This window comes from Vibrio sp. V09_P4A23P171 (assembly GCF_963875615.1).
Classification (GTDB): domain Bacteria; phylum Pseudomonadota; class Gammaproteobacteria; order Enterobacterales; family Vibrionaceae; genus Vibrio; species Vibrio anguillarum.
In genome coordinates this window covers 1-57,671 of sequence record NZ_CAWNMR010000004.1, presented here as the reverse complement: position 1 = coordinate 57,671, position 57,671 = coordinate 1, and the positions used below count along the sequence as shown (strand labels likewise).

57 protein-coding genes and 2 pseudogenes (1 of these 59 running past the window's edge) are annotated in these 57,671 nt (G+C 43.7%); 38 read left to right on the top strand and 21 right to left on the bottom strand.

Annotation, left to right across the window (positions count from 1 at the left end):
* Positions 1-362, bottom strand: the beginning of a protein-coding gene (locus AACT23_RS01990) for a S16 family serine protease (RefSeq protein ID WP_094127625.1). 1,282 nt of this gene lie to the left of the window's left edge; 362 of the gene's 1,644 nt are visible here — the first part of the coding sequence; it begins with the start codon at positions 360-362; its stop codon lies beyond the left edge, outside the window.
* Between the two features lie 164 nt (positions 363-526).
* On the opposite strand from AACT23_RS01990, the gene matP reads away from it, so the two are divergent.
* The 16 genes from matP to ttcA all read left to right on the top strand — a co-directional run bounded on the left by matP (position 527) and on the right by ttcA (position 14,419).
* Positions 527-976: a macrodomain Ter protein MatP gene (gene matP, locus AACT23_RS01985; protein ID WP_026027109.1), complete on the top strand. Its 450-nt coding sequence runs from the start codon at positions 527-529 to the stop codon at positions 974-976.
* A 14-nt stretch (positions 977-990) separates the two neighbouring features.
* Positions 991-1,308 carry a DUF3634 family protein gene (locus tag AACT23_RS01980; protein WP_013856901.1) on the top strand — a complete coding sequence of 106 codons (318 nt, stop codon included), beginning with the start codon at positions 991-993 and terminating at the stop codon, positions 1,306-1,308.
* Between the two features lie 128 nt (positions 1,309-1,436).
* The gene (locus AACT23_RS01975; RefSeq protein WP_013856900.1) at positions 1,437-1,772 is read left to right on the top strand and encodes a hypothetical protein; all 336 of its coding nucleotides are present in this window, start codon (positions 1,437-1,439) and stop codon (positions 1,770-1,772) included.
* Between the two features lie 954 nt (positions 1,773-2,726).
* Positions 2,727-3,008 (top strand): single-stranded DNA-binding protein, encoded by a 282-nt coding sequence (locus tag AACT23_RS01970; RefSeq protein WP_094124671.1) that lies wholly within the window; start codon positions 2,727-2,729, stop codon positions 3,006-3,008.
* Positions 3,009-3,370: 362 nt separating this feature from the next.
* On the top strand, positions 3,371-3,568 hold the full coding sequence (locus AACT23_RS01965) for a hypothetical protein (protein ID WP_094124672.1): 198 nt from the start codon (positions 3,371-3,373) through the stop codon (positions 3,566-3,568).
* Positions 3,569-4,423: 855 nt separating this feature from the next.
* A complete protein-coding gene (ccoN, locus tag AACT23_RS01955; RefSeq protein WP_026027333.1) occupies positions 4,424-5,851 on the top strand; it encodes a cytochrome-c oxidase, cbb3-type subunit I in 1,428 nt (475 codons plus the stop codon).
* A 12-nt stretch (positions 5,852-5,863) separates the two neighbouring features.
* The gene (gene ccoO / locus AACT23_RS01950) at positions 5,864-6,478 is read left to right on the top strand and encodes a cytochrome-c oxidase, cbb3-type subunit II (RefSeq protein WP_013856896.1); all 615 of its coding nucleotides are present in this window, start codon (positions 5,864-5,866) and stop codon (positions 6,476-6,478) included.
* Between the two features lie 9 nt (positions 6,479-6,487).
* Positions 6,488-6,664 (top strand): CcoQ/FixQ family Cbb3-type cytochrome c oxidase assembly chaperone, encoded by a 177-nt coding sequence (locus AACT23_RS01945; RefSeq protein WP_010320252.1) that lies wholly within the window; start codon positions 6,488-6,490, stop codon positions 6,662-6,664.
* Positions 6,661-7,638, top strand: a complete 978-nt coding sequence (ccoP, locus tag AACT23_RS01940) for a cytochrome-c oxidase, cbb3-type subunit III (RefSeq protein WP_094127620.1) — start codon at positions 6,661-6,663, stop codon at positions 7,636-7,638. Before AACT23_RS01945 ends, ccoP begins: the two co-directional genes overlap by 4 nt.
* Before the next feature lie 86 nt (positions 7,639-7,724).
* Positions 7,725-8,204, top strand: a complete 480-nt coding sequence (locus AACT23_RS01935; protein ID WP_017042885.1) for a FixH family protein — start codon at positions 7,725-7,727, stop codon at positions 8,202-8,204.
* Positions 8,205-8,207: 3 nt separating this feature from the next.
* The gene (locus AACT23_RS01930; protein WP_094127617.1) at positions 8,208-10,580 is read left to right on the top strand and encodes a heavy metal translocating P-type ATPase; all 2,373 of its coding nucleotides are present in this window, start codon (positions 8,208-8,210) and stop codon (positions 10,578-10,580) included.
* Positions 10,581-10,751: a cbb3-type cytochrome oxidase assembly protein CcoS gene (ccoS, locus tag AACT23_RS01925; RefSeq protein WP_013856892.1), complete on the top strand. Its 171-nt coding sequence runs from the start codon at positions 10,581-10,583 to the stop codon at positions 10,749-10,751. It abuts the gene before it with no gap.
* Entirely contained in the window at positions 10,748-11,428 is a 681-nt protein-coding gene (locus tag AACT23_RS01920; RefSeq protein WP_013856891.1) for a sulfite exporter TauE/SafE family protein, read from the top strand. The genes ccoS and AACT23_RS01920 overlap by 4 nt, the downstream gene beginning before the upstream one ends.
* An 88-nt stretch (positions 11,429-11,516) precedes the next feature.
* On the top strand, positions 11,517-12,269 hold the full coding sequence (locus AACT23_RS01915) for an FNR family transcription factor (protein WP_010320258.1): 753 nt from the start codon (positions 11,517-11,519) through the stop codon (positions 12,267-12,269).
* A 127-nt stretch (positions 12,270-12,396) separates the two neighbouring features.
* Positions 12,397-13,344, top strand: coding sequence for a universal stress protein UspE (gene uspE, locus AACT23_RS01910; protein ID WP_013856890.1), 948 nt, complete (start codon positions 12,397-12,399; stop codon positions 13,342-13,344).
* Positions 13,345-13,486: 142 nt separating this feature from the next.
* The gene (ttcA, locus tag AACT23_RS01905) at positions 13,487-14,419 is read left to right on the top strand and encodes a tRNA 2-thiocytidine(32) synthetase TtcA (protein WP_094127615.1); all 933 of its coding nucleotides are present in this window, start codon (positions 13,487-13,489) and stop codon (positions 14,417-14,419) included.
* 66 nt (positions 14,420-14,485) lie between these two features.
* Here ttcA and AACT23_RS01900 read toward each other — a convergent pair whose 3' ends face one another.
* Genes AACT23_RS01900 through AACT23_RS01890 form a run of 3 tightly spaced genes read right to left on the bottom strand, consistent with a single transcriptional unit; the run spans position 14,486 to position 16,741 of the window.
* The gene (locus tag AACT23_RS01900) at positions 14,486-15,148 is read right to left on the bottom strand and encodes a DUF2987 domain-containing protein (RefSeq protein WP_094127612.1); all 663 of its coding nucleotides are present in this window, start codon (positions 15,146-15,148) and stop codon (positions 14,486-14,488) included.
* A 2-nt stretch (positions 15,149-15,150) separates the two neighbouring features.
* Positions 15,151-15,957, bottom strand: coding sequence for a glucosaminidase domain-containing protein (locus AACT23_RS01895; protein WP_017044710.1), 807 nt, complete (start codon positions 15,955-15,957; stop codon positions 15,151-15,153).
* The gene (locus AACT23_RS01890; RefSeq protein ID WP_026028002.1) at positions 15,950-16,741 is read right to left on the bottom strand and encodes a membrane protein; all 792 of its coding nucleotides are present in this window, start codon (positions 16,739-16,741) and stop codon (positions 15,950-15,952) included. The genes AACT23_RS01895 and AACT23_RS01890 overlap by 8 nt, the downstream gene beginning before the upstream one ends.
* 319 nt (positions 16,742-17,060) lie before the next feature.
* Between AACT23_RS01890 and potA the strand changes: the two genes are divergently transcribed.
* The 5 genes from potA to AACT23_RS01865 all read left to right on the top strand — a co-directional run bounded on the left by potA (position 17,061) and on the right by AACT23_RS01865 (position 22,112).
* Positions 17,061-18,197 (top strand): spermidine/putrescine ABC transporter ATP-binding protein PotA, encoded by a 1,137-nt coding sequence (gene potA, locus AACT23_RS01885; RefSeq protein ID WP_017047640.1) that lies wholly within the window; start codon positions 17,061-17,063, stop codon positions 18,195-18,197.
* Complete coding sequence (gene potB, locus AACT23_RS01880; RefSeq protein WP_026027331.1) at positions 18,181-19,038, top strand: spermidine/putrescine ABC transporter permease PotB; 858 nt, start codon at positions 18,181-18,183, stop codon at positions 19,036-19,038. The genes potA and potB overlap by 17 nt, the downstream gene beginning before the upstream one ends.
* Positions 19,038-19,808 (top strand): spermidine/putrescine ABC transporter permease PotC, encoded by a 771-nt coding sequence (gene potC / locus AACT23_RS01875; protein WP_013856883.1) that lies wholly within the window; start codon positions 19,038-19,040, stop codon positions 19,806-19,808. Before potB ends, potC begins: the two co-directional genes overlap by 1 nt.
* A 106-nt stretch (positions 19,809-19,914) precedes the next feature.
* The gene (locus AACT23_RS01870) at positions 19,915-20,949 is read left to right on the top strand and encodes an extracellular solute-binding protein (protein ID WP_026027330.1); all 1,035 of its coding nucleotides are present in this window, start codon (positions 19,915-19,917) and stop codon (positions 20,947-20,949) included.
* A 125-nt stretch (positions 20,950-21,074) separates the two neighbouring features.
* Positions 21,075-22,112 carry an extracellular solute-binding protein gene (locus AACT23_RS01865; RefSeq protein WP_094127609.1) on the top strand — a complete coding sequence of 346 codons (1,038 nt, stop codon included), beginning with the start codon at positions 21,075-21,077 and terminating at the stop codon, positions 22,110-22,112.
* Between the two features lie 31 nt (positions 22,113-22,143).
* On the opposite strand, the gene cobB is transcribed toward AACT23_RS01865, so the two are convergent.
* The 3 genes from cobB to AACT23_RS01850 all read right to left on the bottom strand — a co-directional run bounded on the left by cobB (position 22,144) and on the right by AACT23_RS01850 (position 26,206).
* On the bottom strand, positions 22,144-22,881 hold the full coding sequence (cobB, locus tag AACT23_RS01860; protein WP_017050505.1) for a Sir2 family NAD+-dependent deacetylase: 738 nt from the start codon (positions 22,879-22,881) through the stop codon (positions 22,144-22,146).
* A 169-nt stretch (positions 22,882-23,050) separates the two neighbouring features.
* On the bottom strand, positions 23,051-24,271 hold the full coding sequence (locus AACT23_RS01855; protein ID WP_019281009.1) for an ammonium transporter: 1,221 nt from the start codon (positions 24,269-24,271) through the stop codon (positions 23,051-23,053).
* A gap of 345 nt (positions 24,272-24,616) precedes the next feature.
* Entirely contained in the window at positions 24,617-26,206 is a 1,590-nt protein-coding gene (locus AACT23_RS01850; RefSeq protein WP_017042874.1) for an ABC-F family ATPase, read from the bottom strand.
* A 236-nt stretch (positions 26,207-26,442) separates the two neighbouring features.
* On the opposite strand from AACT23_RS01850, the gene AACT23_RS01845 reads away from it, so the two are divergent.
* The 9 genes and pseudogenes from AACT23_RS01845 to AACT23_RS01805 all read left to right on the top strand — a co-directional run bounded on the left by AACT23_RS01845 (position 26,443) and on the right by AACT23_RS01805 (position 36,403).
* Positions 26,443-27,078, top strand: a complete 636-nt coding sequence (locus AACT23_RS01845) for a response regulator (protein WP_088732421.1) — start codon at positions 26,443-26,445, stop codon at positions 27,076-27,078.
* 8 nt (positions 27,079-27,086) lie between these two features.
* On the top strand, positions 27,087-28,706 hold the full coding sequence (locus AACT23_RS01840) for an MASE1 domain-containing sensor histidine kinase (RefSeq protein WP_094127606.1): 1,620 nt from the start codon (positions 27,087-27,089) through the stop codon (positions 28,704-28,706).
* An 87-nt stretch (positions 28,707-28,793) separates the two neighbouring features.
* A pseudogene (gene uhpC / locus AACT23_RS01835) lies at positions 28,794-30,124 on the top strand (MFS transporter family glucose-6-phosphate receptor UhpC).
* A gap of 126 nt (positions 30,125-30,250) precedes the next feature.
* Entirely contained in the window at positions 30,251-31,285 is a 1,035-nt protein-coding gene (locus AACT23_RS01830) for an ABC transporter substrate-binding protein (protein ID WP_013856874.1), read from the top strand.
* A gap of 109 nt (positions 31,286-31,394) precedes the next feature.
* Positions 31,395-33,491 (top strand): ABC transporter permease, encoded by a 2,097-nt coding sequence (locus AACT23_RS01825; protein ID WP_026027999.1) that lies wholly within the window; start codon positions 31,395-31,397, stop codon positions 33,489-33,491.
* A gap of 17 nt (positions 33,492-33,508) precedes the next feature.
* On the top strand, positions 33,509-34,564 hold the full coding sequence (fbpC, locus tag AACT23_RS01820; RefSeq protein WP_017044718.1) for a ferric ABC transporter ATP-binding protein: 1,056 nt from the start codon (positions 33,509-33,511) through the stop codon (positions 34,562-34,564).
* Between the two features lie 268 nt (positions 34,565-34,832).
* Positions 34,833-35,420 carry a molybdenum cofactor guanylyltransferase MobA gene (gene mobA / locus AACT23_RS01815; protein WP_026027998.1) on the top strand — a complete coding sequence of 196 codons (588 nt, stop codon included), beginning with the start codon at positions 34,833-34,835 and terminating at the stop codon, positions 35,418-35,420.
* Positions 35,417-35,929 (top strand): annotated as a pseudogene (mobB, locus tag AACT23_RS01810) (molybdopterin-guanine dinucleotide biosynthesis protein B); the annotation flags it as partial. The gene mobA and the pseudogene mobB, both read left to right, overlap by 4 nt.
* A 198-nt stretch (positions 35,930-36,127) precedes the next feature.
* Positions 36,128-36,403: a DUF2960 domain-containing protein gene (locus AACT23_RS01805; protein ID WP_026027239.1), complete on the top strand. Its 276-nt coding sequence runs from the start codon at positions 36,128-36,130 to the stop codon at positions 36,401-36,403.
* Positions 36,404-36,481: 78 nt separating this feature from the next.
* Here the strand turns inward: AACT23_RS01805 and nagK are convergent, their stop codons facing one another.
* Together nagK and AACT23_RS01795 are read right to left on the bottom strand one after the other, a co-directional pair.
* Complete coding sequence (gene nagK, locus AACT23_RS01800) at positions 36,482-37,393, bottom strand: N-acetylglucosamine kinase (RefSeq protein ID WP_017047631.1); 912 nt, start codon at positions 37,391-37,393, stop codon at positions 36,482-36,484.
* A 156-nt stretch (positions 37,394-37,549) separates the two neighbouring features.
* Positions 37,550-38,281: a tRNA-uridine aminocarboxypropyltransferase gene (locus tag AACT23_RS01795; protein WP_094127603.1), complete on the bottom strand. Its 732-nt coding sequence runs from the start codon at positions 38,279-38,281 to the stop codon at positions 37,550-37,552.
* A gap of 92 nt (positions 38,282-38,373) precedes the next feature.
* On the opposite strand from AACT23_RS01795, the gene AACT23_RS01790 reads away from it, so the two are divergent.
* A complete protein-coding gene (locus AACT23_RS01790) occupies positions 38,374-39,165 on the top strand; it encodes a sterol desaturase family protein (protein ID WP_094127600.1) in 792 nt (263 codons plus the stop codon).
* 37 nt (positions 39,166-39,202) lie between these two features.
* Here AACT23_RS01790 and AACT23_RS01785 read toward each other — a convergent pair whose 3' ends face one another.
* Positions 39,203-41,278, bottom strand: coding sequence for a methyl-accepting chemotaxis protein (locus tag AACT23_RS01785; protein ID WP_094127597.1), 2,076 nt, complete (start codon positions 41,276-41,278; stop codon positions 39,203-39,205).
* Positions 41,279-41,336: 58 nt separating this feature from the next.
* Here AACT23_RS01785 and AACT23_RS01780 point away from each other — a divergent pair, with 58 nt between their 5' ends.
* Positions 41,337-41,849, top strand: a complete 513-nt coding sequence (locus AACT23_RS01780) for a C40 family peptidase (protein ID WP_017042506.1) — start codon at positions 41,337-41,339, stop codon at positions 41,847-41,849.
* Between the two features lie 11 nt (positions 41,850-41,860).
* On the opposite strand, the gene AACT23_RS01775 is transcribed toward AACT23_RS01780, so the two are convergent.
* The gene (locus AACT23_RS01775; RefSeq protein ID WP_026027237.1) at positions 41,861-42,202 is read right to left on the bottom strand and encodes a DUF3802 family protein; all 342 of its coding nucleotides are present in this window, start codon (positions 42,200-42,202) and stop codon (positions 41,861-41,863) included.
* Between the two features lie 404 nt (positions 42,203-42,606).
* Here AACT23_RS01775 and AACT23_RS01770 point away from each other — a divergent pair, with 404 nt between their 5' ends.
* The 3 genes from AACT23_RS01770 (at position 42,607) to AACT23_RS01760 (ending at position 45,457) form a co-directional block, all read left to right on the top strand.
* A complete protein-coding gene (locus AACT23_RS01770) occupies positions 42,607-43,473 on the top strand; it encodes a fructosamine kinase family protein (protein WP_017042505.1) in 867 nt (288 codons plus the stop codon).
* Positions 43,474-43,630: 157 nt separating this feature from the next.
* Positions 43,631-43,834, top strand: a complete 204-nt coding sequence (locus tag AACT23_RS01765) for a CPXCG motif-containing cysteine-rich protein (protein ID WP_010320526.1) — start codon at positions 43,631-43,633, stop codon at positions 43,832-43,834.
* Between the two features lie 252 nt (positions 43,835-44,086).
* Positions 44,087-45,457, top strand: coding sequence for an MATE family efflux transporter (locus AACT23_RS01760; protein WP_026027236.1), 1,371 nt, complete (start codon positions 44,087-44,089; stop codon positions 45,455-45,457).
* A gap of 78 nt (positions 45,458-45,535) precedes the next feature.
* Here AACT23_RS01760 and AACT23_RS01755 read toward each other — a convergent pair whose 3' ends face one another.
* The 9 genes from AACT23_RS01755 to AACT23_RS01715 all read right to left on the bottom strand — a co-directional run bounded on the left by AACT23_RS01755 (position 45,536) and on the right by AACT23_RS01715 (position 53,378).
* Positions 45,536-46,384, bottom strand: coding sequence for a DNA ligase (locus tag AACT23_RS01755; protein WP_176428294.1), 849 nt, complete (start codon positions 46,382-46,384; stop codon positions 45,536-45,538).
* A gap of 180 nt (positions 46,385-46,564) precedes the next feature.
* Positions 46,565-47,428, bottom strand: coding sequence for a patatin-like phospholipase family protein (locus AACT23_RS01750; protein ID WP_094127594.1), 864 nt, complete (start codon positions 47,426-47,428; stop codon positions 46,565-46,567).
* Positions 47,429-47,585: 157 nt separating this feature from the next.
* Positions 47,586-48,770 carry a tetratricopeptide repeat protein gene (locus AACT23_RS01745; protein WP_094127591.1) on the bottom strand — a complete coding sequence of 395 codons (1,185 nt, stop codon included), beginning with the start codon at positions 48,768-48,770 and terminating at the stop codon, positions 47,586-47,588.
* Positions 48,767-49,387 carry an energy transducer TonB gene (locus tag AACT23_RS01740; RefSeq protein WP_094127588.1) on the bottom strand — a complete coding sequence of 207 codons (621 nt, stop codon included), beginning with the start codon at positions 49,385-49,387 and terminating at the stop codon, positions 48,767-48,769. The genes AACT23_RS01745 and AACT23_RS01740 overlap by 4 nt, the downstream gene beginning before the upstream one ends.
* Positions 49,387-49,791 carry an ExbD/TolR family protein gene (locus AACT23_RS01735; RefSeq protein ID WP_013856855.1) on the bottom strand — a complete coding sequence of 135 codons (405 nt, stop codon included), beginning with the start codon at positions 49,789-49,791 and terminating at the stop codon, positions 49,387-49,389. The genes AACT23_RS01740 and AACT23_RS01735 overlap by 1 nt, the downstream gene beginning before the upstream one ends.
* On the bottom strand, positions 49,788-50,336 hold the full coding sequence (locus AACT23_RS01730) for a MotA/TolQ/ExbB proton channel family protein (protein WP_094127585.1): 549 nt from the start codon (positions 50,334-50,336) through the stop codon (positions 49,788-49,790). The genes AACT23_RS01735 and AACT23_RS01730 overlap by 4 nt, the downstream gene beginning before the upstream one ends.
* The gene (locus AACT23_RS01725) at positions 50,336-51,676 is read right to left on the bottom strand and encodes a MotA/TolQ/ExbB proton channel family protein (protein WP_094127582.1); all 1,341 of its coding nucleotides are present in this window, start codon (positions 51,674-51,676) and stop codon (positions 50,336-50,338) included. Before AACT23_RS01725 ends, AACT23_RS01730 begins: the two co-directional genes overlap by 1 nt.
* Entirely contained in the window at positions 51,673-52,446 is a 774-nt protein-coding gene (locus AACT23_RS01720; RefSeq protein ID WP_094127579.1) for a DUF3450 domain-containing protein, read from the bottom strand. Before AACT23_RS01720 ends, AACT23_RS01725 begins: the two co-directional genes overlap by 4 nt.
* A gap of 155 nt (positions 52,447-52,601) precedes the next feature.
* Positions 52,602-53,378 carry an MBL fold metallo-hydrolase gene (locus AACT23_RS01715; protein ID WP_094127576.1) on the bottom strand — a complete coding sequence of 259 codons (777 nt, stop codon included), beginning with the start codon at positions 53,376-53,378 and terminating at the stop codon, positions 52,602-52,604.
* 165 nt (positions 53,379-53,543) lie between these two features.
* Here AACT23_RS01715 and AACT23_RS01710 point away from each other — a divergent pair, with 165 nt between their 5' ends.
* The 3 genes from AACT23_RS01710 (at position 53,544) to AACT23_RS01700 (ending at position 56,904) form a co-directional block, all read left to right on the top strand.
* On the top strand, positions 53,544-54,251 hold the full coding sequence (locus AACT23_RS01710) for a glycerophosphoryl diester phosphodiesterase (RefSeq protein WP_094127572.1): 708 nt from the start codon (positions 53,544-53,546) through the stop codon (positions 54,249-54,251).
* Positions 54,252-54,369: 118 nt separating this feature from the next.
* Positions 54,370-55,203 (top strand): CPBP family intramembrane glutamic endopeptidase, encoded by an 834-nt coding sequence (locus AACT23_RS01705; protein WP_094127569.1) that lies wholly within the window; start codon positions 54,370-54,372, stop codon positions 55,201-55,203.
* Positions 55,204-55,392: 189 nt separating this feature from the next.
* The gene (locus AACT23_RS01700) at positions 55,393-56,904 is read left to right on the top strand and encodes a M28 family metallopeptidase (protein WP_094127566.1); all 1,512 of its coding nucleotides are present in this window, start codon (positions 55,393-55,395) and stop codon (positions 56,902-56,904) included.
* A gap of 40 nt (positions 56,905-56,944) precedes the next feature.
* Here the strand turns inward: AACT23_RS01700 and maiA are convergent, their stop codons facing one another.
* A complete protein-coding gene (gene maiA, locus AACT23_RS01695) occupies positions 56,945-57,595 on the bottom strand; it encodes a maleylacetoacetate isomerase (RefSeq protein ID WP_094127563.1) in 651 nt (216 codons plus the stop codon).
* Positions 57,596-57,671: the final 76 nt, after the last annotated feature.

Sequence of the window (57,671 nt, the reverse complement as noted above, 5' to 3'; positions counted from 1 at the left end):
AGAAGATAACCACCATTGGCTTTATCCAATAAGCCAGGAATTTCGCTGGTGATAAGCCCATTTTCAGCGCGGTATTGGCCAAAGATAGTCCCCATATCGAGGGACTCCGTACAAATAACGTGCGAGTTTGGCTTTATTACTTGAAGTTTTTGACTGACTAATTGACGATAGATTGAGTTATCTGGCGCGTTGATCAACATCACTCGTGTAAAACCTTTCAATTGAACAAACTGCTGAATAGCGGTTGCTAGTCTGGGCTGTGTGTCGAGTAATGTTACCGGAGATAGACTAGGGTACTGAGCTAGTTGCGAGTGGAATTGATCATACTGAGGTGTGACTGAACGCCAAATATTTTGAGTCATTGAAATCTAGTGTTTATTAAAAGAAGCCAGATTATATAGAAAAATAGCAATGTCTAACAGCTCCATTATTATGCTTGATCTTGTTCGCTTTTTTGAATCCAAAAATTGAACTCTGAACGATGGTGGGTTACGCTGTCACCCTAACTTGGCATGGATTTTACGTTATGAAATATCAACAGCTTGAAAATTTGGAATCGGGTTGGAAGTGGCAATACTTAATTAATAAGTGGAAAGATGGCGAAACAATCACTCGTTATGTAGACAAAAGCGAAGCTCTAGCTGCAATTGAACAGTTAAAAAAAATAGAGCATGAACCCAATCTGGTTCTTGGGTGGATTGATCAGCACATGTCACTTGAACTGAGTAATAAACTCAAGCAAGCAATTAGAGCCAAACGCAAACGCCACTTTAATGCCGAGCAACTACACACCAGAAAGAAATCTATCGATCTCGATTATCGAGTGTGGGAAAAACTATCATATCGAGCCAATGAGCTTGGTTGCACTTTGTCTGACGCGATTGAATACCTGTTAAGTGAAGCATCTCGTAGCGAAAAAGCGAGTAGAACCGTCTCAAGTTTAAAAGAAGATTTAAGTAAATTACTGTCTGAATAAGAAAGGAGATAAAAATGTTGTATGTCATTCTGGCTGCTGCTGCAGTTATCTTTTGGTTAGTCGCTGTTGATCGGCCTATATTGAGAGTTAAATTCAAAGATGGTGTCGTAGCACAAGTTAAAGGTCATTTCCCTCCAAGTTTTAAACATAATGTGACTGAGATTGCTGAAAAGACAGACTTGAGCGGCGAACTAAAAGTTTACCAGCAGAGAACGGGTGTTAAGTTGGTTTTTTCTAAAGACGTACCTAAAAAAATTCAACAGCGTATTCGCAATGTTTTTCCTCATCAGGGATTTCATACAAAAGAGCAACGAACCAAGAAGTCACATTGAGTCTGCCATTCTTAAGTTACAGATTGTTTTCATTAAAAAACGAACATCGTCGAAACGATTAACTTTACACATCGTCCATTTATAACTCGCTGATATCATGATGGAAATCTCTGTAAAGGTTCTCGACGATGAAAAAAATCTGTGTAGTTATCATTTCGTTAGTGATAGTAGTTTTCTGTTCAAAGGGTTATGCCGACGATTCAGAAAGTAATCCTGTCGCGAAATCAATAAAACAGCAAACGCTTAAAGCTCTTAAAAAATATAGATCTAAGCTTGATGGATATTGTGACGTGATGATCGAAATGAAGCATGTTCAAAGTTATGCAGAAATTGTAGGCGTTGGGACAAACGGTGATTACCAAATCTGCGCGAAAGCAAAATCTAAAATCAAGATAGGCAAAAAATTTAAATATAAAGTTCCAGAGAAATACATACGGATACAAATCAATGCAGCAGAGTTATGAGTAAGGTGTGATTTCACTGTGAAATGGAAATTTGGATGTATGGTTTCAATTGCTATGATGGTTAATAAATCAGAGTGCGCATTATGTGGCGCGTCATTATGTTGAGGGGCAGTCGTCAGTACCATTGCGTCAGCACTGGCGACTTCATTTGCAGCAGAACGTGGGCAGCTTGCTGAGTCGTTCTGCAAAAATGAACCCGTAATATAATGTCGGATAATACGAATTCAGGTGTTTTCCCTACTGCTTAAAAATGCTTCGATGATGACTGTAAGCAATTTAACTATTGCTGTTAGCAACTTTAACATACCGTTCTCCTTTATCACGTTGACCACTAAGCCCTGAAACCTTTTCAGGGCTTAGTGGTGACTATATTGCTTTTCTTATCTCGACTAAAAATAACGCCAGTTGCTGTAATAAAAACAAGATGTTAGTGGATGTATGTCGAATGTCATCAACAAGACTTTGTTTTTAATAGGCTCGATTTTCTCTGCTATACGCTACGCTCGCGTGTAGAGAGAAAATGAGCAGCCAAGCGGAAAGAATGCTAAGCCGTTCTCATCATGCCGACACCGCGCGGCAGTTTCACTCAACGCATTTTGGGACTATCTCGCGCCTCAGTGTGCGACTTTCACGCCACTGCGTGACATTCCATGACGACCAAGCGACGGAATGACGACGACGAGAACTGTGAAGGAGAGCGTGGAGTGGCTTAGTGCGAATGGATGCGGATGCAGGCTTCATCCTGAAGACGGCGCCGCACCATCGCACAAGCAATCACGTAATCGGCCAAAATGGCCGCGAAGCGGTTCGGGTTCCTGTTACACCCGAACTAACTCCGGAATTCCGGAATTTTTCACGTGTTTTTTCAACACATCTCACTTTGATTTTTCCGCGATGATCTTTTTTTGTTGTTCAACAAATTTGACTATATATCTGATTGATAAGGATTCACCCATGCTTAAAATTGAAATATTCAAAGAGAACGAAAACCTCCATACTCGCACTATACCGGGCAAAGACGGCAAGCAGCCAAGAACGATTTACGAACAAACCGCTTATGCCTACTTAGGCGGTAAATTTCCCGTTGAGATGAAGCTCAATTTAGAAGAAGGCCAACCGCCTCATGTTGCAGGGTTTTATACAGTTCACAGCTCTAGCTTTGTTATTAATAACTTCGGTGGCCTTGAATTAAAACGCTTTGGCTTGTTGTTAACCTCACTCGAACCCGACTTATAAATAAAGGCTAGGGGGCTGTATGGAAAACGTCAGTTTAGGGCTATCTGAGCAAGTGAATTCTTGCTCTTTCGCAGACCTTCTCAAAGGAGCAAGGCTACGAATTTACCACCTCAAGAGCATTCGTTAAAACGTTGGGATGAGAATGAAATCGATGAATTAAAGCGTGTTTTTTATCGTGGTGACTCCATCGATAATATTTGTGAACATCTCGACAGGCCATTTATGCACCGAGTACATTATGGATAATCAGGTTTACATGTACGAGGAGCTGTGTCCTAGGTGTTATGACTTCTGGCAAATAGGCCTTGAAGACTCACTCAAGGATTACCGCAAATTCAACAACATCACCTCTGGAGTAAAGTGTGAAAAAGATCTTCTACAAGGGCGGCGTCAGCATGGTTAATCGCCAAGATGACCCAATGTATCAATGCTCATCTTGTTATAAACCGTGGTTCCAAGATGAAATCTTTACAGGGCTAGCGATTATGCAGCCGCAATGTCCATCCTGTGGGGCTGTCATTCGTAAGCTCACCAAAGACCAACCGTTAATCACGCGATAATCGTTCTCAACTGTTATAAATGCTTCTTTATGGCAGTTGAAATCTGTTACAAAAATCATCCGTAAAACCAAAACACCAAAGTGCGCATTATATATCTTATGTTAAATTGCAAGTGATTATATTTTAGTGTACGAATATTTCTTTCCTCTTTTCTATCTATCCTCATGACATTAAACATAATCAGTATTTACCATAAAATACCTAATAACTAGTCTGATAATCGAAGATTTCATTCTAGTTATTATTTAGTAAGAGTTTATATCGAGGATCTTTTTCCAATTATCTTGAAAGTTATAGGTTTATTGGGTGAATTTGGTTGGATTATCCAGTGGTCGGAATGTTGAATAAGTGTTCCATTTGTATGTATTTCTAGTTCAGGAATTCGTGGCCCAATTATGTATTGATTTGGGTTTTTATCATCTTTAATCACTATAATTTCCTGTTCATTTACAAATACAGAACAATTTGGCGTTGGAGTGCAGCTCGTCATGTCGACGTTTTGATAAGAAAAAGTCCTCCAGAAAAAAGCGACCAAAAGAATGAGTGATGTGATTAGTATTTGAGCAAACCTGTGTTTTGTAAGCTTTTCTGAAGCCATGATGCTTCCTTCCTCGTGTAACAAACTTCAAAGTTTTGAAATAAAAGGCCAAATCCTGAACAACTGTAAGGTTACTACTCTGTCATTGAATTGTTAATTGCAGTATAGTTGACGGTTGAAAATGCCACTTTTTTTAAAGTCAGCAATAGATAGTAACGTTCTGATAAAGCAGTATTTCTATTGTGGATTTGGGGGGCATTACGACATGTGTCGTGTTGGAAGTAAAGTGTAGTTAATTAGAAATTGGAAGCATGCAAATGAGCCAAGAAAAGCAGCTTGAACAAAACTACAACTATACAGTTGTTCGGCAATTTACCTTAGTGACTATTCTCTGGGGTATTGTTGGTATGGCTGTAGGTGTTTTGATTGCCGCTCAATTAGTTTGGCCACAGCTAAACTTTGATACGCCGTGGTTGACGTACAGTCGCTTACGTCCTCTGCATACTAATGCGGTTATTTTTGCGTTTGGTACAAGTGCCCTCTTTGCAACATCTTATTATGTTGTTCAGCGTACTTGTCAAACTCGTCTATTTGGTGGTCCTCTTGTGCCCTTCACCTTTTGGGGATGGCAAGCCATTATTTTATCTGCAGCAATAACTTTACCTTTGGGTTATACCTCCGGTAAAGAATACGCGGAATTAGAATGGCCAATTGATATCGCCATTGCTCTTGTATGGGTATCTTATGCGATAGTGTTTTTTGGAACACTCGTCAAACGTAAGACGGCACATATCTATGTGGCAAACTGGTTCTTTGGAGCTTTTATCCTTACTGTTGCTGTATTGCATATTGTAAATAGCATGGCAATCCCTGTTTCTATGGGTAAATCGTATTCAGTTTACGCTGGGGCGGTGGATGCTATGGTTCAGTGGTGGTACGGTCATAATGCGGTGGGTTTCCTGCTTACTGCCGGCTTCCTTGGTATGATGTATTACTTTGTACCAAAACAAGCTGAACGCCCTGTTTATTCATACCGTTTATCGATTGTTCACTTTTGGGCTTTGATCTCTCTTTACATTTGGGCTGGTCCGCACCATTTACACTACACTGCTCTGCCTGACTGGACTCAGTCACTTGGCATGGTGATGTCGTTGGTGTTGTTTGCTCCTTCATGGGGCGGGATGATTAACGGGATTATGACGTTATCTGGTGCTTGGCATAAACTGCGCTATGACCCAATCTTACGATTCCTCATCGTTTCATTGTCATTCTACGGAATGTCTACGTTTGAAGGACCAATGATGTCGATTAAGACAGTTAACGCACTGTCACACTACACCGACTGGACTATTGGTCACGTGCATTCTGGAGCTCTAGGTTGGGTGGCAATGGTGTCGATTGGTTCGGTATACCATTTAATCCCTCGCCTATTTAACCAAGAGCGTATGTACTCTGTTGGTCTAATCAATGCTCACTTCTGGTTAGCGACTATTGGTACGGTGCTCTACATCGTTGCGATGTGGATTTCAGGTGTTATGCAGGGCTTGATGTGGCGTGCTGTTAACTCTGACGGTACGTTAACGTACAGTTTTGTTGAGTCTGTCCAAGCCTCTTACCCATTCTATACCGTTCGATTCATTGGTGGATTTATCTTCTTAGCAGGTATGTTCCTGATGGCTTACAACACGTATAAAACGGTTTTTGCACCAGATAATAGCTTAAAAGCTATTCCTCAACCGGCATAAGGAGATGAAAGAATGAGTTCTAATAATCGCCATGAAATCATCGAACGTAATGTCGGTTTACTGGCTATTTTCATTATTTTTGCCATCAGTTGGGGAGCCTTGGTTGAAATCACGCCATTGATTTTCCAAAAGCAAACTACTGAGCCTGTTGAAAATCTTAAGCCCTACACTGCGCTGCAACTTGAAGGCCGTGATATCTATATTCGCGAAGGTTGTAACGTTTGCCATAGCCAAATGATTCGCCCATTCCGTTCCGAAACGGAGCGTTATGGTCATTATTCGGTGGCTGGTGAAAGTGTTTGGGAGCATCCATTTGTGTGGGGTTCGAAGCGGACTGGGCCTGATTTGGCTCGTGTTGGTGGTCGTTATTCTGATGAATGGCATCGAGTTCACTTGACTAATCCTCGCGAACTGGTTCCTGAATCAAACATGCCCGGTTTTCCTTGGCTAGCAAAAAATGTGTTGGACGGCAAGCTTACGCAAAGCAAACTTGAATTATTCCGTAATCAGTTTGGTGTGCCGTATACCGATGAACAAATCGCGAATGCAGCAAAAGATGTCGAAGGGAAATCAGAAATGGATGCAATCATTTCTTATCTTCAATCTCTTGGTCACGCAATGAAGTAAGGGGTAGTTATGGATATCGGTACTATTCACAGTATTTGGACCATAGTGCTGTTCGTCTGTTTTATAGGCGTAGTGTGGTGGGCCTATGGCAAAAACCGTAAAGCTCGTTTCGATGAAGCGGCTAACCTCATTTTTGCCGATGAACAGCCCAAATCCTCTAAGGAACAAGGAGTGACTAAACAATGACGACATTTTGGAGTCTATGGGTCATCATCATTACGGTGGGAACTTTGCTGGGCTGTGCGATTCTGCTCGTTTGGTGTTTAAAAGACAAAATGGGAGTGGAAGAAGGCTCGGATATGGGCCATGAATACGATGGTATTCGTGAGCTCAACAACCCTCTGCCTAAATGGTGGACCTATCTTTTTATTAGTACGTTTATTTTTGCCGCTATCTATCTGACCCTCTATCCTGGGTTAGGTAGTTTTAAAGGTGTACTTGGTTGGCAAAGTTCAGATCAAACCATTCGCTCTCTTGATGAGTCCAAAGCCTCGATTGCAAATGCGCAAAACAATAAAGTGTTAGTACAGTATGCAAAAGAGTTAGATGACGCAAACACCTACTTTGGTGAAGCATTTAAACGCTTAGCTTATACTGGCGGCGGTTCGGATTTACGCCCTATTCCTGAAATTGCAGCAGATTCTGATGCATTGAAGGTTGGTCAGCGTTTATTCTTACAAAACTGCTCTCAGTGTCATGGTTCTGACGCTCGTGGTCAAAAAGGCTTTCCGAATCTAACCGATAATGCTTGGTTATATGGTGGTGAACCAGAAGCGATTGTGACCACTATCCGACATGGTCGTATTGGACAAATGCCAGCTTGGAAAGATGTCCTCGGTGAGCAAGGTGTGAAGGAAGTGGTGAGTTATACCCTAAGCCTTTCTGGGCGTTCTGTGAACGTTCGAGAAGCGGAAGCAGGTAAAGCTCGCTTCGTCGTTTGCGCCGCTTGTCATGGTACGGATGGTAAAGGTAACCCTGCGTTTGGAGCACCTGATCTTACTGATAACGATTGGTTATTTGGTGACTCAAGAGCCGATGTTACTCAAACGGTGATGCATGGCCGATCAGGTGTTATGCCTGCTTGGAATGACATTCTCGGTGAAGATAAAGTTCAACTGGTTGCTGCTTACGTGTGGAGTTTAAGCAATTCAGAGAACTAATTGCACAACAAAGGCAGCTCTTTATTAGGGCTGTCTTTCTTCTCTTTTTAATAAGCCTTCTTTATTTTGTTGTTGAGAACTTTTTTATGGTAACTCCTTGGTATAAACAATTCTGGCCGTGGTTTCTGATCATCTTACCGTTAACTGTGGTGATATGGACGATTGCAACGGTTATCGTCTTTTCTCAGAATTCAGTGTCATTGGTGACAGAGGATTACTACAAAAAAGGCAAAGGCATTAATATTGATCTATCAAAAATTAACGAAGCGAAAGCATTAAAGCTCAGCTCTGAAGTCTACTCTGAGGGTAATGATATTATCTTCAAATTTAATAAAGGTGAGCTTGAACACTACCCCGCGATTAAAATGATGTTTGCTCATCGGACACTGCCAGACCGTGATTTCACACAACTTGTCGCATCGGATGCACAAGGTATATATCGCATTACCCTGCCTGCCCCGTTACAAGGCCCTTGGTTCATCGAACTCACTCCTCACAATGAGGAGTGGTTAATCCAAGGTCGAGTAACGTTTCCAATGCCAACTTCTACTCAATTAATGAATTAAACTATGTGCAAAGCGTGTTACCACTGTGGTGAAGATGTACCAGCCAACACGGATTATAAAGTTGATATTCTAGGTGAAAGCAGAGATATGTGTTGTCCCGGTTGTGAAACCGTGGCTAAAACCATTGTAGAGAGTGGCCTAGTATCTTATTACCAATACCGAACGACCACTGCAGATAAAGTGGAGCTTGTGCCAGAGCAGCTCAAAGCACTCATTCATTATGATAATGACGATGTACAAGCAGAGTTCGTTCGTAACGACAACGAAACGTCCGAAGTAACGTTATCGTTAGAAGGTGTTTCCTGTGCGGCTTGTGCTTGGTTAATTGAAAAACAACTCTCTCATAAAAATGGGGTAATTTCGATAAGGGTCAATACCACTACCAACCGTGCTTTACTCAGTTGGGATAAGACACAAACACGACTCAGTGAATTACTCTCCACTATTCATAAATTAGGTTATAAGGCTGCCCCTTTTGAAGCAGACGCACATGAGGCAGCCTACCATCAATCAATGAAGCAATATCTTTATCGTTTGGGTATTGCAGGCCTAGCCACCATGCAAGTGATGATGCTTGCTGTGGCGCTCTATCTTGAGGTCTTCGGTGATCTTGATTCTGAGTTTCGCAATTATTTTCGTTGGGTTAGCTTGATCTTTGCAACCCCCGTACTTTTATACTCTGCCCTTCCCTTTTACCTCAATGCTTGGCGAAGCATTAGAGGCAGAACATTAGGTATGGATGTTCCTGTTTCTATCGCTCTTATTTTTGCGTATGTTGCTAGTCTGATAGCGACAGTGACTGAACAAGGCGAAGTCTTTTTTGAATCCATTTCAATGTTTACCTTTTTCTTACTGGTTGGACGATTTTTAGAGATGCGGGCGCGTAGAAAAGCCGCGGCGGCTAGCGGCAATTTACTGAAATTGATCCCTGCGGTTGCAACTACGTTGGATGGCCGTCAAGTGCCTGTAAAAACTTTAGCTCTTGGTGATCGAATTCGCGTGTTGCCTGGAGAACACGTCCCTGCTGATGGTCGAGTGTTGAATGGGCGTATTCATATTAATGAATCAATGTTGACCGGTGAATCAGTACCAGTTGTCAAAACAGTCGGTGATGCTGTTTTTGCTGGTACATTAAATGGCGATGAATCTTTCGAGTTGGAAGTCACTGCATCTAAAGCGGATTCCGTTATTTCCAATATTGTTAGACTGCAAGATGAAGCTCAAATGTCTAAGCCTAAGATTGCAGAAATTGCTGATATTGTCGCGAGATATTTTGTGGCTGTAATTTTGATTATTGCAGCAGCCACTTGGTTTTATTGGCACCAGACAAAACCTGAAGATGCATTTTGGATCATGTTAGCGGTCTTAGTGGCAACCTGCCCGTGCGCGCTTTCTCTTGCCACCCCTACAGCCATCACTTGCGCTACATCACGAATGGGTGACTTTGGTATTTTATTGAGAAAAAACCATGTCTTTGAAACACTTTGCAAAGTTAACCATTTGATTATTGATAAAACGGGAACGTTGACCCGTGGTGATATCGAAATTAGTGACGTTGAGTTGCATGGTGGTATAGACGAAAACCATTGTTTGGCGCTAGCCGCTGCTTTGGAGCATCATGCCAATCACCCCATTGCCAGAGCGTTTGCGCAATATCGTAATGACGAGTTTCGTGTTGAGCATGTGCAGAATATGATTGGGTCTGGTATTCAAGGTAAATATTTAGGCGGCGATGTTCGTATCGGCAGCGCCGAATTTGTTTTGAACGACATCAGTGACGATCGAGCAAATCGTATTTATCTGTCGCTCAACGGGCAACACATTGCGACCTTCACGTACCGCGATCCTATCCGTAGTGAAGCGAAACAATTTATCGATCGTTTTCATCAGGAAGGAATTAAGATCACGCTATTAACGGGGGATTCTCAAGTTAATGCCCAAAGTGTGGCCGCTGAAATGGATATCGATATTGTCGTATCGAATGCCAAACCAGAAGATAAACTGAGTTACTTAAAGTCGTTACCAGATGATGATATCACCATGATGATTGGCGATGGCATTAATGATGCGCCAACGCTTGCTGGTGCGCACTTATCAGTCGCTATGGGTGGTGGAACCGATGTCGCAAAAGCATCCGCTGATATGGTTTTACTTGGTGATAAACTCGACAGATTATTGGAAGCCAGAAGCTTAGCGTTAAAAGCTCGCAAAATCATTCGGGAAAATTTAGCGTGGTCACTTGGATACAATATTATTGTTTTGCCACTCGCCGTTGCGGGGCTGGTTGCTCCTTACATTGCCGTTGTGGGCATGTCGGCGAGTTCGATTATTGTGGTATCTAATTCTCTTCGACTACTCAAAAAGAGGGATAAGTAGATGGAAAGTCTTTATATATTGATCCCCATAGCGATCGTTTTGGTTACGATCGCCGTCATCATCTTTTTATGGGCAGTAAAGAGCGAACAGTTTGAAGATTTAGAACGCCAAGGACACAATATTTTGTTTGATGAAGATGAACTTACCTCATCAAAAGAAGAGAAAAAATGACCGCAGATTGGATTGGTGCTTTCTTTATCGGTTTACTTGGAGCTGGCCACTGTATGGGAATGTGTGGCGGGATTGCTTCTCTTTTGACCTTAGGTGAAAAGCGCAGTGATCGACTCCCAATACTGCTTGTTTTTTACAACCTTGGGCGTATTGCCAGCTATATGCTGTTTGGCGGTTTATTAGGAGGCCTCGCCGCCTCGCTATCCGAATTCTCTACACTTAATCATGCGTTGATTTGGTTGCGGCTCATTGCGGCAGGCCTAATGATTGTACTTGGATTGTATGTTGGACGTTGGTGGTTTGGCCTGTTGAAGCTGGAGAAGGTTGGGCAAAAAATCTGGAGTTTTATTTCGCCTTTTGGGCAATCATTGCTCCCGCTTAGGAAAACGTGGTTCGCTCTCCCTTTTGGGTTTATCTGGGGGTGGTTACCTTGTGGGCTAGTTTACTCGGTACTGACTTGGTCTGTGGTGTCCGGTAGTGCGCTGTCAGGGGCATTGGTTATGGCCTCTTTTGGTTTGGGAACCTTACCTGCGATGCTTCTTGTTGGTTACGGAGCGACCCGTTTGAAGAACATTCAACAATCATTCATATTTCGTCATTTTGCTGCGATTTTTATCATACTCTATGGTCTATACACGGGTTATGGAGCAGTGAGTATTTTATCATCTACGTGGTAGCTGTCTGATTTATGGCATCTTTTTTCGCTATCCTTTAGGGGTAATGGGTGCTAAAATATTGATGTACATCAAAAAGTGAAAGGTTGTTATGATTTCTGATAAGCCAGCGGCAAAGCGCATTCAATCTGGTGGTTGTGCAATTCACTGTCAAGATTGCAGCATTAGCCAGCTTTGTATTCCTTTTACTCTCAATGAATCTGAACTTGATCAACTTGATCAAATTATTGAGCGTAAAAAACCTATCCAAAAGGGCCAAGAGCTATTTAAAGCTGGTGACGACCTTAAGTCTCTCTACGCTATTCGCTCAGGTACAATTAAAAGTTATACCATTACTGAGCAAGGTGATGAACAAATCACTGCGTTTCATTTAGCGGGTGATTTAGTTGGTTTTGACGCGATCACTGATGATTCTCATCCTAGCTTTGCTCAGGCTCTAGAAACATCAATGGTATGTGAAATACCCTACGAAATTCTTGATGATCTTTCGGGTAAAATGCCTAAGTTACGTCAGCAAATTATGCGCTTGATGAGTAATGAAATTAAGGGCGACCAAGAGATGATTCTTCTGCTATCTAAAAAGAATGCAGAAGAAAGATTAGCGGCTTTTCTTTATAACTTGTCGACTCGTTTCTCTCAGCGTGGCTTTAGCCCTAGAGAGTTTCGTCTGACAATGACTCGTGGTGATATCGGTAACTACCTTGGTCTCACTGTTGAAACGATCAGTCGTCTACTCGGCCGTTTTCAGAAGTCTGAAATCCTTAGCGTTAAAGGCAAATACATCACAATCCTTGACCATGACCAACTGATGGAACTGGCAGGCGTATCTAAAGAAACTAAGTAACTTCAATGAGGTAGCTCTTAAATGAGCTACGTCATACTTCTGTTAAAAACTCTCTTTTTTTCTAAAATTCTCGCTGGTTATGAGCTAAAGTAACTTTAACGCCCTCCTCCATAATTAAGGAGTCGATATGAGTATTTATAGCAAGATTCTGGTGGTTGCTGACATCAACCACGATGAACAACCCGCCCTTGCCAGAGCCATACAGTTAGCGCAGCAAAGCACGTCTTCTAGCCACATTACATTTTTTCTGTCTATTTATGATTTCTCTTATGACATGACGTCGATGCTCTCTGTTGATGAACGTGATGCTATGCGACGTGGTGTTATCCATCAACGCGAGCAATGGATGAGGAAAGTAGCTGAACCGTATATTGATAGTTCGATCCAATTTGAAGTAAAAGTGGTGTGGCATAACCGCCCTTATGAAGCGATTATTGCTGAGATATTTTACGGAGAACATGACATTCTGATCAAAGGGACGCGCAAGCATGATGTCCTGGAATCCGTTATTTTTACACCGACAGATTGGCACTTATTGCGTAAATGCCCAACTCCAGTGCTATTGGTTAAAAATTCAGATTGGCCACAGAATGCGAATATAATCGCTTCGGTACATGTGGGGTCAGAAAATCCGGCTCATATTGATTTAAATGATTGCATGGTTGAACAACTAAAAAGCCTCACCACTCGTTTAGGTGCGACACCTTATCTGGTGAATTCATACCCTATTACGCCAGCGAATATTACCATTGAGCTGCCCGAGTTTGATCCAATGACCTACACTGATGCTGTTCGTGGTCACCACTTGATGGCAATGAAGGCATTGCGACAAAAGCATGGTATAGATGAATCGCAAACACTTGTAGAACAAGGCTTGCCTGAAGACGTCATTCCTCAAGCTGCTGAAAAGCTCAATGCGGCGATGGTTATTCTTGGTACGACGGGGCGTACAGGGTTATCTGCGGTATTTATTGGCAACACGGCAGAACAAGTCATTGATAAAATTAACTGTGATGTTTTAGCATTAAAACCGCATGGCTACGTGAGCCCTTTAGATCCTAAAACCTCTATTTAAAATGGCCCGATCTATCATCGATCCCCCTTGTCATAGACGAGGGGGATTTTTTATCTTCCTTACTTGTTAGATCTGGCATCTGCGCTATTTATCCGTATCATACGCACTCTATTTTGTTTTAAAGATTAAAGACCAGACACTGATGACTGAGCAAATTCAAGAGCGCACCAAAGCTCAACAATATAATTTCAATAAACTTCAGAAGCGTATCCGTCGTAATACGGGTCAAGCCATTGCTGACTTTAATATGATTGAAGATGGCGACCGTATTATGGTATGTCTTTCTGGCGGTAAAGATAGCTTTACCATGCTGGATATTCTAATGAGCCTTCAGAAAAGTGCCCCTGTTAGCTTTGAGCTTATTGCCGTGAATCTTGATCAAAAACAGCCCGGATTCCCTGAACACATTCTGCCGCAGTACTTAGAGCAGCTAGGCGTTGAATATAAAATTGTCGAAGAAGACACGTATTCTATTGTTCAAGATAAGATCCCTGAAGGGAAAACCACCTGCTCACTTTGTTCACGCTTACGCCGCGGTATTTTGTACCGTACAGCCAAAGAACTCGGTGCGACGAAAATTGCGTTAGGCCATCACCGTGACGACATTCTAGAAACGCTATTTTTGAACATGTTTTATGGTGGAAAGATCAAAGGAATGCCACCTAAACTTGTGTCTGATAACGGTGAACATGTGGTAATTCGCCCTCTAGCCTACTGTCGTGAAAAAGACATTATCAAATATGCGAACATGCGAGAGTATCCGATTATTCCATGCAATCTATGTGGCTCTCAGCCAAACATGCAACGTCAAAACATTAAGCAAATGCTAAATGGCTGGGATAAACAGTTCCCTGGGCGCATCGAGACCATGTTTAGTGCAATGCAAAATGTAGTGCCTAGCCATTTGGCTGATTTCAAGTTGTTTGACTTTAAGTCGATTAACCGTGATTCAGGCGTTATTAATGGCGGCGACATTGGTTTTGATAAAGAAGAGATGCCAATCCTAGCGCTCGCAGATGAGGATAGCGTGATGGAGTTTGATCCTAGTTTGAAGTTGGATGTCACCAATCTTTGATGTTCCTACAAAGATAAAAAGAATAAGGGCTGCGAATGCAGCCCTATTGATATTAGCCCAACATGTCTAATGTTTCGCTTTGGGAAGATAAGGTAACACGCGAACCGTTTCTTGTGGTAACTGCATCGATCCACCTTCACCCAGTTGACTGAGATCCACTTGGGCTTTGCCATTTTCTATGTTAATGGTTTCGCCGTTACTCAACTGAATGACCGAATTCAAATTATTGGCAAATTCGAGTGTGACACCAGAAACATCGGGTGTGAACCAACTCGCAAACATCCCGCCGAGCTCTTCCAGTAATTTTTGCATCTGAGGTAATAAGATGGCGACCTGCTGGTAAGATATTTCTTCTTTGAACTGCTCTTTTGCCATAACAACAGTCGAAAAGTCACAACGCATATCTTGAGGAGTATCGACAAACACTAACGGATTCGCTTGCCGTAAATGATCGTCTAAAGGAAGTAGTAGTTCGTGGTTGCTACTGACTTTCAACGCTTCATAGTGCTTTTCTTTTTCCATCCAAGCCTTCTCTATTGGGCAGAGCTGCTTGGTATTGGCATTAAGGAAATAATAAGCGACTTTGACATTGGGGTACTCTTCTTTCACGTTATTTTTCATTGCTGAAAACAACTTGGAGTATGTAAACATATACTCTTGAGCGTTAACGGGAAATGCGTTAGCAAGGCATAACGTTGTCAGTAATAAGGTAAGCGTTCTTTTTTTCATTATTATTCTGTCCAGAAAGGCTGATTGTGACGCATCATAGATTGAAGATCTTGCACATAAGCTTCTCCGCGCTCTGAGTATTTCAGTAAGCCATTGGTCATCTCCATGGCACTGTCAGCACTCAATAAATCGGCATTATTTTTTCTTAATCGAAAACGAATCTCTCGTAAATCATGATAAGCGGAGTTGCGGTTAACATTCATGAAGTAACCGTGGATTGACTCTTGAACAGAACCAAAACTCGCCACTTCGTGAGTCATACCTTCCACTCGTTGCAAAGGTACCAACCCACACCCTACACTGTAACACCATTGACCGAAATAGTTGTTTCCTTCAGTTGCAAAGCGAGAGGTTCCCCAAGCTGATTCATTCGCTGCCTGGGTCAAGACTAACGCTTCGGGTAAAATGTCAACTCTATGCAGCATGTTTTCTAGCCATGCGCTAGTGATGCCTTCTGCAGGAATCGGTACTTCATATCGCTTAGAGAGTTTTTGCGCCTCACTATAGTCACTTTTGGCTATCTGATTGCTTAGATGATGTTGTGCAATCCTCTCTAATATTTCACGCTCTCGCAAAACACGTAAATTTTCCCAAGCTATCCCTGGTTTTAAGAAAGAAAAAAAAGCATGCTTTTTCTCATTCACATCATCGATGGCTGAGAAGTCAGGCGCTTTTCCAACAGCTCTAGCACCTTGCAAAGATGGAATGTCGCTTTTGTAAGTCGTCTCGGTTGAGGTTTGCTTGACGTAATAAACGCTGCAGCTCACAACCACGAGCGAGATGGCGGTAAGTAAGATTATTTTACGCATTGAACACCTGAGAATTTGGATTATTGTCGGATTGATTAGTCGCTATGATCTTTAGTTTGATGCCAAACATATTGCGATAAATAATCCCTTTAGCATGGAAGAAGAAAGGTAATACAAAAATGAAACCTATCCCATAAAAGAGCGCGGCGGCAACGAACATCAGCATGATCACGGAATAAATCACGGCAATAGGAACGATTTTTTTATTTACTGCGCGTAAGGATAATAGCAGTGATTGCATAGGTGGAACCCGTTTTTCGCAGATCAATAAGATGGATTGGCTAAACGCAATACTCAAATACATTGATAGCAATGGGAAAATCATTCCTGCTACACCTTGCAGTAATAAGCTGAATAGCGTTGCTAAAATCACTGGGATGGTGAACTGTAATCCCTTACCTATATGTCTTGGCTGTGTTCTTAACCCAGCGACATGACTCATCGCCATTAAGCTCACGCCAGCATAAATAGGTGCACTAACGACCTCATAGCTAAAATTAGCCACAAAAATAGCTTGTACAATATTGCCTGTGAAAGCTTCTGGTGTTTCTAACGCATCCAAGATTAGTGATGGATCACCCAGTTGCAATTTTAAAGCAATATAGAAGATCGCAAGCTGCACAAATAAAAGAATCACGATGGAAGGAGAAAAGGAGATAAATTGCTTGATCGTACAATCCCATGCCTCTTTGAGCACGGCGTTGACTTTTAGCTCGTAATCTCCCTTGAGCGCATGCTCTACACTACCGCCTAAATTGAAATCTTTTTCAATATCATTATTCATAAAATGTCCTAGGCAACGGAAAAGCAAGTTGCCTGTATTTGGGTCACAAAGTTATTGTCATTATACTGCAATACACTCTAGTCCAAAATCAGAAGCCTAAACTGATCTTGCATTATTATGTGTTTGGTTGATAATTAACCACTTGAAAGCATTGAACAGTTAGTTAGTTCTGTATGGTAATCAATCTTTACTGCTACCTACAAAACTTTTTCTGTATCAATATAAGAAAACGCTTTGAATTCACTCTTTTGGTGATTATGATGCGCGCCTCAATTGTGTATAGCGACAGGTCGTAAGATAGGCATCCCTATAGACCAAGGTGGGAGAAAAACAGACGTTGAACGTAAAAAAATCAGTAGGAAAACCAGTAGTTCGTCTTTCTGGTATCAGTAAAAGTTTCGATGGTAAGGAAATCATTGGCAACCTAAACCTTGATGTTAATCATGGCGAATTCTTAACGATACTTGGTCCTTCTGGCTGTGGTAAAACAACAGTACTAAGAATGATTGCAGGTTTTGAAACCGCAGATCAAGGTTCAATTACTCTTGATAATCAAGATGTTACAAAAGTTCCTGCTGAACAGAGACACGTTAACACCGTCTTTCAAAGCTATGCACTTTTCCCACATATGACAGTATTTGAAAATGTCGCGTTTGGTTTGCGTATGCAAAAAGTGCCAACGACGGACATTGAACCCCGTGTGATGGAAGCACTGCGGATGGTACGTCTCGACGCGATGGCCCAGCGTAAACCAAGTCAACTTTCTGGTGGTCAACAACAACGTATCGCGATCGCGCGTGCCGTTGTTAATAAACCTAAGGTTCTGTTACTAGACGAATCTTTATCCGCGCTTGACTATAAACTTCGTAAGCAGATGCAAATGGAGCTTAAGCAGCTTCAACGTCAGCTTGGGATCACCTTTATCTTCGTTACGCACGATCAAGAAGAAGCCTTATCAATGTCGGATCGCATTATTGTTATGCGTGAAGGGAAAATTGAGCAAGATGGCTCTCCACGTGAAATTTACGAAGACCCTAAAAACCTATTTGTTGCTCGCTTCATCGGTGAGATCAACGTATTTAATGCTGAAACGATTGAACGAATTGACGATAAGCGTATTCGTGCACATATCGAAGGTGTTGAAGCGGTGGTTTACCACGATCAAAATGTACAACCCGGACACAAACTACAAGTTTTGCTGCGTCCTGAAGATCTTCGCATCGAAGAGATTAAAGAGTCAGAAGAAAAAGGCATTGTTGGACACGTGACAGAACGTACCTACAAAGGCATGACTCTAGAATCTGTAGTCGAATTGGAAGAATCAGGCATGCGCGTGACGGTTAGCGAATTTTTTAACGAAGATGATCCTGATGTGGACCATTCTCTCGGCCAGAAAGTCGCTATCACTTGGGTTGAAAGCTGGGAGGTAGTACTCGATGATGAGCAAGAAGCTTAATCTTCAAAATGCTATTATCACATTGATTGTTGGGTGGTTAGTGCTGTTTGTGCTAATCCCTAACGTTATGATCATTGGTACTAGCTTTTTGACTCGCGATGAAGCCAACTTAATTGAAATGACCTTCACGCTTGATAACTATACACGCCTATTGGATCCACTTTACGCCAAAGTGCTCATGCACTCTTTCTATATGGCAATTGTGGCTACCCTTCTCTGCTTGGTTATTGGTTATCCATTTGCCTACATTGTCGCAAAAATGCCACAAAAATGGCGTCCAATTATGCTGTTTTTGGTGATTGTTCCTTTTTGGACGAACTCTCTTATTCGTACCTACGGATTAAAAATAGTTCTGGGCACGCAAGGCATCTTAAACCAAGCTTTAATGGCTTTAGACATCATAGACAAACCACTGCGTATTATGTACACCGAGACAGCGGTAATGATTGGCTTGGTTTACATCTTGCTGCCTTTTATGATTCTTCCGCTCTATTCTGCTATTGAAAAATTGGACGATACCTACATTGAAGCCGCGCGAGATCTAGGGGCAAATAAGCTTCAAACTTTGCTCAAGGTAGTATTGCCATTGACCATGCCGGGTATCATCGGGGGCTGCTTATTGGTGTTACTGCCAGCATTAGGTATGTTCTATATTGCTGACTTACTCGGTGGCGCGAAAAACCTACTGATTGGTAACGTGATTAAGAGCCAAGTATTGAATGCTCGTGATTGGCCATTTGGCGCCGCGACCAGCATTGCCTTGACTCTGGCGATGGCTGTAATGCTTTATGCATACTATCGTGCTGGTAAGTTATTGAATAAGAAAGTGGAGCTAGACTAATGGGCAAAACAGTTAGATTTAGCTTTATGAGTTTAGTGTATGTATTTCTATACCTACCGATCATAGTGCTGATTGTAAACTCATTTAATGACAACAAATTTGGTATTAAATGGGGCGGTTTCACTACCAAGTGGTACCACGCTTTAGTTGCAAACGACAGCTTAGTTCAGGCCGCATGGCACTCGCTGAATGTAGCGGTTTTTTCAGCCACAGCAGCGACGCTGATTGGCAGTTTAACTGCTGTAGCCCTTTTTCGTTATCAATTTAAAGGTAAACGTGCAGTTAATGGTATGTTGTTTGTTGTGATGATGTCCCCAGATATTGTCATGGCAATTTCGCTACTTGCGCTATTCTTAGTGTTAGGTGCTCAGCTAGGTTTTCTTACTTTGTTGATTGCACACATTACATTCTGCTTACCTTTCGTTGTTGTGACTGTTTACAGTCGCCTCAACGGATTTGATGTAAAGATGCTCGAAGCTGCCAAAGATCTCGGTGCTGGCGAATGGGTGATTTTGACCAAAATCATTTTGCCATTAGCGAAACCGGCAGTTGCGGCTGGTTGGTTGCTGAGTTTCACACTGTCATTAGATGATGTGATCATTAGCTCGTTTGTAACCGGCCCTACTTACGAAATTTTACCATTGAAGATTTATTCTATGGTTAAAGTTGGGATTTCCCCAGAAGTTAACGCTCTGGCGACCGTGATGTTAGTTGTCTCATTGGCTCTAGTAATCACATCACAGTTGTTAGCAAGGGAAAAAGTGAAGTAGAATCGACATCTTGTAATACATTACGCGAAACAGAATGACAAATCGTCATTCTGTTTTTCTATCTAACGCCTAAAAATAGGCAACGTTTGGTTTGGAGCTAACGTCAATGAAAAAATGGGCTACTCTATTAGCTGGTAGTGCATGTGCGCTTTCTTTGTTCTCTGGAGCAGTAACAGCGGATGAAAACAAGGAACTAGTATTCATGAACTGGGGGCCGTACATTAACAGTGGTCTTCTAGAGCAGTTTACGAAAGAGACCGGCATCAAGGTCATTTATTCAACTTATGAATCGAATGAAACCCTGTATGCAAAGCTAAAAACTCACAACCAAGGTTATGATCTTGTTGTTCCATCCACCTACTTCGTTTCTAAAATGCGCGATGAAGGTATGTTACAAAAGATTGATAAGTCTAAATTAAGCAACTTTAAAAACCTTGATAACAACTATTTGAATAAACCTTACGATCCAAATAATGATTATTCAATTCCACACGTGGTTGCTATCACTGGGCTTGCGGTTAATACCGATATGTATGATCCCAATGATTTCCAAAGCTGGGGTGACCTATGGAACCCAGAGTTGAAAGGCCAGCTAATGTTGATGGATGATACTCGTGAGGTATTCCACATTGCCCTTCGTAAGTTAGGTTACTCAGGTAACACTACGGATGAAAAGCAAATTGATGAGGCCTACGCTGAGCTGCAAAAACTAATGCCCAATGTATTGGTATTTAACTCAGATAACCCTGCCGCTCCTTACCTCTCTGGTGAAGTTGGCTTAGGTATGCTGTGGAATGGCTCTGCAGCAGCGGCGCAAAAAGAAGGCTTGCCAATTAAGCTTGTTTTCCCTAAAGAAGGCGGTATCGGTTGGGTTGACAACTTTGCTATCAGTTCTGGTGCCAAAAACGTAGAAGCCGCACATATGATGATCGACTTCTTGCTACGTCCAGAAATTGCAGAACAAATTTCTCGCGACACGGGTTATTTAACCGGCGTGAAAGCGTCTAATGAGAAATTTAAAGACAGCCCTGCTCTTTTCCCATCTCAAGATGATTTAGATCGTGTTGAATGGCAATCTGCCGTTGGTGAAAAAACTGTGCAGTATGAAGATTACTTTATGAAGTTAAAAGCGGGTCAATAATTCCGCAAAAAGTATGAAATAGGCAGCACTAGCTGCCTATTTTCGTTAAAACTGGTATACTTTGCACTTTCGTATCACGCACCCTTGCCTAGTTAAGCTTTGGCACCGACTAAAATGGAAACGTAATGAAAAGCACACTGTATGCTGGCGCTATTTGCGCAGCAACTCTATTCACTACGCCTGCAATGGCTGCAGATCAAGAGCTTTATTTTTACAACTGGTCTGAATATATCCCCCACGACGTTCTCGAAGATTTCACCAAAGAGACAGGAATTAAAGTCATTTACTCAACCTATGAGTCTAATGAAAGCATGTATGCCAAGTTAAAGACTCAAGGTTCCGGCTACGATCTTGTCGTGCCATCCACCTACTTTGTTTCTAAAATGCGTAAAGAAGGCATGTTGCAGGAGATTGACCACGCTAAGCTTTCTCATTTTGCTGATCTTGATTCTAACTATCTCAATAAATCGTTCGACCCAAACAACAAATTTTCTATCCCTTATATCTGGGGCGCAACGGGGATTGGTATTAATACCGATATGCTTGATAAATCACTGATCAAAAACTGGGGCGACTTATGGGATGCCAAGTGGGAAGGTCAGTTGATGATGATGGACGATGCTCGTGAGGTGTTCCATATTGCACTGAGTAAGCTTGGTTACTCACCTAATACGACGGATCCTGACGAAATTAAAGCGGCCTATGAAGAGCTTAAAAAACTGATTCCAAACGTGTTAGTGTTCAACTCCGACTTTCCCGCAAACCCTTTTTTAGCGGGTGAAGTTTCTTTAGGTATGTTATGGAATGGCTCGGCGTATATGGCCCGCCAAGAAGGCGCTTCAATTGACATTATTTGGCCAGAAAAAGGCGCGATTTTCTGGATGGATAGCATATCCATTCCGGCTGGGGCCAAAAACGTTGATGCGGCTCATAAGATGATTGATTTCTTATTGCGTCCTGAGAATGCAGCAAAAATCGCATTAGAAATTGGTTACCCAACTCCCGTTAAAACAGCCTATTCACTGTTACCCAAATCTTTCGCCAATGATCCTAATATCTTCCCTCCACAATCTGTGATGGACAGCGGGTTTTGGCAAGATGAGGTGGGAGACGCGAATGTATTGTACGACGAATACTTCCAGAAGCTCAAAGTAAATAATTGATCATATTCAATGTTTAGATAACACGCCTACTCTAGGCGTGTTTCTTTTTTGGCATTTCTAACCCTAATATCTCTTCCACTAACCGCGGAACTTCAATACTGGCTTTACCGTAGCGTTTTTCCTCAAACTCACTTTCAACCGCACTCGGTTCTAAGTTGATCTCAATGGTGTGCGCACCGTGCATTCTGGCATCATGAACAAAGCCTGCAGCAGGATAAACAACGCCCGATGTACCGATAGAGATAAAAAGATCAGCCGTCTCGAGTGCTGAATAAATATCGCCCATGCGCAGTGGCATTTCGCCAAACCAAACAATATGAGGTCGCATTTGAGCTGGAATTTGACAGCAATGACAAAGCTCTCCGCTCAGAATGTCGTCTTTATGCTCTATTACTTGGTTAGAAACGCTGCAGCGTGCTTTAAGCAGCTCACCGTGCATATGAATCACCTGTTTGCTACCACCCCGCTCATGAAGGTTATCAATATTCTGCGTAATAATCGTTACGTTTCCCTCTAGCTCTTGCTCTAATTTACCAAGCGCGATGTGGGCGGCATTAGGTTGTATTGGTTCAGATTGGAGTTTTCGACGACGCTGATTATAGAAATCCTGTACGAGATCGGGATCACGTGCGAAACCTTCAGGGGTCGCGACATCCTCTATTTTATGGTTTTCCCATAACCCATCTTGGGCACGAAATGTTTTAATGCCTGATTCCGCTGAAATGCCTGCCCCCGTGAGGATCACGATATTCTTGTAGGGGAAATTCATACTATGTCCTTATTGCACGCTTTTTTGCTAGCTTAGCACCGATGCAATAACAACAGTAGTTTTGAGGGTTAGACCATAGTATAAAATGGCCATTGATTGCTTATTTTCTGTGACATAAACCGAGCTATGAACTAGACCGAAGTACTCCGCGACTTCGGTCTATATGTAATCAATCTTCGTTAATGGCGGAGATTTTATGGATAGCCAAATCCGCGCCGTTAAATTCGTCTTCTTCAGATAAACGCAATCCAGTCAATACATTGAGAGAGCCATAAACGATTGCGGCACCTAATACTGCCACTGAAATACCCAATAAGGTTCCTAGTAGTTGAACGGCGAGGCTGACACCACCTAGGCCGCCGAGTGATGATTGGCCAAAAATACCAGCGGCAATCCCGCCCCATGCACCACAAACACCATGTAATGGCCATACACCTAATACATCGTCTATTCTCGTTCGGTTTTGTAGTTGAGTGAACAACCAAACAAATAAAGCACCCGCTACCACTCCCGTCACTAAGGCACCCAGTGGGTGCATCAAGTCCGATCCTGCACACACCGCGACTAATCCCGCTAGAGGACCATTGTGGATAAAGCCAGGGTCATTTTTTCCGACAATTAACGCTGCTAAAATACCACCAGTCATGGCCATTAAAGAGTTCATCGCGACTAATCCACTAATTCCATTTAATGTTTGCGCTGACATGACGTTAAAACCAAACCAGCCCACACAAAGAATCCACGCGCCCAATGCTAGGAACGGAATGTTGGATGGAGCAAAGTTGGTGTGCTTTCCTGCACGTACTCTTCCCTTACGCATTCCTAGAAACATGACGGCGATGAGTGCAATCCATCCGCCGACCGCATGCACGACCACAGAACCAGCGAAATCGTGAAAAGCAGCACCGAATTGAGCTTCAAACCAGCTTTGCACGCCATAATTGCCATTCCAAATCATTCCCTCAAACAGCGGATAAACAAACCCAACTGTGAAAAAAGTAGCAATGAGAATGGGGTAAAACCGAGCGCGCTCGGCAATGCCTCCAGAAACGATAGCAGGAATAGCGGCGGCAAACGTCAATAGAAAAAAGAACTTAACTAGATGATAGCCGTTCCCTTGGGCAAGGGTTTGTGCATCAGCAAAGAAATGAGCGCCGTAGGCTATCCAGTAACCGATAAAAAAATAGGCGATCGTAGAAATACCGAAATCGGCGAGAATTTTTACCAGCGCGTTCACTTGGTTCTTTTTACGCACAGTCCCCACCTCAAGAAAGGCAAATCCGGCGTGCATTAAAAACACCATGATTGCTCCGAGCAGCAAAAATAGCGTATCAGAACTTTGAGTCAGGGCTTGTACGGCACCTTGAACCTGACTTACGGTTTGAGTCATCTTAGTGATTCTCCATTGAAATGTTGTGCACCAATCCTGTGCTACTTGATTATTTTCTCACCAATATAGTGAGTTATTGGTATTGAACAGCCTTAAAGCAAAATACATTCCAAAATAAACAAATGAATCAATAACTTTTCAATATCAAATAACTTATTGAAATAGAGTGAATTATATAAATATCAAGGGAGTTGTTGCATGATGGAAGAATAAACGCATTCATAAGAAGCGCACCAAATTGGAACGTGTGCTCCATTTCAATGCACTCTATTTTTGGCTCGTTCCAGATTGCAGGCATTAAAAAGGCCTCCCGCAGGAAGCCTTTTCTTAAGAGTAAACCGTGGATCAGTTTACGCCACGAGATTTCAAGAATTCAGCATAAGTGCCTTTGAAATCGGTCAGTTTGTTATCACGAATTTCAATGATGCGCGTTGCCAGTGAGTCCACAAATACGCGGTCGTGAGATACGAAGAACAGAGTCCCTTTGTAGTTCTCCAACGCCGTGTTGAGCGATTCGATCGATTCCATGTCCATGTGGTTGGTTGGCTCATCCATCAACAGCATGTTTGGCTTATGCATCATTAGTTTACCAAGCAACATACGACCTTGTTCACCACCAGAGATGACCTTAACAGATTTCTTGATGTCATCTTGGCCAAACAACATGCGCCCTAAGAAGCTGCGGATCACTTGCTCGTCATCCCCTTCTTGACGCCATTGGCTCATCCAGTCAAACAGGTTCATATCTTCGGCAAAATCGTGCGCGTGATCTTGAGCGTAGTAACCAATGTTCGCGTTTTCAGACCATTTATAGCTGCCGCTACGAGGCTCAAGTACACCTGCTAAGGTGTTAAGCAGTGTTGTTTTACCGACGCCGTTTTCACCAATGATCGCTACGCGTTCGCCTACTTCAAAAATGGCATTGAAGTTACTGAACAGATCGTTTTCAAAACCTTGGCTAAGGTTTTCAACTTCTAACGCGTTGCGGAACAACTCTTTCGATTGTTCAAAACGAATGAAAGGGTTTTGGCGGCTAGACGCTTTAACTTCGTCCAATTGGATCTTGTCAATCTGCTTAGCTCGTGACGTCGCTTGCTTCGCTTTAGATGCGTTCGCAGAAAAGCGTGCAACGAAAGTTTGCAGTTCAGCAATCTGTGCTTTCTTCTTGGCATTATCAGAGAGCAGACGAGCACGCGCTTGCGATGCCGCTGTCATGTACTCGTCATAGTTACCCGCGTAAAGACGTAGTTCACCATAATCCAAGTCAGCCATATGTGTACATACGCTGTTTAAGAAGTGACGGTCGTGCGAGATGATGATCATGGTGCAGTTACGTTGGTTTAGCGTATCTTCTAGCCAGCGAATGGTATCCATATCCAAGTTGTTGGTTGGTTCGTCAAGCAGCATGATGTGTGGTTCAGCAAACAAAACTTGCGCCAATAGCACACGCAGTTTCCAACCTGGTGCCACTTCGCTCATCAAACCAAAGTGCTGTTCAAGAGGAATGCCCACTGCAAGCAACAATTCACCGGCTTTAGACTCGGCCATGTAGCCGTCCATTTCCGCGAATTCAGTTTCGAGATCCGCAACCTTCATGCCATCTTCTTCGGTCATTTCAGGCAGAGAATAGATACGGTCACGTTCTTGTTTAACTTTCCACAACTCTTTGTGGCCCATGATTACCGTGTCGATAACCGTGAACTCTTCGTAAGCGAATTGATCCTGATTCAGTTTCGCCACACGTTCGTTAGGATCATAGCTAACGTTACCACTCGAAGGTTCAAGCTCTCCGCTTAGAATCTTCATAAATGTTGACTTACCACAACCGTTAGCGCCAATCAGGCCATAGCGATTACCTTCGCCAAACTTAACGGAAATGTTTTCAAACAGAGGCTTTGCGCCAAATTGTTGAGTGATATTCGCGGTGGAGATCAAAACCAGTACCTTAATAAATGTGAATTGTATAAAAAACTGCGCAACGTTACTTGTTCAAGGCTCGAACTGCAAGCGATGTTTTTGTTTCACTGCCCTCGTAGTGCGAGTAACTCGCTCATTTAATGCCTACCTGCCACTGATCATAAGTTTCGAGAGAGCAATCACATCCCCTGCGCTGGTTTTTGATACTTATTGATACATCTGCGACTCTCACTGCAAACCTATAGGATACCCGTATGATTTCAGTTGCTTTGGTGGATGACCACCTCATGGTTCGCTCTGGTTTTGCACAACTGTTATCGGTTGAACCAGACATTCATGTCCACAGTGAGTATGGTAGCGCGCGCGAAGCATTTCGTGCGCTGGTGAACGCTTCTATCGATGTGGCAGTTATCGACATTTCAATGCCCGACGAAAGTGGGCTTGTGTTGTTAGAGAAACTGCGCCGCGCTCAGCCGGACTTTAAAGCCATCATTCTCTCTATTTATGATTCAGCGTCCTTTGTCAGTAAAGCGTTAGAAGCTGGCGCTTGTGGTTATTTATCAAAACGTTGTGGGCCTGGAGAGTTAGTGAGCGCCATTCGTACCGTGGCTAATGGTGATCGCTATTTGTGTGCCGATGCCTTAATTAACCTAAGCAATGCTTCAGGTACGCCATCTGTCCTTGAAGGGTTAACTAAACGCGAAAGAGAGGTGTTTAATCACCTGATTTTAGGCAAAGACGTCAAAGAGATTGGTTACGATTTATCAATTAGCCACAAAACGATTCACGTGCATCGGGCAAATATTTTAAGCAAACTGGGGCTTACCAACAATGTGGATCTCATCCGCTTTGCTATTACTCACCAACTGTTGGTTAACGAGACGTTATAGAAGCGACTATGCATTTTCATCACCGATTTTCTGAAGCTTTACCTCGGTTGTCTCTCTCCTCTGGCTTTGGCTATGCATTTGCATGCGTTTTGTATTCAATTGGTTGGTTTTGTTTATGGAACATCAGCCGCTACTTAACTCCTGATTTATTGCTGGCTGGTCTGTTTTTGCCCACAGGCTTAAAGCTGGCCACACTCGCTCTTGCACCACGTCGTTTTTGGCTTGGGATCACTTTATGCGAAATGGCTATAGTGGCGTTGCTCGGGCATGTGTTGGCTATCGCTGCTCATGAATATCTATTACTGCTGTTTGCATTGATCGCTTATTGGCTGGCGATTGCCTTTCAATCTCTCTGGACATCACTGCACGTTTATTGGAAAAAACTGTTGGCGCTTACCGGGTTGACGGTCGTTTACGGCATCTTATGTGGGAGCTCGGTTTTGCTGTTGGTCAAACCGCTCAACCTCGAACTGCATTACGTGGCACAAGCGACCGTTTCAGCTCTGACCGGCGGTATACTGCTCACTCCGTTCTTATTTCTCCTGTACGATTATCTACATCAGCAGATCTGGAGACCACTGTCACCCGATCTTATTCATCAGGACGTAACACTTCGCCCCTCTGCGTTGCTGTGGTGTTTGCTTTTTTTTAGTGGCGGATTGATCGCGGAGTTAACCTTGCTAGAGCAGCTCAAACCGATCGCCCTGCTCATTTTCCTGCTTCCCAATATTTTTATGGCTTATAAATACGGTTGGCAAGGCGGCGTATTGGCTAGCCTAATGAACAGTATTTTGCTTGCTACGGCACGGCAAATGACAGGTTCATTTGAATCCGATATTGAACTACAAAGTTTTATAGCGACGCAGGCTTTTGTTGGTTTAGGGCTTGGTATTGCGATTAGCCGTCAATATTTCTTGGCGCAACGCTTAGCTAAAATTAACCAAAAGCTGGCAATCGAACTCGCGAACAAACAGCAACTGGCTCGGCAATTAGTCAAGGTTGAAGAGCAAATCCGAAAATCAGTTGCACGCGAACTGCATGATGAAATTGGCCAAAATATCACCGCGATACAGATCCAATCCATGCTCGCTAGTCGCTTGGCACAAAATGAAAAACAAACCAACATCGCTGAGACGATCAACACGCTCGCGCTACGAATTCACTCATCGACACGTCAATTATTAACCGATCTTCGCCCTCATGCGCTTGATGAGTTGGGGCTTGAGAGCGCAATTCGGCAGCTTGCAAGTGAAATGAAATTTGCGGAACGACACGTCGATTTTCGTCTGAATTTCGGAATTTTTGCAGAGCGTTTAGATGACATTACGGCCGTTACACTGTATCGAATTATTCAAGAGCTGCTTAATAACGTGTGCAAACATGCACAAGCATCAGCCGTGCAATTAAGCCTTGTTCCCGGTGACATGTTCAGTGTCGAGCTGCGTGATAATGGCATTGGTTTAGCTTCCGATTGGCGCAGCAAAGGCCAAGGCTTACTCGGCATCGAAGAACGCGTCAGCGCACTGGGTGGCACATTTTTAATTGAATCGCAGCATAGCCAAATACCGCTTGGGACGCGCATAACTGTTAACTTGCCCACAAAACCGCTCACAATATCAACAAACTAGGAAAATTTCCTAGTCACTTATAACTTTGTCTCATTCATTTGGTGAATCACTCCGATACCATCTCTTAGCACTAGGGAGAAACAAAGCATGCTGGGTTTTCTGATTTCAAAACCGACATCAGCACCTATAGAACCACAGGACATTGATGCAACCTATCGTTACTGGCGCTTGCATTTAATGTTATCGATGTACGTCGGCTATGGGGTGTTTTATTTCACACGCAAAAGTCTCAATTTTGCCATGCCTGCGATGCTCACTGATCTCGGGCTTGAACATTCCGATGTTGGTCTGCTTGGTACGCTCTTTTACATGACCTACGGTTTGTCAAAGTTTGTTTCTGGCATGGTCAGCGACCAATCAAAACCGAGTTATTTCATGGGTTTGGGGCTGGTTGCAACGGGCGTGATCAATGTGCTGTTTGGTTTGAGCTCTTCCCTAGCCGCATTTACCGTGCTTTGGACATTGAACGCTTTTTCCAAGGTTGGGGATGGCCGCCGTGCGCTAAATTGCTCACCACTTGGTATTCCCGATCTGAACGTGGGTTTTGGTGGTCTATCTGGAACACTTGCCACAATTTAAGTGGCGCACTCATTCCGATCAGCATTGGTTTTATCGCTGTGACTTTTGGTTGGCGGTACGGATTTATTGCACCGGGTTGCTTGGCGATCATCGTTGGTTTAGTGCTCTGCTTTCGCATGCAAGATAAGCCCACAACGTTAGGGTTACCTCCAGTGGGTGAGTGGCGTAACGATGAATTAGAAAAGCGCCATGAATCTGAAGGTAAAGGGCTGCCATTTCGCCAAATTTTAAGTCGTTACGTGCTAGGGAATAAGTACATTTGGCTGTTATGTAGCTCTTATCTACTGGTGTATGTGGTGCGTATCGCGCTAAATGATTGGGGTAATTTATACCTCACTGAACGGCATGGTTATGAGCTTTTTTCGGCCAACGCTGCCGTATCGATGTTTGAAGTCGGAGGATTTTTAGGATCGCTATTTGGTGGTTGGGGCTCGGACAAATTTTTTAAAGGCAATCGAGCGCCGATGAACTTGATTTTTGCGCTAGGCATTTTCATTTCAGTGGCCGCGTTATGGCTAACACCGATTGACAACTTTGTGGTGTTGTCGGGCTGCTTCTTTTCCATCGGATTTTTTATTTTTGGTCCGCAAATGATGATAGGAATGGCCGCCGCTGAATGTTCGCACAAGGATGCGGCTGGAACCGCGACCGGTTTTGTCGGCTTATTTGGCTATCTTGGTGCAGCGTTAGCCAGTTACCCATTGGCTGTCATTATTGAACAATTTAGTTGGGAAGGATTTTTCAGTGTCATTACCCTCTCAGCCGCACTGATTGGATTACTGATTTTGCCCTTTTTAAAAGCGCAGCAGCGTGCAGGGAATGCCGTCACTATGTCATAACCTTTCCTCACGTTGTTTTCTGATTTCGCTGTGTCATGCAGCAAAAACGAAATCACAGGAATGTGATGAAACTTAACGCTGCCCTACGTCTACGTTAAGTAATGAAAATAACAAGAGGAAACAGACATGAAAGATAGATTACCTCGCAGTGTACTTGCTACCTGCATTCTCGGTGCTTCGCTTGCCGCGCCTCAAGCATTTGCTGAAGGCCGACTCGTGGTTTATTGCAGTGCCACTAACGCCATGTGCGAGACAGCGACTAAAGCCTTTTCTGATAAATATGACGTAAAAACCTCTTTTGTTCGCAATGGCTCTGGCAGCACGCTGGCCAAAATCGAAGCAGAGAAGAAGAACCCACGCGCGGATGTTTGGTATGGCGGCACGTTGGATCCTCAATCACAGGCGGGTGAAATGGATCTCTTACACGCTTACCAATCCCCGCAGCTTGAATTCATTATGGATGGATTTAAAGATCCAGCGAAACGCAAAGGGAACTACTCTTCGGCCGTTTATATGGGTATTTTAGGTTTTGGGGTGAACACTCAACGTTTGGCTGAAAAAGGATTACCGATCCCGCGCTGCTGGAATGATTTAACCAAACCTGAATACAAAGGAGAGATTCAAATCTCTGACCCACAAAGTTCGGGGACTGCCTATACCGCATTAGCCACCTTCATTCAACTTTGGGATGAAGATAAAGCCTTTGATTATTTCAAAGCACTCGACAAAAACGTCTCTCAATACACAAAATCAGGTGTTACCCCTTCACGTAACTCAGCGCGTGGTGAAATTGCGATTGGTATTGGTTTTTTGCATGACTACTCACTCGAACAATCGAAAGGAGCACCGCTGGAGCTGATTTCGCCTTGTGAAGGTACAGGTTATGAAATTGGTGGTGTGAGCATTATCAAAGGGTCGCGTAACCTTGATAACGCGAAACGGTTTGTTGACTGGGTCATGTCAAAAGAAGGACAAGAGCTGGCATGGAAAGAAGGTCAATCTTTCCAAATTTTAACTAACACTCAAGCGGAACAATCCCCCAACGCCCTCGACCCTAAAAAGTTAACCTTGATCGATTATGACATGGATACCTATGGGTCCTCTGATGAACGTAAACGATTGATTAATAAGTGGGTTAATGTTGTAAAAATGGGCGAATAGCCAACGCATTCCCTTGTCTTAGCCTCGATGGGCAGTGCCTACTGCCCTTTTTATAAAGCCAATACCAGGCTTATCACCGTGTGGCTACAAATAACTTTGGTACAGAAAAATGAATGAATTTACAGCAGGCACTGCACCACATCGGCCGCTAAAAACCTCGCATAGGGACCCGATTTTTTATTGGATCCTGACGTTATTGTGTGCGTTTGTGCTGTTGCCCTCTTTTGCACTTGATTACGGAGTGTTTGATTCAACATCGCAAGAGTTTTATGCCGCTATGGGTTGGAGCCGTGCCAATATTTCTTGGTTATGGTTTGCGCTTCCGGGTGTACTTCTCATTCGCCCTTGCTATGCAGGTAATAAGTACGCCAAACACCGTCACTATTTTGATATCGGTTATTCAGCGGCATGCATGTTTTTCGTGTTGGTCAGCTCTTGGTATACCCAGCAAGGTTTAGGTTATTCAACCATTGCACTATTTATTGCCTTAAGTGCTGTCATGACATTGGCATTGGCTCGTCTTGAGTTTTTGGGCGGTGACAGCTTCGTGATTGGTGCTCTGATCTCGATTATTCTCTTGATCACGATTTTTATTATCTTTCCGAGTATCGCCATCTTTGTACCGATGTTCCAAGATGAAATGGGGAACTTTGTTGCGTGGCAATTCATTGAAATTTTGAGCCGAGCGCAGATCATACAAATTGTTTGGAACTCCGTACTGCTTGGCGTATCTGTGGGTATAGGTGCCACTTTCTTTGGTTTGATCTTTGCTATCTATACCACACGCATTGCCACTCGCTCCGCTTTCATTGCGCGAATTTTTTCTATTCTTCCCATTGTGACTCCCCCTTTTGTCGTTGGGCTTGGGGTGACTTTAATGCTTGGGCGCTCCGGTTATATCACCGAACTCATGGTGGATTGGTTTGGGTTACAACAGACAAACTGGCTGTATGGTTTTACAGGCATTTGGATGGCACAAGTGCTCGCCTTTGCTCCTATGTCATTCATGATTTTAGATGGCGCGATGAAATCCCTACATCCATCACTGGAAGAGGCGTCCTACACACTTCGAGCCAATCGTTATCAAACTTTTTTTAAAATTGTCATGCCATTGCTCAAACCTGCTTTGGCCAACAGTTTCTTAATCATCTTTGTCCAATCACTGGCCGACTTCAGTAACCCGCTTGTACTTGGGGGCAGTTTCGATGTGTTAGCCACTCAGATTTACTTCTACATCGCAGGAGCTCAATTAGATTACGCTTCCGCCAGCACACTTGGGGCCGTCTTGCTGCTATTTTCATTGGCGATCTTTGTTGTCCAATATCTGTGGATAGGAAAGCGTTCATACGTCACCATTTCCGGCAAATCATATCGTGGCGATGTGCAAGCGCTGCCTACCTTACTTAAACATACGGTTTCGGCACTGCTCTATTTTTGGATGGCATTTAACATCTTGCTTTATGGTAGCATCATCTTCGGCAGCTTCACCGTGAACTGGGGTGTAGATTACAGTTTAACGCTTAAAAACTATATTCATCTGTTTGGCATGGGAATGAGTGAAGGTGCTTGGCCATCACTTATCACGACGATGATTTATGCCGGCGTTGCAGCGCCATTAACCGCCTTCTTTGGTCTGTTGATTGCGTATATCGTTGTCCGTCAGCAATTTTACGGTAAGAAAGTGATTGAGTTTGCAACCATGCTTTGCTTCGCCGTTCCGGGCACGGTTGCGGGGGTATCTTACATTCTTGCATTTAATGATGCGCCTATTTACCTCACCGGTACCGCGGCCATTGTTGTGATTTCCATGGTGATGCGTAACGTGCCAGTAGGCATTCGCGCAGGTATTGCAGGGCTAGGCCAGCTTGATAAATCGCTCGATGAAGCGTCACTCAGTTTGCGGGCTAACTCCTTTAAAACCATTACTCATATTCTGTTACCGTTATTACGACCAGCAATTCTCTCAACACTGATTTACAGCTTTGTTCGAGCAATGACGACCGTCAGCGCCATTATTTTCTTGGTGACACCAGAAACACGGGTGGCAACGTCTTACATCCTGAATCGTGTAGAAGATGGTGAGTATGGCGTTGCGATCGCATATGGCTCGATTTTGATTGTTGTGATGTTGGCTATTATTTTAATTTTTGATTTTATCGTTGGCGAGGCACGTGTTTCTCGTTCTAAAGCCAATAACCAAGAATAACCATTGGAGATATCACCATGGAAAATGAAAACTTTGTTGTTTTAAAGAATGTCTGTAAGCGTTTTGGCGATAAAACCGTCATTGGTAATTTGGATTTAGAAATCAAAAAAGGCAGCCTTGTAACACTGCTCGGCCCTTCAGGATGTGGAAAAACGACCGTGCTGCGTTTGGTCGCAGGGCTCGAAAAACCAACCAGCGGCCAAATTTTTATTGATGGTGAAGACGTCACGAGTACCTCCATCCAGCAACGTGACATCTGCATGGTGTTTCAATCTTACGCTCTGTTTCCTCACCTTTCCTTACATGACAACGTAGGTTACGGCCTAAGAATGATTGGCTTGAGTAAAGATGAAGTAAAACAGCGAGTGGATGAAGCCTTGAAATTAGTCGATTTAGAAGGCTTTGGAGAACGTTACGTTGACCAAATTTCAGGAGGTCAGCAACAGCGAGTAGCGCTCGCTCGCGCGTTGGTGCTTAAGCCTAAGGTATTGCTATTCGATGAGCCGCTCAGTAACTTGGACGCCAATTTAAGACGCAGCATGCGTGAAACTATTCGAGAGTTGCAACAGCGTTTTAATATCACCTCTTTGTATGTGACGCACGATCAGGCGGAGGCCTTTGCCGTTTCTGATACTGTGATTGTGATGAAAGATGGCGACATCATGCAGCAGGGCTCACCAACTCAACTGTATAAGCACCCAACCTCGATGTTTATGGCCAACTTCATGGGCGAAGCCAATATTTTTGAGGGTCAATATGATGGTGAATACCTGATCATCAATGGCTATAAGATCCCTGCTAATGATGACAGTGTCACGGCTTTGCCTGCGGGGAATTATCAAATTGGTGTTCGACCAGAAGCTATTTTGCTCTGCGCGGACGGTGATGCCTGCCAACAGTGTCAAATTACCAGTATTGCTTACATGGGGTCGATGTATGAAGTGTTGGTTAAATGGCACAACAAAGAGCTGTTACTGCAACTCAACTCGTCACAATTTGACCCCAGTTACGCTGATCACCCTTACCTGACGATCAACCCCGTGGGGTTATTCCTACTACCTGAAGATGCTTAATACTGCCTAGCTTGACCAAACGCCTCCAAACTAATGGAGGCGTTTGTGTCTTAGTGAGAGCAATGAACAACTTAACGAGAGCAATGAAAAAGATCCACCCGCGCAAGTGAGATTGGTTATAATCATCAGCCAGTTAGCACCAAGGCATGAGTTGGGTTATCATCCTTACCTTGGTTTGTCGCCACTAAAAATGGGCGAGTGATGCTCAATCAATGAGTTTAACTTGTCTGTACGGCGCTCTTCTCATCGCACAATTAAGAGACATTTCATGTTACTTCCCACACAAACAAGTTGGGTTATTTTAGCGGGTGGGCAAGCCAGCCGTATGGGTGGACAAGACAAAGGGCTGATTGAACTCAATGGCCAACCTTTGATTCAACATGTCATGAATAAGCTTAAGCCGCAATCTACTAACCTGACGATTAACGCTAATCGTAACCATGCACAGTATCGTCAGTTTGCGCCTGTCATTTCCGATACCATGGCTGATTATCCCGGTCCACTCGCTGGAATTCAGGCAGGGTTAACCCATGCACAAACCGATTGGGTCGGATTTGTCCCTTGCGATTGCCCGTTGATCAATGACGATCTTGTTGCGCGTTTTTGCCATGCAGCTCAAGACTCGCATGATATTTTAGTCGCCCATGATGGTCACTTCGCTCAACCCGTATTCACCCTTATTCACCAACGTGTGCTGCCAACACTGACTGCATTTTTAGAACGTGGCGAGAGAAAAATCACCCGTCTTTATCAAGAATGCCACACAGATTACGTTGACTTTAGCGACTCGCCAAACTGCTTTTTGAACCTCAACACGCCTCAAGATCTGGCACAATTTGGAACTTTGACATCATGAAATATCAAGCGCCTTCATGCCCTTTACTTGGTTTTGCGGCCTACTCTGGCACAGGAAAAACAACCCTGCTTGAAGCTTTGTTGCCCAAGTTAAGGGCAGCAGGCCTAACATTAGGCGTACTTAAGCACGCGCACCACGATTTTGATATTGATAAACCAGGTAAAGATAGCCATCGGCTGCGTAAAGCGGGGGCAAGCCAGATGTTAGTTGCATCGCGCTATCGTCATGCCATGATGACTGAAACGCCAGAAGCCGAACCCGATTTCGAATATCTTTTATCTCGCTTTGATTGCGATAAACTCGACGTAATTTTAGTTGAAGGGTGTAAAAACCTCACCTTTCCAAAAATTGAATTGCACCGTGCTGAAGTAGGTAAACCTTGGCTATATCCAAATGATGAAAATATCATCGCTATCGCCGCGGATGAAGTTGTGAAAAGTGCTTTACCACAGATGAACATCAATGATCTCGATGCAATAGCGGCGTTTGTGATTGAATATGTACAGCGTTGTAAATGAAATATCCTGCGCTATTTCGGTGGTGAAAGCGTGACAATTATCCCACTTAAAGGCAAAATCTAGCCCATTACATGTTGGTTAGTCATGTTTAAGCGCTACCAACGCCCCCATTTTCAATCGGTTGATAGTAAGCGATCAGCCTTTGTTTATTTTCCCGAAATTGGGAATGACGATTTTAGAGAGATGATCATGGCTCGCACCATTTTGTACACTTACAAAAATGAAGATAAAACGCTGACTTTTTCTTACGAAAAGCATCACAACATTCAAGAAGCAGTAGCCGAAGCAGAAGGTATTGATATTACTGATTTTTTAAAAATGGAACAGCAGCTGGAAATGATTTCTGACGCAAAAGCGGTACGCAATTACCGCGATAACCACTTTAAAAAGTTAGGTTTTAGCAAGCTAACACTGCAACAAAAAGAAAACGTAGGTGTGGGTAAAAAAGGCGCTAACACCAAATAAACAGAACTTAGGTTAAAGAGTTAACTTTTGACTGATATAAAAAGGGCCCGTTTGATTATAGGCCCTTTTTGTTTGATTTTATGATTTGATATTAAGGAAAGCCGCACCACGTACGCCGCCTGAATCACCATGTTTTGCTTTGATGATCTTCGGACATTTCGCGACAGAAAGCAGGTATTTCGGTACGCGTTTAGGCATCTCTTGGTAGATCAATTCAAAGTTTGATAAACCGCCACCGAGTGCAACAACGTGTGGGTCATTGGCTGTGAAAATGTTGGCAAAACAGATGGCAAGTAGTTCCATAAAGCGCTCAACATGCTCAACGGCTTTCGCTTCACCTGCTTCATTGGCATGAATGATATCAATCGCTTTTTTGTGCTCGCCATAATAGTGCTCGTACAATAGCTCAAAACCGCGGCCAGAGAGATAACTGTCTAAGCATCCTTTCTTGCCACAACCACAGCCGAGCATCGGCGCGTTATCGCCAAGATGTAACCATGCATCAAGAGGCAGACGCATATGACCAAACTCCCCCGCGACGTGGTTACGACCAGAGAACACTTTCCCTTCATAGATAAGGCCGCCACCAAAACCTGTGCCGAGAATTAGGCCCATAACCGAAGGCTCATTTTTCAGCTCATCGTCCCATGCTTCAGAAAGCGCAAAGCAGTTTGCATCGTTTTCAATCTTCACGCTGCGGCCAATTTTTGCTTCTAAATCAGCGCGTAACGGCTTGCCTTTTGCAGCAGGAACGTTGACGGTTAATACCGTAGCATCATCAGCATCTTCCATACCTGGTAGGCCAAGGCCTATTTTACCTTCCACACCCAATTGCGCGTCATATTTACTCACCAACTGCGCAATGGTTTCAACTAGCAGATTGTAGTCGTTTGTTGGGGTAGGAACGCGCTCCGTTGCTACGCGTTCTAACTTCTCATTAAACGCACCAAACTCAATTTTAGTGCCACCGACATCAAAGCCGTAGTACATGCAATCTCTCCTAAAATTTGCTCATCAATGAGCTAAAAATAAAACTTTGGGCATTATCCACAGAGCTCAGCCTACAATCCGTGACCGAGTACCAATTTATCTGGTCTATAGGTTCGATTGAACAATTACTCATCACCGAATCGATCAACTTTAGAGTCACGTCTCGCTTTGCTGCTGGTCGATGAAACGTTTCAAGACTGGCCTGCTCAAATCATGCTTTAGGCGGGTTTTGCTCAGCAAGTAACTTTCCCGAAACACTTCAAACCATTGGCTTAATAGCAGAGAGGCTTGATGCTCACCCACTTCAGCCAATACCAATGACGCCACTTCAGCCGTTGATAAATGCTGCTCATTATCAGATTTACGCATCATATATTGCGATACGCTTTTAGGTGCGATAGACATCACCGGAAGCGCATCCAAATAAGGTGATTTACGAAACATTCGTCTTGCCTCGCGCCAGCTTCCATCAAGTAATATCAACAGTGGTTTGCGTTTATCGTGCGCGCTGGGAGGGCTTTGTATTACTCGAGGCTTTTCATCCACATACTCTTCGGGAAAAATGACGACTGGTTGATAAGCGGGATTATTCAACAGTGCTAGCATTTCCGCGTGAGGTTCGGTGCGATTCCACTGATAAACGTAAGTTTCTTTAATCACATCGGCAATTAGTCGACCAGTATTACTGGGTTTAAACACTTCACTTTCAGAAACCAGCAGTAATACTGCGATATCCGTATCCATATCCGGTTGATGGCCGCATAAGCAGTATTGCGTGGCGACCTGACAATAGGCGCAACGTTCAACTTTCGCACCACGAGCTTGAAAAGGTTTGGTCGATAACGCTAAGCGATGTTGGAACAAATGGTTAAATGCGTGGATTCTCATAAATCAGGGCGGCAAGCTGGAAAGTGCTGCCGATTGTACTTACAGTACAAGCAGATTCCTAGCACAAGACCATTGAAGATGAGCCATTAAGCATGAACCTGAACCCTGAATTGATCCGTTTGAGCGTATTTTTCACTGTATTTATGCTTTGTGCGCTGTGGGAATGGTCTTGCCCACGTAAAACACTCACCCAAAGTAAAGCCACTCGCTGGCTGAATAATTTAGGTTTGGTTGGTTTAAATAGCGTGTGCTTATCGCTATTGATGCCAGTGTTAGCCATTGAAGCGGCTTATTGGGCGCAGCAAGACTCGATTGGTCTTTTTAATTGGGTGGATTTACCACAAGTGGCTGAAATTGCGCTGTCAGTGATTATTCTTGATGGCGTGATTTACGCCCAGCATGTGCTTTTTCACTTCTCTCCTTGGTTATGGCGTTTACATCGCATGCACCACGCTGATCAAGATATTGATGTGACCACTGGCTCGCGGTTTCACCCATTCGAAATGATTCTCTCTTTGTGGATCAAAATCACTTGCGTGATCATTTTGGGTGTCAGCCCATTCACGGTATTGATATTTGAGGTTGTGCTCAATGCGAGCGCGATGTTTAACCACAGTAACGCAAAATTACCGTTGAAAATGGACCGTTGGCTTCGCTGGTTGGTGGTGACACCTGACATGCATCGGGTGCATCATTCTGTCATTGTGCGAGAAACTCACTCCAATTTTGGTTTTTTCTTGTCATGTTGGGATCGGCTATTTCGTACTTATCGTGCGCAGCCAGAATTGGGCCATAAGCAGGTCATTATCGGCCTACCACTCTTTCGAGAGAAGCGTGAGCAGTGGTTGGATAAAATGCTTACCCAACCATTTAGAAAAAAGTGACAACGTCATGAAAATACAGAAATTCGCACTGGATAAGCTAGTTGAGCGTATATTTATGCAACATAGCCTGCTGTTCACCCGCAACTTCAGCTACCTGCTCTGAACTTTCGACCATGGCTTCAAGCTGTAATTTGGTTTGCTCACCTTGCGATGAAACATGGCTGATAGATTGGCTTACATCGGCCGTCGCTCGCTCTTGCTCTTCTGTTGCAACGCTTATCTGCTCAACTCGAGCACGAATCTGTTCCACTGCTTTTTCTATCTGCTCAAATGTTGTTTTGACTTCTTGACTCGATTGCAGCGCATTACTCATCTCTTGGCGCGAATCCGATACCGCTTGACGAGAGCGCTGCGTTGCATTGGTGAGTTCATTCATCATGTCTCGGATATTGGTGGTTTGCTGTGATGTATCGCTGGCCAATTTGCGTACTTCATCGGCTACAACCGCAAAACCGCGCCCTTGTTCGCCAGCTCTTGCCGCTTCAATCGCGGCGTTCAACGCCAGTAAGTTGGTACTGTCAGCAATACCGCTGATCATATCCACCATCTCGCGAATTTTCTTCACGCGCTGGTCAAGCTCGTGCATTGCTTCATCGTTTAAATGCAGTGTATTTTCAAGAGATTCCAAGCGAACACGGTTTTGTTCCACTACTTTCACCCCTTGCGTAGAAAACTGGCTGGCAGCCACTGATTCTTCATAAGATTCACTGGTCACAAGCGCGATACTCCGAATCGCCGATTCCAACTCACTCACGGTGGAAACCATGTTAACCAACGAATCATTTTGTGCGGCTAAACTGCGGTTGGATTTATCGGCTGCATCGTGACTGGTTTCGGCATTTTGGTAGAGCATTTCACAATTGCGCGTTACGGTAGAAATTGAATATTTTGTTGATTCAATAACTTGGTTTAGTTGTAGAGCAACTTCTTTAAATTCACTCGGGCCAATCAAGCGAGCGGGTTGAGAAAAATCGTGTTGAGTTAATAATGCAAGCTTGGCCAATAAGTTATTCAGCCCCAGCTTTAGCCAGTGGCGTAACCCTAGCCATGCAAGTAAAACCAAAGCGACCAGAATAATGCCGCCAGTATATTGTACTTGCTTAACCATTAGCATTGCGTCATGAACCACGTTCTCACTATGTTTGATCAACTCACTTGCGGTGGCAGAAATCGTATTTAGCAGTGCTACCGTGTCTTTGGCTAGCTGCGCAGCTTGTGCCATTTCTTGTCGCTGCTGCTGTGCTTGCTCAATTTTATTTAAGATCAGTGCTAAAATGCCATGCTCAACAAAACCCGCTTTAACCATTTCATAAGGTGCCGTCAGGCTCGCAAACTCCATAACATCAGGATGCCACTCTTTAAAATCATCAAAGGCTAGCTCAATTCCCGCCATGCGATTACGGATTTCCTTAAATTGCACTTTGGCCTGTTCAGGATCGTTTTGCATCATTAACAGTAAGAAGGTACTTTCCATCGAACTTGCACTGGCAATAAAGCGGTTAGCCGCATCCATCGATTCCGGGTTATCTAATGCGAGAAATGAACTGATCCGGTTCATCTCCGGTCCAATGGAGCTTAATCCGTAACGAAACGCGGTGGCGGCGTTATCGATAGCATTCTGCTGTTCAAGCAAAGAGGCCTGCGTTGATAAAATAGAATAGGTGAGCTGCTGAAATGCCGCACTTTTGCTGCGTAACGACACTTGATGATCTTGAGTAATCGCGTTACCGATACGAGTAGCGATGGAGAAAAGCTGGTCAGTAAGTTGGTCAGTCTGCTGGTTTAAGTGGCTTAATTGCTGGTTTACCGCTTCTAATTCTGCCGATTCCGTTGTGCGGATGCCATCTCCGAGAGATTGTACTTGTTCTAATATATTTTGCGTCAACCTTGCATTATTTAATGCCAAAGGTAGTGTTTGTTCAGACAATCCAGAAAACTGTAGCCCTACCTTATCGATGCTTTTTAAACTGGTGATGGATAAAAGGACCACCAGTAACGTCATCGTGATGAAAATGGCACTGATGGTTTGAATCAACGACAGTGAATGTCGATTATTTATTGAGGAATTCATGATAAATGCAACTAAGTGATTAGAGAATGTGTTAAGGCTCAACCATAGTAGGAATGCAATATTTCAAAAATGTTTCAGTTACATTTCATTGGGATGATAAATGATTAAAAGTCCAATACTCTTCGCATTATCAATAACTAGTGTGCTAACGGGTTGCGTAGGATCGCCTATTTCGTCCAATTCTGGCCCTACTTATGTTACTCAAGAAGAGATTCTGTCAATTGTCCAAGATAAAGACGATGGATTAGGCACGGTTTTTCAGCGCTGGCAAGGAGTGCCGTACCGATTAGGTGGTGAAACATTGAACGGAGTCGACTGCTCAGCATTTGTGCAAATAGCGTTTAAAGATGTATGGCAGATCCCTCTACCACGAACCACACGCTCACAGAGTCAAACGGGGTTTGAGGTAAATTATCAAAATGCGCAGCGCGGGGATTTGGTCTTTTTTAGAACATCAAGGACGAGCAATCATGTTGGAGTCTATCTAGGAGACAAAAAATTCATGCACGCCTCTACGTCTAAAGGTGTGATGATCTCAAGAATCGATAACCCCTATTGGGCTTCTAAATTCTGGCAATTTAGGCGGATTATAAGCCCGCCTAACTCTGATTAGTCATACTTCAATTAGTCGTACTTCGCAACGGCAGTATCGAACAGATTCTTCACTAAGGCGATGTATTCATCAAGAAAAAGGATCTGTTCATTGGTCGCAGGTTTACTCCAAACACCCGCCAATACTTCACCAAGATCTTCCACTACAGAATCGGCTTCTTTGAGCAACTGGAATCGAACACTGGAATGTAGCTCAGGGTTTTGTTCAAAAATAGCCATGATGTTGCTTGAAACCATGTCGGTCACAACATCTTCTACACTTTCAGCGCCAATATCTCCGCCTGATGTGAACACATCCATATTAAAAGAGAGATGCTCTATCAGAGCCAAATAACCATCGGTTTCTACAACCACTTTAATTCTCCGCTTTACCGCTAAATTGCTAGTAATCACTGTACCTTCAATAATACTAAGCCATGTCAGCCCATTTTCACAGATTTGATAGTTTAGACGTTCAAAATTCCCGCGATTTCTTGATAAGCATCTATTTCACGAGCATTTATTTTCCCCAAAGTAGGATACGCCATCCTATAAATTGGGTTACTAGCACCTAAGCAAGATCAACTTATGGAAAATATAGCGTTATTTTTAATACTATTTCTGTATTCGCATCTGCAAATTCTTGCACTTAATCACATTTATGAGCATTGGTGCTCCCTCAAAAGGAAAGTGGCTAAATTATGTGTCACGCACTTCTGAAATATTCGTAACCATGACCTAAACTACGAATTATTAAGTAAATCAAGGCAGAGGTCGTTATGTGGCAAACTCTCATTCAGCAGTTATCCGATACGCTCATGTTTGAATTTAACCCTGTTGAAAAAGAAAAAGTCAGCGGTGGTGACATTAGTGATTGCTACATGATCAGCGATGGCGAGCAACGCTATTTTGTTAAAGTAAACACACGAGACTTCTTAGCTAAGTTTGAGATTGAGGGTGAAAACCTACGTTCGCTTCGTGAAACGTCAACAGTACAGGTTCCCGAGCTAGTGATGATTGGAACCAGTAAAAATCATGCGTTCATTGTTTTAAACTATCTACCAACCAAACCCCTAGATAACGCGACGAACAGCTATGAGTTCGGTGTACAACTGGCCAAACTGCATCAATGGGGAGAACAAAAAGAGTATGGGTTTGATGCAGACAATTATATTGGTTCCACTTTGCAGCCAAATCCGTGGGACAAAAAATGGGGTCGCTTTTTTGCAGAACAACGTATCGGCTGGCAATTGCAATTGTTGCGTGAAAAAGGAATTGAGTTGTTCAATATCAGCGAGTTGGTCGATGTTGTCCAATCTCGCTTAGCTAACCATAGCCCTCGCCCATCTCTGCTGCATGGAGATTTGTGGCACGGGAATGTGGCAAACTCGGTATTTGGTCCAATTTGCTACGATCCTGCCTGTTATTGGGGTGATCGTGAATGCGATATCGCAATGACAGAGTTATTTGAAGGTTTTCAACCTGAGTTTTACCAAGGCTATGAGAGTATCTTACCTTTGAGTTTGGACTATGTGGAACGTAAGAATATTTATAACCTCTATCATGTCCTCAATCACTACAATCAATTTGGTGGCCACTATCTGGTCGAAGCGGAAAGTTTGATCAAGAAAATCCTCTCCTTTTAACGGTGTAGACAACCGAGCTGTATAGACAACAAATGAGCCTTAATAAATGGCTCTTTTGTTGTTTTATGGGCCAATTCAAAGTTTGAACTTAATTTGCCGCTTAAAGGAACTTAGCGACTTAGTATTAAGGTATCTCCAAGGATGTAAGGAAAGAGATATGAAAAATTATACGGAAAGAATGGTCAACTGCCCTCACTGCGGTCATTCCATTAGGATCACCCTAGATGCATCAAATGGTAGCCAAGAGTTTTATGACGATTGCCCCGCCTGTTGCCATGCGATTCATCTCAATATGATGGTCGATGAACGTTTAGACAAAATAGAGTTGTTTGTTGATGCCGATGATGAACAAATCTTTTAAAAAGTGAGCGCTTGGCAAGCGCTCTTCTTAATGGTTACGTGCAACACGCCAAGCCCCCCTATCTAGCCTAATCAAGCTTTGTCTGAAATAGATTTCACCACATACAGCGCGACGAGCAACCTTCCCAATAAACATTAGGTAATTTCATCAGTTTTTCATGGAGCTTAGTGTGACATTTCTTTATCATCCATGCCTACGCGATAAGTTGATTATTGGTCGCGATTTTTGCTTGTCCTTCCTCTGGAGATATTTGTGCATCGTTATAAACAAGAAGCTTCAAATTTAATCAAATTGGCAACACCTGTGTTGATTGCCTCTATTGCTCAAACTGGAATGGGCTTTGTAGATACCGTCATGGCAGGTGGTGTGAGTGCGATTGATATGGCTGCGGTATCGATCGCGGCAAGTATTTGGCTACCTTCGATTCTGTTTGGTGTTGGGTTGTTAATGGCGTTGGTTCCTGTGGTAGCGCAACTCAACGGATCAGGGCGGCAAAAGAAAATTCCTTTTGAAATACAGCAAGGCGCAGCGCTAGCGTTGTTTGTCTCTATTCCCATTATTGGTGTTCTTTTTCAAACTCAATGGATTTTGGGGTGGATGGATATTGAGCCGTTGATGGCTGAAAAAACTAACGGGTACATGTACGCCGTGATGTTTGCCGTACCTTCTTATTTACTATTTCAAGCATTGCGCAGTTTCACTGATGGTATCTCACTGACGAAACCCGCTATGGTGATTGGTTTCGCGGGCTTATTAGTTAACATTCCACTTAACTGGATTTTCGTATACGGAAAATTTGGCGCACCAGAGCTAGGCGGTGTAGGTTGTGGTGTGGCGACGGCAATTGTCTATTGGTTGATGTTTTTTATGCTGCTGTTTTATGTCGTCACTTCTAAACGCATGGCGCACATTAATATCTTTGGTGAATTCCATAAACCACAATTGAAAGCGCAAATTCGCTTATTCAAGCTTGGTTTTCCTGTGGCGGCAGCGATATTTTTTGAAGTTACTCTATTTGCTGTGGTCGCATTGTTGGTCGCTCCACTCGGTTCATTGGTGGTGGCGGCTCACCAAGTCGCTTTGAATTTCTCATCATTAATTTTTATGTTACCGATGAGTATCGGCGCGGCAGTGAGCATCCGTGTTGGCCATAAGCTGGGCGAGAAAAATATTGAAGGGGCAACCATCGCTTCGCAGGTTGGCTTGTTAGTCGGTTTATCTACTGCAATTATCACGGCGACGTTAACGGTTCTATTTCGTGAATATGTGGCTTTGCTTTATACGGAAAACCAAGCCGTTGTAGCCATGGCGATGCAGTTGCTTATTTTTGCGGCTATTTATCAATGTATGGATGCGATTCAAGTCGTTGCAGCAGGAGCGCTACGTGGTTATAAAGACATGACGGCTATTTTTAATCGTACCTTTATCGCTTATTGGATGATTGGCTTGCCAACCGGCTATGTATTAGCAATGACAGATTTCATTGTCGAACCTATGGGTGCCAGTGGGTTCTGGATAGGATTTATCGTTGGCTTATCTTCTGCTGCTTTAATGCTGGGTATCCGCTTACACTGGATGCATCAACAAGCCGATAGCGTGCAACTCGATTTTGCATCGAAATAACAGCTTGATTCTCTGAATTTCAACGTGGCGAAAAGGTGTTGCGATGAAATAATAAGGTCAGACATTGTCTGGCCTTATTTATATTGCTGGCCTTTCTCTCATAAAACGTGCAAATCTTGGTTTTCCTTCTGCAGTGAGATCATTAAAACGAAAAGTAATAATGGATCCGATCTTTGGCGGATTATTTCTGATCTCATCAGAAAAACCGCTGCCGATATAGAACTCAACACCGTTTTCTAAGCGCACTAGCACTGATCCCATCATACCTTGATACTTGCCAGAACCCAGTTTATAACCAATGACCGTAGCTTCAGCATCTTGGTGTTTTTTTAGCTTAAGTAAATCGTTACTGCGGCCGGCTTGGTAATGGGCATTAATTTTTCGCAGCATTACCCCTTCACCCTGCCCATCACTTACGTTGTCTAAATACCCAAGCAGCTCTTTTTCTGAGTGAATTGGTGAATGTTCAATATAGGTAATGTGCGGAGCATTCATGAGTGAGGATAAGTGGATAAGATTGCGGTATCGCTTTTGGTAGTCACCTATCGCTTCGGGCATATCAAACAGCATAAAGCGGATGCTTTGCCACGCTTCATCGGTTGGTATGGTATCCAATACCGTTTGTTGTACGTGATGAAACTGACCTCGTCCAGCCCAGAGCTCTCCTTCTAATGCTTTATTAGGTAATGGTGCAGTAAACCAAGCAGGCGCATTGATCTTATTACCATTACGCGTATGGAGATATTGTCCATTCCAGATGGCGCGAATTCCATCCAGTTTTTCACTTTTCCAGTACCCAGCAACATCAATGCCATGTTGGTAACTATTGGCCGCAGTGACCGGAATAAACATCTGAAAGTTTTCCGTTGCAGTGACAGGAATTGTGTTCAATAAAGCGATGGAGAGTAATGATAGTTTCAGTTGCATGCCATCAGGCTCGATCAATCAAAATGTGGTACATACTTAGCACGTACTACTCATATGAAAACCATAAACAAGATAAATTGCGATGAAATTCATACTCAATCATCTCTAAAAAACAGCTTATTACATACACAGTTACGACATGTAGATAGTGTTTTATCAACCTTTTGAACCTAAGCGTTTTTAGGCTGCATGTGTGTATTCAAGCCACTCCAAATGATTCTTCCCTGCTTTTAAGCCCATGTCATAGCCTATGTTGAGCAAAGGTAACTTCATCGTCAATCTCTTTACGGGAAACCCTTCAGGTGGCGCGATTACTCGAATGATGGCATCAGAAGGTGGGTTACGAATAAATTCAAGTGATTGGTTGTAATGTTTCGCACGAAATAGCATTGATTTAGCCATATTTGGATGGTGTGAAAAGAGTTTTTTCATCATCCACTTACTTTTAGGGGGCGACATGATATAGCTAAGTGGATGTGATAAAACAACCGTAATATCTCGTGCTCCACGGCGATACGCTTCTTTAACAGGGATCGAGTCAGCAACCCCTCCATCAGTGTAGCAACCACCATGGAAACAAGGCGTGTGCTTATAAACTATCGGTAGCGCGGATGTGGCCTCAATGGCCGTACTCAAGTTTTCTTGAGTCACTCGATAATAATCGGCTTTACCCGTTTCGATATTGGTTGCAACGGCAAAGAAAGGGACTGAGTTAAACAGTTTGTCTTCATCAATCGGATAACGTCGGTTGGACTCATCGATTAGCCAACGCACATCGACGAGATTTCCCCCCTTAATAAAGCGAATTGGGTTAAAAAAAAGACGGTTGGTGGCAAGCTGAGTTACAACGAGATAACTGCGTCTCGGTTGCTTCGCAAGGTAGCCGATTAAGTTTGAAGCTCCAGCTGAAACACCTAATACAAAATCAAATGGGTTATGCTGATGTTGTAAAAAACTATCCAAGACTCCACTGGCAAAAATGCCGCGCATCGCACCACCTTCAACCACTAACGCTTTCATCATGATTCTCTCTCTGTACTTCATCGTTAAACGTTATGGTACGGAAAAAATCAGAAAGACAATAATAGGTTCTCTTTATCACTAAGATAGGCAAAACCGAACCAATGTCAGTCTTGATAATGACGATTCAAAAATCGTAAAAGGTCAGACGCCTCATCATCGGGCAGATGAGGCGCTATGATCAGATATTAGCAGTTTGCGCTTGCTGAACTTTTTGTAAACGAGAAAGAAATTTGATCCATCCTTTGGCATGGCTTGATGGGTTTAGGTTTTCAGCTTGCTTGGCTTGGTATAGAGCATTATCGAGTTGATTGAGTTTGTACAGCGCATGAACTCGCGCTAACGCGACATCGGCTTTTTTCTCGCGCGTGGTGACTTTATCCAACGCCTGTAACGCTTCTTTAAATTGCCCTTGCTGGTTGTACAGCAGCGCCACTTGCCAATAATATTGCTCATCCTGTTCAGCTGCTTTTGTCCATGTTCTGATCGCTGATTGCCATTCTTTGGCTTGCTGCCAGTAAGTGGCTTGCTCTTTCAGTAAAGTTAAGTCTTGATCAGCATCAGATAATGTTTGCAGAACTTGCGCCGCACGTTCTGGAATGCCGTTTTGCGCATACAACTGCGCGAGCAAGTGTTTATCCTTATCGGTTAATTCCACACCTTGTAATTTGGCTAACGCTAAACTGTTTAATGCTTGACGACGCTGATCTAAACGCAGATGTAAACCGACCAACTGTCGCCACCAACTGGCTTGGTCAGGCTCCAGCATGATCAGTTTTTCTAAAGTTGGAATGGCCGCCTTCCATTGTTCTAGCTGAAGCTGCGCACCTAATTTAAGTGATAATGGATTTTTAGTATTAAGTGGTGTCACGGTTTGGTATTTATCCAACGCATGCAGCACTTTTTCCCATTGTGCAATTTGGTAGTGGGTCTGTGCGATACGCAACCACAGAACGTCTACTTTTTGTGAAGGTGGAACGGATTTCAATAATTGGTAGTAGTGCGGTAACGCCTTTTCAAATTGTTGTTCATTGACATACAGATCAGCCAACATACGTTCGGTGGTCCATGCCTGCTCATCTTGCAGCTCTCCACTCTCTACAGCGTACTTGATCTGTTTGATAGCCGCTTTGGGCTGACCACTTTGCCAATAAAACACACCAAGCATCCGGGCGACAAATGCTTTATCGTAAAGACGTGACGTTTCAACACTGCTCAGTACCTCAATGGCTTGAGTGAGGTTCTCTTCTAATGCAAATTGCTGTGCTTTTTGCACTTTCAGGACTGTTGTCGCACTTAATTCGCTCGCATTTAAAGAGAGCGAGCCGATAACAAGTGATAAGCCAATCAACATACGTTTCATCATTTGGCGATTTTAAACTCCACAGTCACGGTTTGTCCCGGCTGCTCAATGGCTTTACCGTCGACAATCTGAGGTTGATACTTCCATTTTTTCAGCGCTTGCATCGCTTCACGCTCAAACATACGTTTAGGATTGGCATCGACGACATTGATGTCGACGGCTTTTCCTGTTGTATCAATGGTAAAGCTTAATGTAACGAAACCTTCTACACCTCGCTTTAGGGCTCGGCTTGGATAAACCGGCTCGACACGATATAACGGCATTGCTTGCTGGTTTGAGCCAAAATCACCAAAGGTTGGTGCGCTAATCTCCACCCCATTAAGCGCTGTATCCAAACCCAAAGCTGGTAAACTAGTGAGTGATGTAGCGGCCGTAGCGGTAGTTTGTGACTGTGTCACTTGTGCTTGCGGTGGCGGCTCAGGCAACTTTAAAGGTTCCGGAACGCTACGTTGGCGACGCTGTAAATCGTGTTCTTGTTCCATCATCACCATGTTAAATCGCAGTGCTTGAGTTGGTTTTACAGCGCGTTGGTTACCGTTATCCACCATCCACGCCATAAAACTGAACAGCGCCAGCGAAATCGCTCCTGCAATTGGCAAAGCAAGCAGTAAACGTCCCATTAACGTTTCTCCGCCGCCAATGCGATATTTTTCACTCCGGCCCCTTTGGCCGCATCCATCACTTTAACAACCGTACCGTTATAAGCATGTTCATCCGCTTGAATCACTAACGCCGCATCTGGTTGTTCGAGCAGCAGATGTTCTAGGGTGGCCTCTACACGTTCAACATCAATCAAGCGTTTGTCGATGTAAATATCATTGGATGCATTGATAGCGACAAAAATACCCGCATCTTTCTGGCTCACCGCGTGAGAAGCTTGAGGACGGTTAACCTCAACACCTGATTCACGAACGAATGAACTGGTAACAATGAAAAAAATCAGCATGATAAAGACGATGTCGAGCATCGATGTTAAGTCTATCTGCGCTTCATCATTTCTTGGCTGGCGTCTGCCTAATCTCATCGCAAACTCCTTAACGATTTTTCTAATTTTAATTCAAGTAGATGACACTTTTTTGCAAGACGAGCATGCACAAACATGCCCGCAAGGGCCGCGACCATTCCGGCCATTGTCGGTAATGTGGCCAATGAAATGCCAGATGCCATCAATTTAGGATCGCTACTGCCTTGATTTGCCATCACATCAAACACAGAGATCATTCCGGTGACTGTGCCGAGCAACCCTAACATTGGGCAAAGTGTCACGAGCAGTTTGATCATGTTAAGGTTGTGGCGCAGCATCTGCTGCGCTTCACCCATCCAACCTTCACGAATCGCATGGGCATACCATGAATGATGTTCCGCGCGTTGATGCCATTGCTCTAACCACCCTTTTCGATATTTAGGAAAGCTCAATACCACAAACAGTACGCGTTCGATGATCAACAACCAATAAAGCGCCACCACCCCAGCTAGCCACCATAAGACGATACCCCCTTGCTGCATAAACTGCTGCAAGGTTGTTAGCCAGTCATTGCTGAGCAGTGCGCTTGGCAATACGCTGTTCATTACGCCGCATTCCTCATTGAAGCTTGGCATTCTTGTTCTGCTTGCGCAGCAACGAGGCCAATCCCCTGTTTTTCTAAAATAGAGCGAATATTTTCGGCTTGAGAGCTTAAGATATTATGAGCTAATAATAGTGGAATCGCAGAGACTAAACCCAGAACGGTAGTCACCAAGGCCATTGAAATACCGCCTGCCATTACTTTTGGATCACCGTTACCAAATTGTGTGATCACTTGGAAGGTTTCAATCATGCCGGTCACCGTACCCAATAGCCCAAGCATCGGCGCAATCGCGGCTAATAACTTCAGCATCGATAAGCCTTTTTCCAAATGCGCTTGTTCATCGACCACCGCTTCCAGCAAGCGCAGCTCCAACGCTTCAACGCTGCGATTTTGCTCTTTGCTATAGACGCTGAGTACTCGCCCCAATGGGTTATTACCAATTTGCTGTATATCTTTAAGCTGCGCTTTGATCTTGTGGTGAGTCATCACCAATGCGAAGCCGCGATAGAAAGCAATGATTAAACCAATACCAAGCAGTACCAAAATGATGTTACCGACCGCACCACCCATTTGTAGCCGTTCGGCTAACGTTGGCGTAAGGGCTAGCTGTTCAAGCATGATGCCACGCGAAGGATCGACCACTAAGCTTTCGATTTCTCCCGTATTTAGGCCAGAGAAAATCGGTCCATTGTCCGGTTGTTTCAAATAAGCGGTGGCGGCTTGTTTATCCCCGTTCCATTTGACATAACCTTGCTCTGTCACCAAACCAAAGGTTCCAATACGATAAGCGGCCACATTTTGCGTGACACCGTCACCATTGATAAATGCGATCTGAACGCGGCTTAGCTCACCACTGGCGATGATCTGTTCAATATGGCTGTGCCATAACCCCGTCAGCTGCGGCATCGAGGGTAAAGATTTTGCGGCAACAATTTCTTGTACCCGCGATGTATACTGATGGCGATCAACCGCAGTGATGGAAGATTCCAATTCACTGCTTAATGCTTTGGCATTTTGGCGTACCACACCAAACAGCTCTCCAAGGCTTCCTGTTTCTAAGCGAAGTTGCTCTTCTAAACGTGCTAGTCGGTTTTCATTATTACTGAATTGCGTGCTTAGCTTATCCGCTTGCGCTTGTAAATCTTGGCGCTGAGCTTCTAGCTCTGCTTTGGCGCGGCGTAGCTGCTGTTCGGTTTGTTTAAAACCCGCTTCGCGTTCGATATTGTGCTGCTGCTGCTGTTTGTTTTCCACTTTGGCGTTGCTGACTAATTCCGTAGAAGCAAAGCTGTTGAAAGCCAATAGTGTTAAACAGAGTGATGAGAGAGAGAAAACCATCTTCATTTGCTTTGCTCCTCTACTAACTCAAGTGAAACAGGTATCGTCATTAAGTTTGGTGTAATTAAATTGTTGGCCATTTTGAAAGCGGTATCTAAATCGGCATATAACCCACTATCGACATCGGTCCACTGGTGCGAGTTTTGGCTCCAGATCCAATACTGTTTGCCATTTAAGCTACGAGCCACCAGCGATAAACGGCCAACGTATAAAATGTCAGCTTCAATGGTTTTGTTTTCATTGAGCACCACTGCGCCTTGATAAACACCCAGTTTAGTCCCGTAATCAATTTCGATTTGGTACGCTTCAAGAATACGGCGGTATTTTTCAGCATCGCTGACATCCGATCGCACCATCATCGATTCCAGCTTTTCTAAACGCTCTAAACGCGTTTCGCGCTTTAATGGTTTGTCGTTTTCGATTAGGGTACGTAGCCCGTCGATCATCTGATACATCAAAGGAACGATGCCTTGGCGAGTCAGTTTTATCTCATCAATTTGTGACGATAGACTTTGCGCTTCCTGATTCTGGTTTTCCACCAGCGATGCCAAGTGATTACGATAAATAGTGAGATTTTTCACTTCTTCTTTTAACTGATCGATGTCAGCTTGCATCAGCAACGCTGATTGAGAACTGTTATTGATGTTCTGTTGGCTGGCGACTGAAGCCGAATTGGTTTTATTTTGGATGGCATTCGCGTCACTGAGTGTAGAAGCATTTACTGCGAACAAACTGGTAGTCGCCACCAAGGACAAGCTGATTTTTAAAAGATTCATAGACGTTATTCATTACCTTCAACGAAGTGTTATCACCTTGTTGATAAAAGCTCTCATTATCATCAAGGATCGCATTCTAACGATTTTTTCCGGTGCAAACAACCACAGTATGCGGCGAACACTCTTTGCTGATGAGTTTTAAAGCCACCTACCCTTTATTTACCTTTGCTGACCCCAAATTGCCAAACAGACTTCATTAAACTTTTGACTTTCATTTTGACCACTCGCCAATGTGTGATGGGCCGTATAGGTGCGGTATTTAGCAGGTGTTGGTAGGTTTTTTCGCTCAAACGCCCCTCTTTGCCGTGTGCAAGAAGCAGTGTTTCTGGGTTGAGCTTGAAGATCCGTTCAAGTGACTGGCGATATTGATTGGGATGGAAAATAGGAAAAGGGGCAATCAACTGCTTTTTCACTTCAACCATTAAATCGGCAACATACACAATGCCTTGTTGTGTATGGTAGACAGACAAATCTCTGTCGGTATGCCCTGGGGTTTCTAAGATTTGCCATTCGTTAAAATGAGGAATAGTGTCGCCATCGTTGAGCTTAATGTCAGGCTTTAAGACACGTGGATACCATAAATTCTGCCGCGGGCGGCCTAGGCGATTCGCCATCCAACGCGCAAGCGCAAGATCGGCTAGATGCATACAAAATCCGTCCAAACCACAATACCAATCATGATCTTTATTGGCAGAGATAATTTTACAACCCGTTAATGCACGCAATTGATGAGCCGCCCCAGCGTGATCTGGATGCATGTGAGTTACCACAACGGTATGAAGATGAGAAAAAGGACGGTTCAGTTCATTCTCAATGAAGTGCTGCAACGTAGGAATGTCTGCTCGACTTGCACCGTCTAGCAGTAATAATCGTTCTGGATATTCAGCCAGATACATATTCTGAATATAGCCTTTGATCGTATGTAGCTTCACCGTTATCCCTACTTGACAGATCAGACCTCCTGCCTGATGTTGGATAAGCATAGCATTAGCGAAAGTGATGTCCAAAGCGCGTCGTCTCTCATTTCCATCAATTTGAAGACAAAATAGAAGGCGCGCGCTATGCTGAGCCGGTTTTAATTGTGTGGAGATAACGCTATGAAGCCTATGATTATTGGCCACCGCGGGGTGGCCGGACATTACCCTGAAAATACCCAAGTGAGTGTGCAAGCCGCTATTGATTTAGGCCTAAAGTGGGTCGAAGTGGATGTGCAACCGACTAAAGATCATATATTGGTTGTTTGTCACGATCACACCATTGATCGTTGCAGTAATGGTAAAGGGCGCATTGATTCTTACACGCTTGAGCAATTACAACAGTTCGATTTTGGCGGTTGGTTTGATCCTCAATTTTCAGGCGAACCCATCATGACATTAGAGACGTTGCTTACACTCGCAAAGCAGCACAGCCTTGGTTTAAACATTGAAGTCAAAGTGGATAAACACGATGTTGCTCAAGTCGCTGCTCAGCTTAAAGCGCAACTGGATCAATGTGGATTACCGAATGAACAGATTGTTCTCTCCAGTTTTAGCCACGCTATCATGCGCGAGCTTTATCAGCATTGTCCGGGTTATAAATTAGCGGTGTTGAGCGAGCGATTAACGCGTAAAGATAAACAAGTGTTAGCCGAAATTGACGCCTTTGGCTGTAACCTTAACTATCAATGGATCAGTGCGAAACACATTGCCGAGTTACATCAAGCGGGTTACCAAATTTGGTGCTACACGGTGAATAATCCGAAAAAGTTCAAACATCTCAACTCGGTTGACGCCATTTTTAGTGACGATCCACAGTGCTTTTTGTAAGCCTGCAAGCGTTTAGCTGACTGGTAGAATCTCTTTATTGAGAATGATTCTTCATAATGCGCCACTCTTCCACTCTGTCATCACTCAATAATATGGATGATTTCCTAAGGTACTCTCTATGATACTTGACTCATCGTTATGGATTTGGATCCCGCTGCTTTTTGCCGTTATCTTCAGTTTTCAAAAGCAGTTACGTCCAGCATTCACCTTGCTAGCACTGTCGTTAGTGGGCGGATGGTTCACAGACCGATTATCGTTAATCGCCCTACTGTATGTCGCCATTGGATTATGTGGTGCTTATTACATCCCACAACTGAAAGGCCGCTGGAAATGGTTTGCTCATGGTGCGTTGCTATTATGGGCAATTGCACTGCTTCTGCATGCTATTCCTGGTTTTAATAACCCTAAAGTGCTGGATAATGTGGTTGCTGGTGCCAATAGTGCCCCCTTTCGTCTCTACTTGAACCTAGATAAACCTATGGTATTTTTTGCTTTGCTACTCGCTTGGCCGCCACTCCTTGGCAACCATCAAACCATTCGTTGGGCCGCGATCGGTAAAGTGTCGATTCCTCTTTTTGCTTTGCTTTTTGTCGCATGGGCGCTTGGCGCGATTAAGCCCGAGTTATCTTTACCGACTTGGTGGTGGCTCTTTGCTCTCAATAATTTGCTTTTAACCTGTGTGGTAGAAGAAGCATTTTTCCGGGGCTATTTACAAAAAGCCGTTAGTGAAAAATTGGGTCTATGGCTCGGTATTGCGCTCGCTAGTACCCTATTTGGTCTTGCGCATTTTTCTGGCGGCGTGACTTTGGTGCTATTTGCCACATTAGCCGGTATTGGCTACGGCGCGATCTATCATCTAAGCGGGCGTTTATGGACGGCTGTACTCTTCCACTTTCTCTTTAATTTTTCCCACCTTATTTTCTTCACTTATCCAGTATGGGTACAGCGTTAAAACCTTTAAGCCAGCTGAAGTTTTCGCTGGCTTTTTTCTTTTTTTCAGTCGATGAAATACCTTATTGATAGTTTAGTGACAACCGTTATGAACAACTGAGTATAAAACGAATTGTTCTCATTATTCCTATTTTTGGCCTAGGGTTTATGGTCAACGTCATGTTGATAATAATACTCCAGGGAGGAGAGAATGAATCACAAACAAACGTTATTAGCGATTGCGCTAGCAGGCTGTTTCAGTACCGCTTATGCAGAAGAAAAGGTGTGGATTTCCATTGGTAGTGACGCGACGCAAACGGCGCTTCGCTCTGGAGCCCAAAACCTATTACCTGAAAACATTGTTAATCAAACATCAGTATGGGTTGGGCAAGTGCCAGTCAGCGAGTTAGCGACGCTTTCACATGAAATGCACGAAAATCATCAGCGATGTGGTGGTTATATGGTACACCCTTCTGCACAAAGTGCGATGAGTGTCAGCGCAATGCCGCTGAATCTAAACGCTTTCAGTGCACCAGAAATAACTCAGCAAACCACCGTTAACGCTTGGTTGCCATCAGTATCAGCGCAACAAATCACCAGTACCATCACCACCTTAACCCAGTTTAAAAATCGCTTTTATACCACCTCGACTGGTGCTCAAGCATCGAATTGGATTGCTGATCATTGGCGCTCACTCTCTGCGTCACTACCAGCAAGCAAAGTGGAACAAATCACACATTCAGGCTACAACCAGAAATCGGTGATGCTTACGATTACAGGCTCAGAAAAACCTGACGAATGGGTGGTGATTGGCGGGCATTTAGACTCCACCCTTGGCTCTCGAACCAACGAAAGCAGCATTGCGCCGGGTGCGGACGACGATGCATCAGGTATCGCGGGCGTGACAGAAATCATCCGTTTGTTGTCTGAGCAAAATTTTCGTCCTAAACGCAGCATCGCTTTCATGGCTTACGCCGCCGAAGAAGTGGGCCTTCGAGGCTCACAAGACTTAGCCAATCGTTTTAAAGCCGAAGGTAAAAAAGTAATGTCTGTGATGCAGTTAGACATGACTAACTACCAAGGTTCACGCGAAGATATTGTCTTCATAACCGATTACACTGACAGTAGTTTTACCCAGTATTTGACACAGCTATTGGATGAATATTTACCGTCATTAACCTATGGATTTGATACGTGTGGCTATGCCTGCTCTGATCATGCCTCTTGGCATGCGGTTGGTTACCCAGCCGCGATGCCTTTTGAATCCAAATTTAATGATTACAACCCTAATATTCATAGCCCGCAAGACACTCTGCAAAATTCCGACCCCACAGGATTGCATGCGGTTAAATTTACTAAACTTGGATTGGCTTATGTGGTTGAAATGAGTAGCGCCTTAACACCGCCTACACCGAGTAATCAACTGAAAAATGGCGTACCTGTGAACGGTTTATCGGCCAGCAGAAATAGCAAAACCTGGTATCAATTCGAACTGCAGGAAGCGGGCAACTTGAGTATTGTATTGTCAGGGGGAAGCGGCGATGCCGATTTATACGTTAAGTATCAAACTGATGCCGATCTACAGCAATACGACTGCCGTCCTTATCGCAGTGGCAATAATGAAACGTGTCAGTTCTCCAATGCTCAACCGGGCCGCTATTCTATTTTGCTGCATGGATACAACAATTACAGTAATGCAAGTTTAGTGGCGAATGCTCAATAAACAGCGCAAATAAATGCCAGCCGCAAGGCTGGCTAATCGATTAACGCTCAGTATCGGGCTGGTTTTCAGGTGCAGCGGCAATAAACGCCGGATGAGCACGAAGCTCAGCAGTGATTCGTTTGATGATCGGAAACTGCGCCATATCAAGATTAAAGCGCTCCGCGTTATACACTTGTGGTACTAAACAAACATCCACTAAGCTCAGTTGATCACCAACACAGTATTCTCCTGATACTGTCGCCAATTTCTTTTCCAAGGCATGAAAACCGATAGCTATCCAATGCCGATACCAGTCTCCTTTTTGACTTTCATCCACGTCCAGTTCACGCGTTAAATATTGTAAAACTCGTAGATTGTTCAGTGGATGAATATCAATAGCAATGTCTTGCGCCAGTGCTTTAACCTGATATTTCTCTTTACCTGATAGCGGAACCAAACGTACTTGGGGATACTGGTCATCCAAATATTCGATGATGGTTAACGACTGAGTAATGCAATGCCCGTTATCTTCCAGTACCGGAATTAACTCACTCGGATTGAGAGCGCTAAACTCGGCTGAATGTTGCACTCCGCCCTCCTTAACTAAATGGATAGCAATCGACTGATAATCGAGCGCCTTGAGGTGAAGTGCGATGCGAACTCGATAAGCGGCTGAAGAGCGCCAATACCCATATAACTTGAGGCCACTCATGACCCTTTCACCACGCGTTGATCGATTAGACCAAACAGGCTGTTCCCTTTATCATCACGCATGTCTAACGTTATCC

What these genes read in the sequence shown, in the direction of transcription:
- AACT23_RS01840 (WP_094127606.1), top strand. Translation starts at nt 27,087, where the DNA reads ATGCATTTTCATCACCGATTTTCTGAAGCTTTACCTCGGTTGTCTCTC.
- AACT23_RS01845 (WP_088732421.1), top strand. Translation starts at nt 26,443, where the DNA reads ATGATTTCAGTTGCTTTGGTGGATGACCACCTCATGGTTCGCTCTGGT.
- AACT23_RS01730 (WP_094127585.1), bottom strand. Translation starts at nt 50,336, where the DNA reads ATGAACAGCGTATTGCCAAGCGCACTGCTCAGCAATGACTGGCTAACA.
- AACT23_RS01725 (WP_094127582.1), bottom strand. Translation starts at nt 51,676, where the DNA reads ATGAAGATGGTTTTCTCTCTCTCATCACTCTGTTTAACACTATTGGCT.
- AACT23_RS01915 (WP_010320258.1), top strand. Translation starts at nt 11,517, where the DNA reads ATGATTTCTGATAAGCCAGCGGCAAAGCGCATTCAATCTGGTGGTTGT.
- AACT23_RS01765 (WP_010320526.1), top strand. Translation starts at nt 43,631, where the DNA reads ATGAAAAATTATACGGAAAGAATGGTCAACTGCCCTCACTGCGGTCAT.
- AACT23_RS01830 (WP_013856874.1), top strand. Translation starts at nt 30,251, where the DNA reads ATGAAAGATAGATTACCTCGCAGTGTACTTGCTACCTGCATTCTCGGT.
- potC (WP_013856883.1), top strand. Translation starts at nt 19,038, where the DNA reads ATGGGCAAAACAGTTAGATTTAGCTTTATGAGTTTAGTGTATGTATTT.
- AACT23_RS01970 (WP_094124671.1), top strand. Translation starts at nt 2,727, where the DNA reads ATGCTTAAAATTGAAATATTCAAAGAGAACGAAAACCTCCATACTCGC.
- AACT23_RS01745 (WP_094127591.1), bottom strand. Translation starts at nt 48,770, where the DNA reads ATGATGAAACGTATGTTGATTGGCTTATCACTTGTTATCGGCTCGCTC.
- cobB (WP_017050505.1), bottom strand. Translation starts at nt 22,881, where the DNA reads ATGAATTTCCCCTACAAGAATATCGTGATCCTCACGGGGGCAGGCATT.
- potB (WP_026027331.1), top strand. Translation starts at nt 18,181, where the DNA reads ATGAGCAAGAAGCTTAATCTTCAAAATGCTATTATCACATTGATTGTT.
- uspE (WP_013856890.1), top strand. Translation starts at nt 12,397, where the DNA reads ATGAGTATTTATAGCAAGATTCTGGTGGTTGCTGACATCAACCACGAT.
- AACT23_RS01895 (WP_017044710.1), bottom strand. Translation starts at nt 15,957, where the DNA reads ATGCGTAAAATAATCTTACTTACCGCCATCTCGCTCGTGGTTGTGAGC.
- ccoO (WP_013856896.1), top strand. Translation starts at nt 5,864, where the DNA reads ATGAGTTCTAATAATCGCCATGAAATCATCGAACGTAATGTCGGTTTA.
- AACT23_RS01755 (WP_176428294.1), bottom strand. Translation starts at nt 46,384, where the DNA reads ATGCAACTGAAACTATCATTACTCTCCATCGCTTTATTGAACACAATT.
- AACT23_RS01720 (WP_094127579.1), bottom strand. Translation starts at nt 52,446, where the DNA reads ATGAATCTTTTAAAAATCAGCTTGTCCTTGGTGGCGACTACCAGTTTG.
- AACT23_RS01825 (WP_026027999.1), top strand. Translation starts at nt 31,395, where the DNA reads ATGAATGAATTTACAGCAGGCACTGCACCACATCGGCCGCTAAAAACC.
- AACT23_RS01930 (WP_094127617.1), top strand. Translation starts at nt 8,208, where the DNA reads ATGTGCAAAGCGTGTTACCACTGTGGTGAAGATGTACCAGCCAACACG.
- AACT23_RS01705 (WP_094127569.1), top strand. Translation starts at nt 54,370, where the DNA reads ATGATACTTGACTCATCGTTATGGATTTGGATCCCGCTGCTTTTTGCC.
- AACT23_RS01920 (WP_013856891.1), top strand. Translation starts at nt 10,748, where the DNA reads ATGACCGCAGATTGGATTGGTGCTTTCTTTATCGGTTTACTTGGAGCT.
- ccoN (WP_026027333.1), top strand. Translation starts at nt 4,424, where the DNA reads ATGAGCCAAGAAAAGCAGCTTGAACAAAACTACAACTATACAGTTGTT.
- AACT23_RS01790 (WP_094127600.1), top strand. Translation starts at nt 38,374, where the DNA reads ATGAACCTGAACCCTGAATTGATCCGTTTGAGCGTATTTTTCACTGTA.
- AACT23_RS01945 (WP_010320252.1), top strand. Translation starts at nt 6,488, where the DNA reads ATGGATATCGGTACTATTCACAGTATTTGGACCATAGTGCTGTTCGTC.
- AACT23_RS01900 (WP_094127612.1), bottom strand. Translation starts at nt 15,148, where the DNA reads ATGAAAAAAAGAACGCTTACCTTATTACTGACAACGTTATGCCTTGCT.
- AACT23_RS01780 (WP_017042506.1), top strand. Translation starts at nt 41,337, where the DNA reads ATGATTAAAAGTCCAATACTCTTCGCATTATCAATAACTAGTGTGCTA.
- AACT23_RS01890 (WP_026028002.1), bottom strand. Translation starts at nt 16,741, where the DNA reads ATGAATAATGATATTGAAAAAGATTTCAATTTAGGCGGTAGTGTAGAG.
- AACT23_RS01980 (WP_013856901.1), top strand. Translation starts at nt 991, where the DNA reads ATGTTGTATGTCATTCTGGCTGCTGCTGCAGTTATCTTTTGGTTAGTC.
- AACT23_RS01735 (WP_013856855.1), bottom strand. Translation starts at nt 49,791, where the DNA reads ATGAGATTAGGCAGACGCCAGCCAAGAAATGATGAAGCGCAGATAGAC.
- AACT23_RS01700 (WP_094127566.1), top strand. Translation starts at nt 55,393, where the DNA reads ATGAATCACAAACAAACGTTATTAGCGATTGCGCTAGCAGGCTGTTTC.
- fbpC (WP_017044718.1), top strand. Translation starts at nt 33,509, where the DNA reads ATGGAAAATGAAAACTTTGTTGTTTTAAAGAATGTCTGTAAGCGTTTT.
- AACT23_RS01710 (WP_094127572.1), top strand. Translation starts at nt 53,544, where the DNA reads ATGAAGCCTATGATTATTGGCCACCGCGGGGTGGCCGGACATTACCCT.
- AACT23_RS01935 (WP_017042885.1), top strand. Translation starts at nt 7,725, where the DNA reads ATGGTAACTCCTTGGTATAAACAATTCTGGCCGTGGTTTCTGATCATC.
- nagK (WP_017047631.1), bottom strand. Translation starts at nt 37,393, where the DNA reads ATGTACTACGGCTTTGATGTCGGTGGCACTAAAATTGAGTTTGGTGCG.
- AACT23_RS01740 (WP_094127588.1), bottom strand. Translation starts at nt 49,387, where the DNA reads ATGGGACGTTTACTGCTTGCTTTGCCAATTGCAGGAGCGATTTCGCTG.
- AACT23_RS01865 (WP_094127609.1), top strand. Translation starts at nt 21,075, where the DNA reads ATGAAAAGCACACTGTATGCTGGCGCTATTTGCGCAGCAACTCTATTC.
- AACT23_RS01855 (WP_019281009.1), bottom strand. Translation starts at nt 24,271, where the DNA reads ATGACTCAAACCGTAAGTCAGGTTCAAGGTGCCGTACAAGCCCTGACT.
- AACT23_RS01975 (WP_013856900.1), top strand. Translation starts at nt 1,437, where the DNA reads ATGAAAAAAATCTGTGTAGTTATCATTTCGTTAGTGATAGTAGTTTTC.
- AACT23_RS01770 (WP_017042505.1), top strand. Translation starts at nt 42,607, where the DNA reads ATGTGGCAAACTCTCATTCAGCAGTTATCCGATACGCTCATGTTTGAA.
- ccoP (WP_094127620.1), top strand. Translation starts at nt 6,661, where the DNA reads ATGACGACATTTTGGAGTCTATGGGTCATCATCATTACGGTGGGAACT.
- AACT23_RS01805 (WP_026027239.1), top strand. Translation starts at nt 36,128, where the DNA reads ATGGCTCGCACCATTTTGTACACTTACAAAAATGAAGATAAAACGCTG.
- mobA (WP_026027998.1), top strand. Translation starts at nt 34,833, where the DNA reads ATGTTACTTCCCACACAAACAAGTTGGGTTATTTTAGCGGGTGGGCAA.
- matP (WP_026027109.1), top strand. Translation starts at nt 527, where the DNA reads ATGAAATATCAACAGCTTGAAAATTTGGAATCGGGTTGGAAGTGGCAA.
- AACT23_RS01750 (WP_094127594.1), bottom strand. Translation starts at nt 47,428, where the DNA reads ATGAAGTACAGAGAGAGAATCATGATGAAAGCGTTAGTGGTTGAAGGT.
- maiA (WP_094127563.1), bottom strand. Translation starts at nt 57,595, where the DNA reads ATGAGTGGCCTCAAGTTATATGGGTATTGGCGCTCTTCAGCCGCTTAT.
- AACT23_RS01870 (WP_026027330.1), top strand. Translation starts at nt 19,915, where the DNA reads ATGAAAAAATGGGCTACTCTATTAGCTGGTAGTGCATGTGCGCTTTCT.
- ccoS (WP_013856892.1), top strand. Translation starts at nt 10,581, where the DNA reads ATGGAAAGTCTTTATATATTGATCCCCATAGCGATCGTTTTGGTTACG.
- ttcA (WP_094127615.1), top strand. Translation starts at nt 13,487, where the DNA reads ATGACTGAGCAAATTCAAGAGCGCACCAAAGCTCAACAATATAATTTC.
- AACT23_RS01795 (WP_094127603.1), bottom strand. Translation starts at nt 38,281, where the DNA reads ATGAGAATCCACGCATTTAACCATTTGTTCCAACATCGCTTAGCGTTA.